The organism is Caballeronia sordidicola, assembly GCF_001544455.2.
Classification (GTDB): Bacteria; Pseudomonadota; Gammaproteobacteria; order Burkholderiales; family Burkholderiaceae; genus Caballeronia; species Caballeronia sordidicola.
Genome location: NZ_FCOC02000007.1, coordinates 1 through 57462, shown reverse-complemented (window position 1 = coordinate 57462; position 57462 = coordinate 1). Strand labels below are relative to the sequence as shown.

The following is a 57462-nucleotide window of genomic DNA, read 5'->3' as shown; positions in this document are numbered from 1 at the left end:
CCGATCGTGGCGACCAAAGGCACGGCGGCGGCGATCGAAGCGGCGGGTGTGCCGGTCAAGGTCGTGAACAAGGTGAAGGACGGACGTCCGCACATTGTCGACATGATCAAGAACGGTGAAATTGCGCTGGTCTTCACGACCGTGGATGAAACGCGCGCCGCAATCGCCGATTCGCGTTCGATCCGCATGAGCGCACAGGCCAACAAGGTCACGTACTACACAACCATGTCCGGCGCCCGTGCGGCGGTCGAAGGCCTCCGATATCTGAAGGACCTGGAAGTCTATGATTTACAAGGACTGCATGCTCGCCTAAACTAAGGCTTCTGATTCGAGTCTCAGCAGTATCAGCAGTCTCCAAGCGAAGTCTAAGCATCAAGGGCCGCGGTTAAGCGGCGTCTCCCATTTTTACCGGGGGATGCACTTAACCGCGGTAATTTTTTTACGTCTGCATTTTTGCGTAATGAGTTGGTTATGAGCACAGTTCCTTTGACTAAACGTGGCGCAGCGTTGTTGCGCGACGAATTGCAACATCTGAAATCCGTGGAACGCCCGGCGGTCGTCAATTCAATTGCCGAAGCACGCGCGCAGGGAGACCTGTCGGAAAACGCGGAATACGACGCCGCCAAAGAGAAGCAGGGCTTCATCGAAGGCCGGATTGCCGAGCTCGAGTCGAAGCTGGCGGGCGCGCAGGTCATCGATCCGACCGAGGTGGAAGCCGACGGCCGGGTGATCTTTGGCGCGACCGTCGAGCTGGAAGACCTGGATTCGGGCAAAACGGTGACGTATCAGATCGTCGGCGACGATGAGGCGGATATCGACCACGGCCTGGTTTCCATCAGCTCGCCCATCGCACGTGCGCTGATTGGCAAGACGGAGGGCGATGTCGCGTCGGTGCAGGCGCCGAGCGGCGCGCGCGAGTACGAAGTCATCGCGGTCAAGTACGTCTGATGGCTCATCGATTCTTTCGGATCGTCGCCATGATCTGGGTCGGCAGCATGCTGACTCTGGGCTACATTGCCGCACCCGTGCTGTTCAGCATGCTCGACCGGACCTCCGCGGGATCGGTCGCGGCGCAGCTATTTCGCATCGAGGGCATGCTGGGTGTCGCGTGCGCGCTCGTGCTGTTGGTCATGGCGAATCGCCTGGTGCGTACGGGTTTTGAAGAATATAAACGTACGCGCTGGGTAATCGCGGGCATGCTGTTGTGCGTGCTGATCGGCTATTTTGCGTTGCAGCCATTCATGAACGCGCTGCGTGTGGCGGCTCAAGAGGGCGGCATGGAACTCGCGCAATCGCCCTATGCAAGCCGGTTTGGCATGTTGCACGGCGTATCGAGCGCGTTTTATTTGATCGAGAGCGTGCTGGGGCTTGTGTTGTTCTGGCGTCTGCCGCCTGGACGATTCCCCGCGCAAACCGCTGTTCCGAAGGGCAAGACGGCCAGCGTCGCAGCGCGTCGCGCGCGCGGCTAAAAAAAGCCGGTGACGTCCGCGAATATCGGGACGTCACCGGCTCCTTTATTCGGGACGGCAGTTTATTTCGACGATTGGTGGTGACGCTTAGCGCTGGGCAAGCGCTTTTTCGCGCGTTTCACGTTGCCGCCCGCGGTCACGCGCTCGTTGCCGCGAACCAGCAATTTTTGCTTCTTCGGCTTGCGGACAACGGGGGCGTCTCGCGTGATCTTGACGACCTTGACCACGCGCGGGGCGCGGCCCTTGGCCGAGGCGTCGGCAGCTTCGCCGGCGCTCGGCGGCGCGACGCGGTTTGCGCCGCGAACGCCAGCGGTACGCGGCCGCCCGGCTGGTGCGGCATCGTCTTCCGGGCGCCACACCACGAGCAGCTTGCCGATCTGCTGGACGGGCGCTGCGCCCAGGCGGTCGCAGATTTCAGCGTAAGCGGCGACACGGGCTTCGCGGTCATCGCCGAAAACCCGGATCTTGATGAGCTGGTGCGCTGCAAGATGCACTTCGATTTCAGCCAGCACGGCTTCGGTCAGCCCTTCGCCGCCAATGAGTACAACGGGCTTGAGCGCGTGAGCCTGGGAGCGCAGGTCGGCTCGTTGGGCAGGAGAAAGTTTGAGAGCTGGCATGAGAAGTAACGGACTCGACTAAAATGAGAGGCGCCGTAGCGTAAAAGCGGCTAAACGGTCGCGATTGCAATAACAAAGACGGGCAGGGCGGAACGCCTTGCTCCGGACATGACGGGCGGCGCATGATGCGGCGAGCAAACGGACTTGATTTTAACGAATCTTTAATCGCCGGAACTCAGGTGCCGCACTTGGGGCCCACCTACTGCCAGATTGGCCGAAGTGCCTTGCGGGCATTGAGGCATCCAGCTATCAGTTCAGGCACCGCAGGCAAATACAAGGGCGCGATAGCGCCGAAACTAGCTGTCTACACCGACGAATGCTGCCTCAAATATGAGCAGCAGCCTGAATTAGACGCGTATTATCCGCTAAAAGCACAGTTTCACGCAGCAAGAGTTCATTCTTAATGGCAAAAAACCGCTTCAACTACTCGTGGCTGCACGACCACATCAACGACCCGTACGTGAAACTCGCCCAGCGCGAGGGGTACCGGGCGCGCGCCGCGTACAAGCTGAAGGAAATCGACGAGCAGGACAAGTTGATCAAACCTGGTCAGATCATCGTGGACCTGGGATCCACGCCAGGTAGCTGGAGCCAGTACGTACGCAACAAGCTCGCGAAAGGCGCGAACCGCGGCGACACGCGCGAAGGCGGCATAGATGGCAAGATAATTGCGCTCGACATCCTGCCGATGGAACCCATTGCCGACGTGACGTTCTTCCAGGGCGACTTTCGGGAGGATTCAGTACTGGATCAGCTCAAAGAATTGGTCGGAGATTATCAGGTCGATCTTGTAATCTCGGACATGGCCCCCAACCTCTCAGGTGTTGCGAGTGCGGATGCAGCCCGAATGGAGCATCTGTGTGATCTGGCGCTGGAGTTCTCGCAAAACCACCTGAAACCGGATGGTGCCTTGCTGGTCAAATGTTTTCACGGCAGTGGCTATAGTCAGATCGTAGAAAAGTTCAAGCATCAATTCAAAATCGTCGCGCCGCGCAAACCCAAGGCGTCGCGGGATAAATCGTCCGAAACGTTTATTTTGGGCAGGCAACTCAAGCGTCGTGATTGAGGGTTGCCGGAGAAAATGCCTCGCGGGACGCGTTGTCCTGCGCGCATTTTGGCCGAAAAGGTCCAAAAATCGGATCCGGGCCGCTATCTTCCCGCTAGTTAAAGGTTATAGCAGGGGTTTGCGGTCTGGATTAGAATGCTTTCGTGGTGCCGCAAGGCGAATGTAGGCGCCCGTCTATGAGTGAAGGAGTGGTGCTTTGAACAACAATATGTTTTCTAAGGCAGCGGTGTGGCTGGTTATCGCACTGGTGCTGTTCACGGTGTTCAAGCAGTTCGACAAGCCCCGCGTCCAGGAAGGTGTGTCGTATTCGCAGTTCATGGACGACGCGAAGACCGGCAAGGTCAAGACCGTAACCGTGCAGGGCCGTAATCTCACCGTCACTCCCGCAGACGGTCAGAAATACCAGATCGTGTCGCCTGGCGACATCTGGATGGTCGGCGACCTGATGAAGTACGGCGTTCAGGTCAGCGGCAAGGCTGACGACGAACCCAACGCGCTCGTTTCCGCGCTGTATTACCTCGGACCGACGATCCTGATCATCGGTTTCTGGTTTTTCATGATGCGGCAGATGCAGGGCGGCGGGAAAGGCGGCGCGTTTTCGTTCGGCAAGTCGCGAGCGCGGCTGATCGACGAAAACAACAACGCAATCAATTTCACCGATGTCGCCGGTTGCGACGAAGCAAAGGAAGAAGTTTCCGAGCTCGTCGACTTCCTGCGTGATCCGCAGAAATTCCAGAAACTGGGTGGCCGGATTCCACGCGGCGTGCTGCTGGTTGGTCCTCCGGGGACCGGTAAGACGCTGCTGGCGCGTGCCATCGCCGGCGAAGCCAAAGTACCGTTTTTCAGCATCTCCGGTTCCGACTTCGTGGAAATGTTCGTAGGTGTCGGCGCAGCACGGGTGCGTGACATGTTCGAACAGGCCAAGAAGCACGCGCCTTGTATCGTTTTTATCGACGAAATCGATGCTGTGGGCCGTCATCGCGGCGCTGGCATGGGCGGCGGTAATGACGAACGCGAACAGACGTTGAACCAGATGCTCGTGGAAATGGACGGCTTCGAAGCGAACTCCGGCGTGATCGTGATCGCCGCGACGAACCGTTCGGATGTGTTGGACAAGGCGCTGCTGCGTCCGGGCCGTTTCGACCGTCAGGTGTATGTGGGTCTGCCGGATATTCGCGGCCGCGAACACATCATGAAAGTCCACCTGCGTAAGGTGCCCATTTCGAACGACGTCGATGCTTCGGTGATTGCTCGTGGCACGCCGGGCTTCTCGGGCGCCGATCTGGCCAACCTGGTGAACGAAGCCGCGCTGTTTGCGGCACGCCGCGGCAAGCGAATTGTCGAGATGGCGGATTTCGAAGACGCGAAAGACAAGATCTTCATGGGCCCGGAACGCAAGTCCGCCGTGATGCGTGAAGAGGAGCGCCGCAATACGGCGTTCCACGAGTCGGGTCACGCCGTGGTTGCCAAGCTGTTGCCGCACGCCGATCCGGTTCATAAGGTCACCATCATGCCGCGTGGCTGGGCGTTGGGCGTGACGTGGCAGTTGCCGGAACATGATCGCGTGAATCTGTATCGCGACAAGATGCTTGAGGAAATTGCCATTCTGTTCGGCGGTCGCGCAGCGGAAGAAGTGTTCCTGAATTCCATGTCCACAGGCGCTTCGAATGACTTCGAGCGCGCGACCAAGATGGCGCGCGACATGGTGACGCGCTACGGCATGTCGGACGTGCTCGGCACGATGGTTTATGTCGATACCGAGCAGGACGGCATGTTTGGCAAGATGGCGTCGAAGACGGTGTCCGAAGCCACGCAGCAAAAGGTCGATGCCGAAATTCGCCGGATTCTCGACGAACAATATGGTCTTGCCCGCAAGCTGCTGGAAGACAACCGCGACAAGGTCGAAGCCATGACGAAGGCGCTGCTGGAATGGGAAACCATCGACGCAGATCAGATCAGCGACATCATGGGTGGTCGTCCGCCGCGTCCGCCGAAGAATCTGCCACCGCCGTCGAGCGATCCTTCGGCCGGTGGCGGGAATACCGGCGCTGAAGTCAAACCGGGTAACGCGACGGCGCCTGCTTCCGCCTGACGTGAACCCGAAGTAGTTGAAAGGGCTGGTGTGTTGTTCACACCAGCCCTTTTTTGTTTTTGAGCGCGTTGTCACCGCGGCCATGATCATGCAAACCCTTGTCCAGCCTCTTCAATGCGGCCGATTCACGCTCACGTTCGAACGCCCTCTAATTATGGGAATCCTGAACGTGACGCCCGATTCGTTTTCAGACGGCGGCCGTTTCGTATCCCGCGATGCTGCGCTCGCTCAAGCGGAAGCGATGATTCGCGACGGCGCCGACATGATAGATATCGGCGGCGAATCTACCCGACCCGGTGCACCGGCCGTGCCGCTCAACGAGGAGCTCGAACGCGTGATTCCGGTAATCGAGGCGTTGCGCTCGACGGGCGTGCCGCTTTCCATCGATACCTACAAGCCTGCCGTCATGAGCGCCGCGGTAAATGCGGGCGCAGACATGGTCAATGACATCTGGGGGTTTCGCCGTGAAGGCGCGCTCGACGCCGTCAAGAACAGCGCCTGTGGTTTATGCGTGATGCACATGCTGGGTGAGCCGGAAACCATGCAGAAGCATGAACCTGTCTACCGCGACGTTGTTGCGGAGGTCCGTGCGTTCTTCGATGAGCGGGTTCGCACATTGACCAAGGTTGACATCGCGCAAAATCGGATCTGTCTTGACCCAGGATTTGGCTTCGGCAAGTCCGTGACGGTTCATAATTACGACTTATTGGCCCATTTCGCCGACACGCGGCCCACGAGCCTGAATGTACCGCTGCTGGCGGGAATGTCGCGCAAATCGATGCTCGGCGCCGTCACCGGCCGGGCTCATCCGTCGGAGCGGGCTGCGGCGAGCGTGGCGGCCGCGGTGTGCGTTGTGGAGCGGGGCGCGTCGATTGTGCGTGTGCACGATGTCGCTGCAACCGCAGACGCGCTCAAGGTTTGGCAAGCGGTTCGGGACGCGGCTGACCGTTCGCAGTAAAAGAGGGGCGCGATGGGTATAGACCTCGCGCGGGCGGCACTCATCAACACACAACTAGATCAAGCGCGTTCTGCGCGAGGATACGAACAAAAAAATGGCACGTCGATATTTTGGAACCGATGGCATTCGAGGCAAGGTTGGCGAGGCGCCGATCACACCGGACTTTGTACTGCGCCTTGGCTATGCGGCCGGCAAGGTGCTCGCGGGCGCGGATCAATGGGCGCAGCGCGGCACTCGCCCGACGGTGTTGATCGGCAAGGACACGCGGGTGTCGGGCTACATGCTCGAGGCAGCGCTGGAATCGGGTTTTTCAGCGGCGGGTGTCGACGTGATGCTGGCTGGCCCGATCCCTACGCCGGGCGTGGCTTACCTCACGCGCGCCTTGCGTCTCGCTGCGGGCGTGGTGATCAGCGCCTCACACAACCCGTACTACGACAACGGCATCAAGTTTTTCTCCGCCGATGGCAACAAGCTCCCGGACGACGTCGAGTTGCAGATCGAAGCGCAACTCGACGAACCCATGTCCTGCGCTCCCTCGGAGTTGCTCGGCAAGGCACGCCGGCTGGACGATGCCCGCGGCCGATATATCGAATTTTGTAAGAGTACGTTTCCGGCGAGTTTCGACCTGCATGGCCTGAAGCTGGTTGTCGACTGCGCGCATGGCGCAGCGTATGACGTAGCGCCCCAGGTATTTCACGAACTGGGCGCGGAAGTCGTGACCATCGGCGTGTCGCCGAACGGCTTCAATATCAATGACGGCGTGGGTGCAACGGCGCCCGACGCACTGGTCAAGGCGGTCAGGGAACATCAGGCGCATATGGGCATTGCGCTCGATGGCGACGCTGACCGTCTGCAGATCGTCGATGCCTCCGGCCGGCTCTACAACGGCGACGAATTGCTCTACGTGCTGGTCAACGACCGGATTGCGACAGACGGAAAGATCGACGGCGCGGTAGGCACGTTGATGACCAACATGGCGGTCGAAGTGGCCTTGAAAAAGGGCGGCGTGCAGCTCGTACGTGCGGCGGTGGGCGATCGTTATGTTCTCGAAAAGCTGCGCGAGAACAACTGGGTTCTGGGTGCGGAAGGCTCCGGCCACATCTTGTCGCTGGACCGGCATTCCACTGGCGATGGCATCGTCTCCGCGCTGCTAGTGCTTGCAGCGGTCAAGCGCAGCGGGCGCACGCTTGCCGAACTGCTGGAGGGCGTCAGCCTGTTCCCGCAAAAGCTGATCAACGTGCGCATGAGTCCGGGCGCTGACTGGAAGAGCAGCGACGCGATCAAGCGTGCCATCGCCGAGGCCGAGCGCGAGCTTGAATCGAAAGGGCGCGTGCTGATTCGCCCATCGGGAACCGAGCCGGTATTGCGCGTGATGGTGGAGGCGGCGTCGCAAACCGACGCTATCCGGCACGCGGAAACCATCGCTAAAGTCGTGAAGGACGCAACCGCCTGAGATCTTGGCACCTCTGCGCGACAACAAGAACGCCACGACCCGATCGTGGCGTTTTTGTTATGCGCCGGTTTAAGAGCCTCGCAAACGTGTGCTTTTCAGTCGGCTAATATAACTTTCAAGCCGTAAGCACGTTGTCACGCTGGCTTCATCATTCGTCATCGAACTGTCACACAGAGAACCTATCCTTCGCGGTGTCGAGCCACTTGCTCACAACCCTGGAGATCACATGAAATTGATGCACACCGCGCTCGCAGGCATCGTCGGCGCAATGTTCGCGATGTCGGCCCAAGCTGCCGACATCACTGGCGCGGGCAGCACCTTCGCTGCACCGATTTACACGAAATGGGCCGATACGTACCAGAAGTCGGGCGGCGGCAAGGTCAACTACCAAGGCATCGGTTCGTCGGGCGGCATCAAGCAAATCATCGCGAAGACGGTGGATTTCGCTGGCTCGGACGCACCCCTCAAAGATGACGAACTGGCGAAGGAGGGGCTTTTCCAGTTCCCGACAGTGGTTGGCGGCGTAGTTCCGGCGATCAACGTTCCGGGCATCAAGGCGGGCGAACTGACGTTGTCGGGCGAAGTGCTCGGCGATATCTATCTGGGCAAGATCAAGAAGTGGAACGACCCGGCCATTGCCGCGCTGAACCCGAAGGTCAAACTGCCGGATACCGACATTGCCGTCGTGCGCCGCGCGGATGGTTCGGGCACGAGCTTCATCTGGACGAACTACTTGTCCAAGGTGAACGCCGAGTGGAAGAGCAAGGTTGGCGAAGGTTCGACGGTCAACTGGCCGACAGGCACGGGCGGCAAGGGTAACGACGGCGTTGCCGCGTTCGTTCAGCGTTTGCCGGGTGCTATCGGTTATGTGGAATGGGCGTACGCTAAACAGAACAAGATGACGTACGTCGACATGAAGAACTCGGCGGGCGCCGTGGTCGAGCCGAAGACGGAAACGTTCAAGGCAGCGGCAGCCAGCGCGGACTGGTCGAAGTCGTTCTACCAGATCCTGACGAACGAGCCGGGCAAGGATGCATGGCCAATCGTGGGCGCCACGTTCGTGCTGCTGCACACGACGCAGGAAAAGGAAGCGCAAGGTGCGGAAACGCTGAAGTTCTTCGGCTGGGCGTTCAAGAACGGTACGCAAGCAGCGAACGAACTCGACTACATTCCGTTGCCGGATTCGGTGACTGCTGAAATCGAAACGCAGTGGAAGGCGAAGGTGAAGGACGCGTCGGGCAAGGCGGTCGTTCAGTAAGCTTTATATGGGTTTGCATCGGGCGTATCAGTATTGCTCGATGCAAACTTAAGCAACACGCGCAGGCTTTCTGGTTCCTAGTCCTTTAAGTGCATCAAGATCCGCGCGGCAGCCGCCGCGCGGTCCTTCCGAAGGCTCCCATGTCGGACATCAACCTCGCATCGACTCCGCCCGCAAGCCGCGCCCAGCGCGCGCCGGGACAACTCGGTGATATCGTTTTCGGCGGCCTTGCGCGGCTCGCCGCAGTGGTCACGCTCTTGCTGCTGGGCGGCATTATCGTGTCGCTGGTGGTGGCTTCGCTGCCCACGCTGCAAAAGTTTGGCCCCAGTTTTCTTTGGCGCTCCGAATGGGATCCGCAAACGGATAGCTTCGGCGCGCTCGTGCCTATCTACGGCACGATTGCCACATCGATCATTGCATTGATCATCGCCGTGCCGGTGAGTTTCGGCATTGCGCTGTTTCTGACCGAGCTCGCGCCCGCGTGGCTGCGCCGGCCGCTCGGCGTCGCTATCGAATTGCTCGCGGCAATTCCCTCGATTGTCTACGGCATGTGGGGCTTGCTGGTGTTTTCCCCGCTCTTCGCCACGTACTTCGAAAAGCCGCTGGGACACCTGCTTGGCGACGTCTGGCTGATCGGCCGCTTCTTTCAGGGGCCGCCTATTGGTATCGGCATTTTGTGCGCCGGCGTGATTCTCGCGATCATGATCATTCCGTACATTGCGGCAGTGATGCGCGATGTGTTCGAAGTCACGCCCGTGCTGCTCAAGGAGTCGGCGTATGGCATTGGCTGCACGACCTGGGAAGTCATGTGGAAGATCGTGTTGCCGTTCACGCGAACCGGCGTGATTGGCGGCGTGATGCTCGGTCTCGGCCGCGCGCTCGGCGAGACCATGGCGGTGACGTTCGTGATCGGCAATACGAATCTGCTCGATAACGTCTCGCTGTTTTCACCGGGCAACAGCATCACCTCGGCGCTCGCGAACGAGTTTGCTGAAGCGAGTCCGGGCCTGCATACGTCGGCGCTGATGGAACTCGGGCTGATCCTGTTCCTGATCACGTTCGTTGTGCTGTCATTGTCGAAGCTCATGCTGCTTCGCCTCGAAAAAGGGGAGGGCGGAAAATGAGCCAGCCGACGATGCAATTTCCCGGCTCCGGCAATCCGGAACGCGAAGCCTCCACGCGAATCAAGCTGCAGCGCCGCCGGCGCAGCAAGAATGTGGTTGCGCTGGTGTTGTCGCTGGCGGCAATGGCGTTTGGCCTGCTGTGGCTGATATGGATTCTCTTCACCACGGTGAAGCTGGGTGTTGGCGGCATGTCGATCGAATTGTTCACGCAGAACACGCCGCCGCCCAACACGGATGGCGGCGGTTTGCTCAACGCCATTGTCGGCAGCTTGATGCTTGTGGTGCTTGCCACGTTTATCGGTACGCCGCTTGGCGTGCTCGCAGGCGTATATCTCGCCGAATACGGCGACAAGCGCTGGCTTGCAAGCGTGACCCGCTTCATCAACGACATTCTGCTGTCCGCGCCGTCGATTGTGATCGGCCTGTTTGTGTATGCCATCGTGGTCGCACATTCGGGGCGTTTCAGCGGCTGGGCGGGCGTGATCGCGCTGGCGTTGCTGCAGATTCCTATTGTGATCCGCACGACCGAGAACATGCTGCGGCTCGTGCCGAATGCGCTGCGCGAAGCAGCCTTCGCGCTCGGTACGCCGAAGTGGAAGATGGTGACATCGATCACGCTGAAGGCATCGGTAAGCGGCATTGTGACGGGTGTCCTGCTCGCCGTCGCCCGTATCACCGGCGAGACGGCGCCGCTCCTGTTCACCGCATTGTCGAATCAATTCTTCTCGTGGGACATGAGCCAGCCCGTCGCCAACTTGCCGGTCACCATCTACAAGTTCGCGATGAGCCCGTTCCCCCAATGGCAAGCGCTCGCGTGGGCCGGTGTGTTCCTGATCACGCTCGGCGTGCTCGGTCTGAACATTCTCGCGCGCACGATCTTCTCGAAAAAATAAGGCGGAAACTTCCATGAACACAGTCGCAGGCGATGTGAGCACCCGGAACGCCAGTCCGGCCACCGATGCAAACAAGGACCCCGTGGAACGCGGCGCCGTGCCGGGCAGTTTCAAGCCGACGCACCAGGCGCCTCCAGCCGGGTCGATGAAACCGAAGATCGAGGTGAACAACCTCAACTTCTTCTACAACAAGTTCCATGCGCTGAAGAACATCAACCTGCGCATTCCGGAGCACAAGGTGACGGCGTTTATCGGGCCGTCGGGTTGCGGCAAGTCCACCTTGCTGCGCACCTTCAACAAGATGTATGCGCTTTATCCGGAGCAGCGCGCGGAAGGCGAGATCCTGATGGATGGCAACAATCTGCTCGACACGCGCCGCGATATTTCGCTGTTGCGCGCACGCGTGGGCATGGTGTTTCAGAAACCGACGCCGTTCCCCATGTCGATCTACGACAACATTGCGTTCGGCGTGAAGATGTTCGAGCAACTGTCGCGCTCGGAGATGGACGACCGCGTTGAATGGGCGCTGACGAAAGCGGCGCTGTGGAACGAAGTGAAGGACAAGCTGCAGCAAAGCGGTTATGGCTTGTCGGGCGGCCAGCAGCAGCGCCTTTGCATTGCGCGCGGTATCGCGATCCGCCCTGAAGTGCTGTTGCTCGACGAACCGTGTTCCGCGCTCGACCCTATTTCGACGGGCCGGATCGAAGAATTGATCGCCGAACTGAAGAATGACTATACGGTGGTGATCGTTACGCACAACATGCAGCAGGCGGCACGTTGTTCGGACTACACTGCTTATATGTATCTGGGCGAATTGATCGAATTCGGCGATACGGAAAAAATCTTTATCAAGCCGTCCCGCAAGGAAACGGAAGATTACATCACCGGCCGGTTTGGGTGAGTCCGCGATGGATCTCTCGCAGTCATACGGGCTAAAAAAGGACTTCAGGAGCACATATGTCCGATAAACATTTGTCGAGCCAGTTCGACGCCGATCTGAACGCGGTTTCGTCCAAAGTGCTGGAAATGGGCGGCTTGGTCGAGTCGCAGATCATCAATGCCATGCAGGCGCTCAACGCGTTCGATATCGACATTGCCGACAAGGTGATTCTGGCCGAGCAGCGCCTGAATACCATGGAAGTCGAAATCGACGAGGAATGCAGCAATATCATCGCGCGCCGCCAGCCGGCCGCACGCGACTTGCGCTTGTTGATGGCAATCTCGAAGACCATTACGAATCTGGAACGCGCCGGCGACGAAGCCGAGAAAATCGCGAAGCGCGTGAAGCGCATCAACGAAGACGGCATGGGCCGTAACGTGAATATCGCGGAAATCAAGTTGTCCGGGGAAATGGCGGTATCCATCCTGCGCCGCGCGCTCGATGCATTCGCGCGCCTCGACACGGTTGCCGCTGCGCAGATCGTGCGCGACGACAAAGCCATCGACGAAGAATTCCGCGCGTTCGTGCGCAAGCTCATCACATACATGATGGAAGATCCGCGCATGATTTCAGCGGGACTCGATTATCTGTTCATCGCGAAAGCGGTTGAACGGATTGGCGATCACGCGAAGAACATTGCGGAATTCATTATTTACATTGTGAAGGGTACGGATGTCCGCCATGTGTCGCGCGATCAGCTTGAACGCGAAGCGCTGAGCTGAAGTTTCACTTGGTTCCCATTGCCGTTAGATAACTTACGCGAAGAAGGTTACAGAGGTGCCGATGCCCAGCAGCATTCTCGTTATAGAAGACGAACCCGCGATTTCCGAATTGATTTCGGTGAATCTGCAACACGCGGGCCATTGCCCCATTCGTGCTTATAACGCGGAACAGGCGCAAAACCTGATCAGCGACGTATTGCCGGACCTGGTGCTTCTCGACTGGATGCTGCCGGGTAAATCCGGTATAGCCTTCGCTCGGGAATTACGCGGCAACGAACGCACGAAACACATTCCGATCATCATGCTTACCGCGCGTGGCGACGAGCAGGATAAAGTGCTTGGGCTTGAAATCGGCGCGGACGATTATGTGACCAAGCCGTTTTCTCCCAAGGAACTGATGGCGCGGATCAAGGCGGTATTGCGCCGGCGCGCGCCGCAATTGACGGAGGACGTGGTGGCCATCAATGGCTTGCGTCTTGATCCGGCTACGCATCGGGTGGCTGCGCACGCAAATGGTCATTCCGACGACATCAAGCTCGATCTTGGTCCGACCGAATTCCGGCTGTTGCACTTTTTCATGACGCATCCGGAACGCGTGCATAGCCGCACGCAATTGCTCGATCAGGTCTGGGGCGATCACGTATTCGTTGAAGAGCGGACGGTGGACGTGCATATCAAGCGCTTGCGGGCGGCTTTAAAGCCCGCGGGTTGCGATGCTATGATTGAAACGGTTCGTGGCAGTGGGTATCGGCTCGCCAAGAGCGCTTGATAAAAAGTGCATGAAACCCGCGACCAATCGGGGTCGTGGGATCGCGTGGCAATAATCTCGATCCGCTAATTCATGAATATCATCTGGACGCGTTCCCTCGTGTCCCTCGCGTTACTCGCGATATTGAGCGTGATCGTTGGTGCGCTGCTTGGTTTGCGCACTGCGCTCTGTTTTGCGCTCGTCATGCTGGTTCTGCAGACACTCTTCACGACCTTTCATACTCAGCGTCTCTGGCGCTTGCTGGACGCACCCGTATATGGCGAAGTGCCGAGCGCGCCGGGGGTGTGGGGCGAGATTTATTATCGGCTGCATAAACTCGCCAAGCGCTGGCATGCGCAGGTGCGTCAGGTCGAGCAGCAGCATTCGCGTTTTATCCAGGGTATTCAGGCGTCGCCGAATGGCGTGGCCATGCTCGACGATACCGATCAGATCGAATGGTGCAATGCCATTGCGGAAACGCATTTCGGGCTCGATGCAAAACGCGATCTGCGCCAGCATATAACCCATCTCGTGCGTCAACCCGAGTTTGTCCGGTATCTCGCCTCGCAGCATTATGAGGAAGTGCTGGTCATGCGTGGAATGGGCGCGAACCGGCAACATGTGTTGTCCGTGCAGATATTTCCATACGGTGAAAATCGCAAGCTGATCCTCACGCAGGATATAACCGAACTGGAACGAACGGATTCCATGCGGCGCGATTTTGTCGCGAACGTTTCGCATGAGTTGAAGACGCCGTTGACCGTGTTGTCGGGCTTTCTCGAAACCATGCGCGAGATTCCACTGGATGAAGCCGACCGCGCGCGTTATCTGGAGATGATGGAACAGCAATCGGCGCGCATGCAGAACATTGTGCGTGACCTGCTCGTGCTGGCGAATCTTGAAGGCGACGGCAAACCGCCGAGCGAGGATGTGCTCGATATGCGGGCGGTTTTGCGTCATCTCGAAGAAGACGCCGACAATTTATCCGGCGGCCGGCATCGGATCACGTTCAACGTTGACGAAGCGCTGACGGTCTCCGGTTCCGAAACCGAGATTGTCAGTGCGCTCGCCAATCTGGTGACCAATGCAATCCGATATACGCCGGACGGCGGCACGATCGATGTCACGTGGCAACGCATTCGTGATCGCGCGGTATTTTCAGTGCGCGATAGCGGACTCGGCATTCCAGCCGAACACATTCCGCGTTTGACGGAGCGGTTTTATCGCGTGGATAGAAGCCGGTCTCGCGATACCGGCGGCACGGGCCTAGGATTGGCCATCGTGAAGCACGTATTGCAGCGCCATCACGCGGACCTCGAAGTCAAAAGCGAAGAAGGACGCGGCAGCACGTTTTCGGTCAGGTTTCCGGCCGCGCGCACGTCGCTGAGAAAGTCGATCGCGGCCTGAAGCGCCGCGGATCGGTTGAAGCGTTGCGGTTACGAGCAGAACTTCGTCAGCAATCCAAGCTGCGCACTGCGCATGGATTTTCCTGGCCGCCGCCGCCGATAATGACCATCGCTTTGCATGAGCCATGCGGACTGGTTATCGCCGAGAAAAGCCGACAAACCTTCCGCGATCACCCGCCGTTTCAGGCGCCGGTCATTCACGGGAAACGCCACTTCGACGCGGCGAAAGAAGTTGCGGTCCATCCAGTCCGCGCTCGATAAATACACCTTCTCCTCACCGCCCGCATAAAAATAGAAGATGCGGTGATGCTCGAGAAAACGCCCGACGATCGACCGCACGGTAATGTTCTCGGACAGGTCTTCCACGCCGGGTTTCAATGCGCACACACCGCGTACGATCAAATCGATCTTCACGCCCGCCTGCGACGCTTCATACAAGGCGGCGATCACGGTCGGTTCGAGCAGCGCGTTCATCTTGGCGACGATTCGCGCCTTCTTGCCTGCGCGGGCATTGTCGGCTTCGGCGCGAATGGCATCCATGAGATTCGGATGCAGCGTGAAAGGCGCTTGCCAGAGCTGATGCAAACGCAACTCGCCGCCAATGCCGGTAAGTTGCTGGAACACATGATGCACGTCTTCGCAGACTTCCTGGTTCGACGTCATCATGCCGAAGTCGGTATAAAGACGCGCGGTACGCGGATGGTAATTTCCCGTTCCCAGATGCGCATAACGCCTGAGCATCATCTTGCCGCCCTGCGACACACGCCGCACGATCAGCATCATTTTCGCGTGGCATTTGTGGCCGACCACGCCATAGACCACGTGCGCACCGACGGCCTCCAGTTGCGAAGCCCAGTTGATGTTCGTCTCTTCATCGAAACGCGCGAGCAACTCCACGACCACGGTCACTTCCTTGCCGTTGCGCGCGGCCTGCATCAAGGCGTCCATCAGCGGCGAATCCGTTCCCGTGCGATAGATCGTCTGCTTGATCGCGACCACTTGCGGGTCCTTCGCAGCTTGCAACAGCAACTCCAGCACCGGCTGAAAGCTCTCGTACGGGTGATGCAGAAGCACATCGCCTTTATCGATGACATCAAACAGATTGGCCGCGTTCGCGATCTCCCTCGGCACGGCGGGAATATGCGGGACGAACTTGAGGTCGGGCCGGTCGACCATTTCGGGCAACTGCATGAGGCGCACGAGATTCACCGGCCCGTTCACGCGATAACAATCGCGATCATTCAGTTCGCTCTCGTCCAGAAGCCGGCGGACCATATGAGGCGGCGTTTCCGCCGATACTTCCAGGCGCACCGCATTGCCCAGATGCCGCGCCGGCAATTCGCCCTGGAGCGCCACGCGCAGATTGGTGATTTCGTCTTCATCGACGAACAGTTCGCTGTTGCGCGTGATACGGAACTGGTTGCAACTGCGCACGACCAGATGCGGAAACAACTGGTCCACGAAACGCTGCATCAACGAGCTCAACAGCACGAAGCCATGCGGATATCCCGACAGCGCTTCGGGCATGCGCACGAGCCGGGGCAGCGCACGCGGCGCCTGGACAATGCCCATGACCGCCTGACGCCCGAACGCATCCTTGCCTTCGAGTTCTATGACGAAGTTCAGGCTCTTGTTCAGCACACGCGGAAACGGATGCGCGGGATCAAGCCCGATGGGTGTCAGCACCGGCAGCAACTCGTTTTGAAAGTAGTCGCGCGCCCAGTCGGTCTGTGCCTCGGTCCAGGACTCCACGCCATGAAAATAGATGCCTTCGCTTTCGAGCGCGGGATACACGCTGTCCTGCAGCATCGCGTATTGCTGATGCACCAGCCGATGCGCGCGCTCGACCACGAGATCGTACACATGCTGCAACGACATGCCATCGGGCGAAAGCGAGCCTGGGTTGTCTCGCATCTGTTCCTGCATGCCGGCCATGCGGACTTCGAAGAATTCGTCGAGATTGCTGCTGGTGATGCAGATGAAGCGGAGTCGTTCGAGCAGGGGAACGGCGGTATCGGCGGCTTGCGACAATACGCGTTCGTTAAAACCCAGAATGCCCAGTTCGCGGTTCAGAAGGGGGGAGCGGTTGGACATCAGTATGGAAAAGTACTCACAAAAACAGAATACGCAAGGATCGCCCGGAATGAACCACAATATGATGACGTTTTTATGAAATCATAATGTCACGAATTTAACGCAGGGCGCGCGTAAGGTCGACTCTGGCAAGATTCGCCTGGGTTCACCTCAGATTCGATTTATCCTCTTTGTTTGTTTCATTTGCTTTTCACCAGACCAGCAGAGCGGTCCGCTTGGAATTAAAATCGGCGCGCCGCGGCATGCGATCAGATCATCGCACCTGAACGCCATGCATTTGCGGACACAACCCTACGGAATCTAAAAAATCGATGGTCAATTCCCCTCATCTTTTGGCAGCCGTAGATCTTGGATCGAACAGCTTCAGGCTGATCGTCGGACGCGTTGAAGAGACGCCTGCAGGCAGCCCGATCTATCAGGTCGACGCGCTGCGCGAACCGGTGCGCCTCGCGGCGGGCCTCTCGCGCGACAAATTCCTCGATCGCGCGTCGCAACTGCGCGGCTGGGACGCGCTCAAGCGTTTCGGCGAACGGCTGCGCGACTTCCATCCCGATCACGTGCGCGCGGTTGCAACCAACACGCTGCGCGTGGCGAAGAACGCCGAAGAATTTCTCGCCGAAGCGCAGAACGCGCTCGGATTTCCCATCGAAGTGATTGCCGGACGCGAGGAAGCGCGCCTGATCTATGCAGGCGCCGCACACTCCGTTCCCGCGAGTGCGGGCAAACGGCTCGTGGTGGACATCGGCGGCGGTTCGACGGAATTCATCATCGGGTCGCATTACACGCCTATCCATATGGAAAGCTTGTACATAGGCTGCGTGAGCCATAGCCGGCAATTCTTCGCCGCCGGCAATGTGGACGAATACTGCATGCGGCAGGCCGAACTCGCCGCCAAGCGTGAAATCGAGATTATCTCCAGCGAGTACAAGCAAACCGGCTGGGACCAGGCGATCGGATCATCGGGCACGGCGCGCGCGCTGGCTGAACTGATCGAAGCCAATGGCTTCAACGATCCCGGCATCACGCACGGCATTTCGCGCGGCGGTCTGGAGCGGCTGAAAAAAGCGTTGATCAAGGCCGAGAACGTGAACCGGCTGAAGCTCATTGCGCTGAAGGCCGACCGGATTCCGGTGCTCGCCGGCGGCTTGTCGATCATGCTTGGCGTGTTTGAGGAACTGGGCATCGAATACGTCGATACCACCGACGGCGCGTTGCGTCTCGGCGTGCTCTACGACCTGCTCGGCCGCACGCAGCATCAGGACATGCGGACCGTTACCGTGGAAGGATTCAAACGGCGCTACGCGGTCGATGGCGCGCAATCGGGGCGCATTGCGCAGCTTGCTGTCGGTTTCTACGAGCAGCTCGAAGCAGGCGAGTCTTCCATCGACGCCGATCGCCGGATCGAGAACAAGATGTTCCTCGAATGGGCCGCGGCGCTGCACGAGATCGGCCTTTCCATCTCGCATAGCGCGTATCACAAGCATTCGGCGTACATCGCGAGTCATGCCGATATGCCGGGTTTCTCGCGTACCGATCAGGCGCGGCTGGCGGGTCTGGTGCTTGGACACGTTGGCAAGCTCGGCAAGCTTTCGCAGGCGCGCGATGTCGACTGGACGTTGCTGTTCTGTCTGCGGCTGGCGGCGCTGCTGTGCAGAAGACGCGCCGATGTCGGCTTGCCGGCCATCGAAGTCACGTCCGCCAATGGTGGTTTCGACGTGAAGCTGCCCAACGAGTGGGTCTCGCTGAATCCGCTGACCGACTATAGCCTCGTGCAGGAAGCGGCCGAGTGGGAGAAGATCGGCAAGCCTTATCGGGTGGTTTATACGGGTGTTTGATTGGCGCCCCAGGGAGCGGGCGGGGTCGGGGGGCGCCATCGATCCTGCGTCGCGTTCAGTCGGCCATGAAATGCCGCGCGTAGCGTTCGTTGATATCGGTCAGGCGCAGCAGGGTCAGGAAGTCGGCCGTGTTGAAGTCAGGATCCCAGGCCGGCGCGCCGCAGATTTTTGCGCCCAGTCGCAGATAACCCTTGACCAGTGGCGGCGGGGTTACTTGCGCGCCCGTTCGCAATTCCTGCACCGGCAGCGGCGTGTGAGCGAACGCGCGGTATTCCAGCGCCGTGAACGCGTCCTTGTCCATCCCGTCGAAGAGATCTGCGGCGTAGTGGCCGCCATCGGCCATCGATACACTCGCGCAGCCCAGCATGGTCTCGTAGCCGTTTTGCTTCATGTACGCGGCAAGACCGCCCCACAGCGACATGATGACCGCGCCGCTCCGGTAATCGGCATGCACGCACGAGCGGCCCACTTCGACCAGCTTCGGACGCAGATGGGCGAGGCGCGAGACATCGAATTCGCTCTCGGCATAGAGACGGCCGGCGCGCACGGCCTGATGCGGCGGCAATACCCGGTACGTGCCCACGACCTTCAACGTATCCAGGTCGCGGACCAGCAGGTGGTCGCAAAAGGCATCGAATGCATCGACGTCAAGGCCCGCTGGACCTTTTAACTGAGCGCCCATTTCGTCGGCGAATACGCGGTATCGCAGGCGCTGCGCTTCGCGAAGCTCGGTTTCCGAGTGTGCCCACGAGACCCGCAGCCTGTGCTGCGCCGTGACCGTCTCGGCGGCACGCGGCAGGCGCACGCGGGACTCTGTGGCGGTCGGTCCTGCTGCGCCGCCTAAAGCGTTCGATGGGTTCACGAAAGCGTGCGTCGTCGATTCCTGCATTGACAATCCCCAGATGGATTTGGCTGACGTATTACCGATAGCCGACAATGTAAGGATCGCGAATGACGCTCGCATGGCATCACAGTGACGATTCAATGAAGCGTCACTGCGAGCGCTGTGAGTCCTCCGTGGACCAGGCGGGTTTTACAGGTTCAAAGCAGCTCGGGACTCGTGACGGCGCGCAGTACGATTTGATCGTCGCCCGCGCGCGAACGGCCCTGGAACCACCAGATGCCGGCCTTCTTCATGGTCCAGTCGGCTTCGTGCCCTGTCATGAGCAAAGCCGCGGCGCGCCCAAGCGTCGGCTGGTGTCCGACCACCACGACCGTTTCCGCAGCGCCCTGGGGCCATTGTGCTGCGTCGAGCGCGGCTTGCGCGTCGGCGCCCGGCGCGATTTCCTTCACAACCTGATACCGGTCGCCGAAGGCTTCCATTGTCTGGATGGTGCGCGTGGCGGGACTGACAAGAAAGATTGCGTCGTCATCGATACGGCTTTTCAGCCATTTCGCCGCCGCTTGGGCCTGCTTGACGCCGCGGCCTGTTAGCTGCCGCGCGAGGTCGCTCGCGGCTTGGTCTTCGGCTTCGGCGTGGCGCCAGAGAATGAGGTTCATCGACTATCTCCTTTTAGGGTCTCGAGCGTTTTTGATTGCGCCGGTACCCAGTACACGCTATAGTCTCGCTCTTGTCGGAGCGTAGCGCAGCCTGGTAGCGCATCTGATTTGGGATCAGAGGGTCGAAGGTTCGAATCCTTTCGCTCCGACCACGTTACACATGAAGGGGTCACGAGTTCAACTCGCGACCCCTTTGTCATTTTTGTGCTTCTTTCTGCGCGTCGTTTTCCGCATGGTTGGTTTGCTGCCCACTGCGTTGCATTCAATTGCCATTCGGTGGCGATTCGGTGGCGATTCGGTCGCAATCCCCGATATCGTTTACTCTTCCTGCTTCGTCTTCAAATCCACGAAAACCATATCCGGGCCGTCCATGCCGCGCTTTGCCGTTCTGTTTGCCTGCTCCGTATTCCTTTCGGCATGTGCCGATCCAACGCCGCATCGCGTGATTCCGCAGGATCCGCCCGACTACAAGGGCGTCCCGACCGATACCACGCCGCCCGTCATGATCATCGCGCCCGCCACGTCCGGCCAGCCGGCGCGGCCGCAATGATCGCCAGCACGCCGCGCGCCTAATGGCTGTCCGCGCGCCGCGGCAGCGTATAATTTGCCCATGAACACGCCCGCCAACGCCGCCCGGTCTCACGACCATTCGTCCCCAGACGCGCTTCAAGCCGCGGTCACCATGGCCGACGACTATTGTCGCGAACGCGGTCAAAAGCTCACGCCCATCCGCCGCACGGTGCTGGAACTACTGCTGACGTCAGGGCGCGCGACCAAGGCTTACACGCTGCTCGACGAAATGCGCGCAATGCATCCCAATGCATCGCCGCCCACGGTTTATCGGGCGCTGGATTTTTTGCTCTCGGCGGGGCTTATTCATCGGATTGAGTCCATCAACGCGTTTACGGTTTGTCACGATCTGACGCATTGCCAGCATGGCGTGCTGGTGGTTTGCCAGCAATGCGGGCGCGTCACCGAGTTGCAGCAGCAAAAGCAGTTGCGCCAGAGCCTGCTGTCGCAGGTCGAGGCGAGCGGATACAGGCTGGCGGGCGACGATATCGAACTAAAGGGTATCTGTCCGGCGTGTCAGGCGGCTGAAGATCCGGGCGCGCACACGCACGACCACGATCACGCTTCGCATTGAGTGAGGGGACGTGGCGGAGGGCAAAAGGCCGTTGCGGCGTGAGTCGGAACGGCCTTTTGCATGGCGAGCCTGATCGATCAGAACGTCGTCCTCTGATAAAAGCCGGGAAAGTGCTGGGCCGCCAGGAAGAAAGGCGAAACGCCGATGCGGGCACATCGGCGCTTCTGACCCGCGGGACCTGTTCGCGCAGAGAGGCGCGGGCTGAAGACATCTTAGGATGCAACAATCCCGAGGATTGTGATCACTTGTATCAACGCGTAACGCAATGTGGCTGTGGCCGACCATTGCAAAACGGGTTGTTCAGCTTATGCCGCGCCATGTAATTATTACGGTGTAAAATTGAGATAAGCGGGTGTCATGCGAAATTCTTGCTGCAACGGTATGATCGAATATCTCTTCAGTTGAAACAGATCATGATGGCGCTGTGGATCTTTCTTGCTCTTTGCCCGCTTGCGATGATTTCGCTGCTGGTATTCGCGTCGCACATCGATCCGTTGTCAGGACGATGGCGTGCAGCGCGGCTGCTCGGCTCGCTGCATGTTCCAGACATGCGCGAAGAAAGCAAGCGGCTTGGGGACGCCGTGAAAAATCACGCGGCAGCGAGCCGCGCGAGCATCATTGCTTGCAGCGAATCACCATCGACCGGTTCTTGACGTTCGCGCCAAAAATTCCCGCGACCGATCCGCCCGACGTCGCGCCGTTGTCCACATCCTTCGAAACAACGTCGTAGCCATACGACCCGCATATTTCTCCCGCCTTTTTGTAGCATTCGGCCCAGCTCGTGCTGGCGTCGCCGCCGCTGCAGTTGATGGCAAAGCCTGTGTCTCCGGTTGGCAAATACGTGCGTTTCGCTGAATTCGCGCAACCTGCCAGCGCGGCCGCAAGCGTCAGGACAGCAGCCGTCACGGCCAGTTTTCCAAGCGCCGAGGCGCTGACATTCTCTTTCATTGAATCTTCCTTGTAACTGATTGAACGTACCGGAGCTTGCGTTGCGCCGATGTATCTATCGGGATGGCAGATAGCGCGACGGATCGATCGAACTACCCTTGTAGCGCAATTCGAAGTGCAGCATCACGCGGTTTGTGTCGCTATCGCCCATTTCCGCGATGGGCTGGCCTTGCGTGACGCTCTGGCCTTCCTTCACGAGCAGCGCGCGGTTATGCGCGTAAGCGGTGAGGTAGTCGGCGTTGTGCTTCACGATCAGCAGATTGCCGTAACCGCGCAAGCCGTTTCCCGCATAAACCACCGAACCGGCCGCGGCCGCCACGATCTGCGCGCCGGGCGTTCCGCCGATATCGATACCCTTTGAACCCTTGCCGTCGAATCCGCGAATCACCGCCCCTTGTGCCGGCCAGATCAGCGAAATGCTGGTGGCGGGTTTGACCGCGCCGCCGGAGACAGCCGGCGCCGTGTCCGCGGAACTTGCGCCGCCGCCCATGCCGGAAGAAGGTGAAGATGACGACGAAGACGACGCGATAGCGGTCCCCGCCGGCGGCGCGACGCGCAGCACCTGATCGACTTCAATAGCGTTCGGATCGGTGAGATTGTTCCAGCGCGCGATATTCTGCACCGATGTCCGGTTCGCCCGGGCGATCTTCGACACGGTGTCGCCCCGTTCCACACGATAAAACCCCGGTCCGACAGGTGCGGAGCCACACGCGGCGAGCACTGCGACCAAGGTCGCGCAGGCCAGCCGTCGAATTATTTTTGTCAAACTCAGAACCTCGCAAAACGCCGCACAACCCGAAGAGCCACGGCGGACAAACAAAACGCATAACGTCGAAAGATATGATTTTAACGTCCTCGCGCTGCCGCACTCAGAAGCGCGTGTGCAATCCCGTGTCCGTTGCGTTTGTTGTGGTCAGGACGCTGGGGAAATGGTCAGCCTGAGCGCTGCCGTCTCAGTCTTTCCCGGCGCAAGCCAGCGCAGCCCGTGGCCGTTGTGTATGGCGTCCGGCAGACCGACCCACGGCTCCACGCAATAAAAATCCGACGCCGGCGCTTCGGTCCACGTCGTCACTGCATACCAGGGCACCGAGTCAGGACGTTGAAGGTCGAAATTCACCGCGCGTTTCAGTCCCGGCGTCACGAGCCGCACCGGTTGGTCGGACGGACCCGTAAAGCAGTGGAAACGGTCGAGAATGGCGGGGTCATCGATTCCGTAAAGCATCTTGCCGGCTTCCGGCTCGCTGATCGAGCCGTCATCGCGTTGCCGGCGCATTTCCGTGCGCGGCAGTTCGATGCTGCTGATGCCTCGCTGATCGTGCGGCAGCGCGAAGTAAAAATGGTGGCCGGAATAATAGGGCAGCGGCACTTCGCCAGGATTCGAGGTCGTCAATTCGACATCGAGCGTCACGCCATCGACCAGACGGTATGCCGCTTCGAAACGAAATGCGAATGGATAGCCCTGGCGGGTGAAGTCGTTGTCGACAAGCGTCATGCGGACGCCGTGCCCGTCTGCATCCTTCCTGTGCTCGAACGGCAGATTGCGCGCGAAACCGTGCATGGGGAGGTCATGCACAACGCCTTCCGGGTCGCGCCACTTGCCAATCTGGCCGTCCACGAAATGGCGGCCGAGAAACGGGAACAGCAAGGGATTGCCACCGCGAATCTTGACGAAGTTGGACCAGTCCGGTGCGGCAGGCCAGAAGATAACCGGCTCGCCGCCTACGCGCCACGTCATCAGGCGTGCGCCGGCGTGCGGGGCGAGTTCGAGGACGGCGTCGTCACGTTTGATTTCCAGGATATCGGGCGTCGTTGGCATAGGGGCGGTCTCCATGGATCGATTGTTCAGCAGAGCGGCGAGAATGAGTGGTTCGCGCTCAATTCTACGGGGAAACCCTTTTGGGGAAATTGCGACTGACACAGCCGGTTTCATTACCCCGATAATGAACACACGATGTAACGCGGATGAAACATTTTGTGGCCTTGACGATCCTATCGTTGAGATGATCCTACGAACGGCGAGGATGATATGGATCTGGCTATGATGTTTGGAGTATTTATTTTTGGCACGTTCGGCGCTGGAACCGCTTTGTTCTTCTACAAGCTAAGACCGTGACGTTGTCATGTCGGAATGCATAAAAAGGCTCGTCTTAATCGACGAGCCTTTTTTAATTTCTTTTTGAATTCATATATCTAACAATAAGCTTTCGTTTGCGCGATCTCGCACGCAAATGCTTGGCGCTGCTTTTGGCGACCGGCATAATCGGCGCGTTTTGCGTGCCGTATGCTGCACCGCCGCGGCTTTGCGATCTTGTCGCTAGCCTGTCGCCAACAACGAAAGAGGATCGACGCGTGACTTTGTGGTTTCTGATTTTCCTGAGCGTCCTGCAGGGCGTGACCGAACTGTTTCCGGTCAGCAGTCTTGGCCATACCCTTCTCGTGCCCGGCTTGATCGGCATGCATATCGACAAACATGCGCCTCAGTTGCTGCCATTTCTCGTCGCATTGCATCTTGGTACGGCGCTGGCGCTGCTGTGGTATTTCCGCAAGCGCTGGATTGCGTTGGTGATCGGTTTTATTGGATCGCTGCGCGGGCGCCAGAACGCCGATGGTCACATGATGTGGGCGCTGATCATCGGCACGATTCCTACGGGTATCGTGGGCCTGGTGCTCGAGAAGCGCCTCGAAGCGCTGTTCCATGACCTTCGGATCGTCGCGGTCGCGCTGATGGTCAACGGTGTGCTGCTGTGGCTGGGCGACCGCTTGACGCGGGCCCGCGCACAACGCGCGCCGGAAGATCTGACGTTCAAGCAGGCTTTTCTGGTTGGCCTGGCGCAGATTGGCGCGCTGATTCCGGGATTTTCGCGTAGCGGTTTGACGATCATCGCGGGTGTGGGTGCGGGCCTGAGTGCCGAAAAGGCGGCCGAGTTTTCGTTCCTGCTCGGCACGCCGATTATTTTCGCGGCGGGCGTACTCGAATTGCCCAAGCTCTTTCACGCGCCCGATCAACTCGCCGATGCCATCCTTGGCGGCGTTCTGACGGGAATTGCCGCGTATTTGAGCGTGCGTTTCCTGATGCGATATTTCGAAGGAAAGGGGCGGCTTGCGGCCTTCGGCGTGTATTGCCTGATCGCGGGAGCGTTCTGCCTTGGCTGGTTCATGTTGCATCCGCAACCGGTTTGAAGCCGACCTGATGCAGCCGGAATGACGCGGGGCCTGTAATGGGGCCCCGCGCGCGTTCAATGAGGTAAAATCGCGGATCGTCTGCAACGCGGCAGTAGCTCAGCTGGATAGAGCATCGGCCTTCTAAGCCGAGGGGCGGGGGTTCGAGTCCCTCCTGCCGTACCACGAACATTTCGACACTTCCTGCGGCGTCTCATGTTGGCCCTGCGCGTTACAGCGCAAGTTGCTGGCATAAAAACATAAGCGTAAGCAGCGCTGCGAACAGCAGCGCGCAGCCTATGGCGGTGAGGACGCGTGGCCAGAGGGCTGGCTCCATGGCATCGACATGTCGCGGCTCTTGCGTCCAGTCAGCCCATTCGGACCGCTCGGGTCGTCTTGCAAGGAGCCGATCCACCGCTATCAAACCCTTTGGCATGACAAACGCACACGCAACCACCGCGATGCACAGGCATCCATAAAGTGTGGGCGTGAGCGCGCTGGCGAAAACGGTGTCCATGACAGGGAGGAGCAAAAGTCGACAAGTCGTCGATGTTAGTTTTGCTCCTTTGCCGGCTCTATCGGACGTGTCCGAGATCGTCCTGCATAACTCTGAAATACACACGTGACGGCCATTTGGCCGCGCTTTTGCGCTTGCTGAGCACGTGTAGCCTCATGCTATCCTCGACGCCAGACGATTGGCCTCCGCCATCCAGTCCCTGCATGCCGAATGGCGATCCGCGCAGAAAATCAACCAATATCAACGAGGGAGAACATCTCATGTTCATGTCACAGTCAACTCGCGGGCTCAAACGCATCTCCGCCCAAATGGCGTTGTCACTGATCGCGAGTTGCGTTCTGCTGGGCGGTGGCGCAGCGCAGGCGGCGAACCTCGGGTTCCTGAACAACACACCCATCACGTATATGAAGCAGCGCGATCTTCAAATGCTCAACAAGGCAGCGCACACCGCACTCGATACCAAGCAGGACGGCGAGTCGTTTGACTGGAACAATGAAGGCGCCGGCAATCCGGTAGCAATCAACGGTACGATCACGCCGTCGGACACGGACAAGAAAAGCGACCGTACCTGTCGCAAGCTGACCATGGTCGCGCACGCCAAGGGTCAGACGCAGACCTGGGCTCCGACTGTTTGCAAGACCAATGGCGGCAGTTGGGCGCTTCTGAAACAGTGATCGTTCTTCATTCAAAGCTTCGTAGGCAGCCTGTCGGGTCTCGATCCGGCAGGTCATCGAATGGCTGAGCGGACGGTTTCGTGCGGCGTCGTGATACTCAACACGCAAGGCGATGTGTTGCTCTGCCACGCGACCGAAACGTCGCACTGGGACATTCCCAAAGGCCAGGGCGAGGAGGGCGAGGAGCCCGTTGAAGCTGCGTTGCGCGAGCTCGTGGAAGAGACGGGCATTGTGCTGCCTGCCGAGCGGCTAAAGGATCTTGGGCGCTTTGTGTATCGGCGGGACAAGGACCTGCATTTGTTTGCCGTGCGCGTCACTGAGGCCGAGGTGAGGCTGGAGGACTGCATTTGCGAGTCGTATTTCCCGCGTCGCCGGGACGGCACCATGATTCCAGAAATGGACGCGTACCGTTGGGTGTCGCAGACTGATGTCGATGAATATGCAAGCCGCAGCCTCGCGCGGCTTTTCCAGACTACCTTGTCGCTCGCGGAACTGCATCAGACGCTGGATTGAGCCGCCAATGCCGCCGCTCAATTATCCGATGGGCGGTCGTTCGGGTTCGCGAACAGCGCTCTCATTTCCTGCGAAAGCGGAAAGCGCAGGTTGATGTTGTCGGGCGGAATGGGTTGCATGAACCACGTGTTGTAGAGCTTTTCCGCTTCGCCTGAACGCTGCATGCCGGCAATCACGTCGTCGGCCAGTTGCTTGAAGACAGGGTCGCCCTTGCGCATGATGCATGCATACGCTTCATGCGCGAGCGGGTCTCCGGTGACCACGTAGTCGCGTTGCGCTGCGCCTTCTTGCGCGATCTTTCCGTAGAGCAGCGGATCATCCATGACGAAAGCGACAGCGCGGCCGGTCTTTATCGCATTGAAACCTTCGGCATGATCCCGGGCGCTGATGATTCGCAGATCGAGCTTCTGGTTTAGCGAGAGTTCGCGGATCAACTGTTCGTCGGACGTGCCGGCGGTTGTGGATACGGTCTTGCCGGCGAGGTCACTGTAGTTCCGAATGCCGGACTTGCGCTTCACCGCCATCCGGATGCCATAGTCGAAGAAGCTGTTTGAAAACGCGACGAGCTGTTCACGATCGCGAATATGAGCGGTCGAACCGCATTCAAGGTCGATCTGATGGTTGACCACGTAAGACAAACGGTTCGTGGAAGTCACCACTACCGTGCTCACGGCAAGATGCGGTTTTCCAAGGCGGCGCCGGACTTCATCGACTATCTTGAGCGCGATGCTTTGCGAATAGCCAATAGGCTGCTGCTTTGCATCCAGATAGGAGAACGGTACCGACGATTCGCGCACGCCAAGAACAATGCTGTTGTTCTCGGCGATTTTACGCAACGTGGGCGACGCCTCAGGTTGTTCCGCCGGACTCGCGCAAGCCATCTGCGCCGCCATCAGCAGCGCGAACCCAGTCACCCTGCACATTGCACGGACGGACAATCGTGGCAAGGTGCGATTCAATCCGTTCTCCGGCAATGTGTGAGCGTTCGTTGATAACCGCCGCACCGGCTTTAGGCCGGTTTGCCCCAGCTATCGCGCAAACTGACAATACGATTGAACACCGGAACACCCGGCTTCGAATCCACGCGGTCAGCCACAAAATAACCATGGCGTTCGAACTGGAATCGATCTTCCGCGTTGGCATTGCGCGCGGACGGCTCGAGATAGGCGCGAACGATGCGCTTTGAGTCCGGATTCAACGCGTCGAGGAATTCAGCGCCGCCGGCTCCCGGTTGCGGCTCCTTGAAGAGTCGATCGTAGAGCCGGACTTCGGCTTCATAGGCGTCTTTTGCGCTGACCCAGTGAATCGTGCCCTTGACCTTGTAGGCGTTCGCGCCTTCCGTACCCGATTTGCTGTCCGGGAAGTAATTGCAGTGCACGGCTGTGATGTTGCCGTTTTCGTCCTTGTCCGCGCCGGTGCATTCGACCACGAAGCCGTATTTGAGCCGCACCTTGTTGCCTGGGAACAAGCGGAAATAGCCTTTCTTGGGTTCTTCCTGAAAGTCCTCGCGTTCGATCCACAAGTCCCGCGAAAACGGAAACTCACGCACGCCACGGTCCGGATGATGCGGATGAACGGGCGCGCTGCACATTTCGCTCGTGCCTTCCGGGTAGTTGTCAATGATCAGCTTCAACGGGTCCAGCACGGCGATTGCGCGCGGCGCTTTTTCGTCGAGATCGTCGCGTAGCGCGCCTTCCAGCACGCTCATGTCGATCCATGAATCGACCTTCGTCACGGCCACGCGATCGCACATGAGGCGAATGCTTTCCGGCGTGAAACCGCGACGCCGAACGCCAACGATAGTCGGCATGCGCGGGTCGTCCCATCCATCCACGTGATTCTCGGCGACCAGTTGCAGCAGCTTGCGCTTGCTCGTGATGGCGTACGTCAGGTTCAGGCGCGAAAACTCGATTTGCTGCGGCAACGGGCGAGTGAATTTTCCGTCGTCGGCGAGTTGATTCAGGAACCAGTCGTACAACGGACGATGGTCTTCGAATTCGAGCGTGCACAGCGAATGCGTAATGTTTTCAAGCGCGTCCGACACGCAATGCGTGTAGTCGTACATGGGATAGATGCACCACGTGTCGCCGGTCCGATAGTGATGTGCGAAACGGATCCGGTAAATCACGGGATCGCGCATGTTGAAATTCGGCGACGCCATGTCGATTTTCGCGCGCAGCACGTGTTCGCCTTCCTGAAATTCGCCGGCTTTCATGCGGCGGAACAGGTCCAGGTTTTCTGCTGGCGAGCGGTCGCGGAACGGAGAATTCTTGCCGGGTTCCTGCGCCGAGCCGCGCGTCGCGCGCATTTCTTCGGCCGTTTGGCTATCTACGTACGCCTGGCCGCGCTCGATCAGCAGTTCGGCGAATTCGTAGAGTTTGTCGTAGTAGTCGCTTGCGAAGTACAGGAATTCCTGGCCGTCCTTGTGCCAGTCGAAGCCGAGCCACTTGACGGCGTCGATGATGGATTCGACGTATTCGACGCTTTCCTTTTCCGGGTTTGTGTCGTCGAAACGCAGGTGGCACACGCCGCCGTAGTCGCGCGCGATGCCGAAATTGACGCAAATACTCTTCGCATGGCCAATATGCAGATAACCGTTCGGCTCGGGCGGGAAGCGTGTTTCAACCCGCTGCGACCATTTGCCGTTGCGATTGTCTTCGTCGATGATATTGCGGATGAAGTTGGTTACCGCCGGGGCGTCGTTGCGATCGGTGTTCATGCGTAAAAGAAGAAGAGCGAGAAAAGCGGACGAGGGCGCTAGCGTGCGGATGCGTGCGGCTTGCGTTCGTAAGACTGATTTGATCCAACGATTCTACCTTAGCAACCGCGACGGGGCAGCGCGCGCCGGGATTTTGCCGCGCGATGTGCGGCGCGGTTGCGACACGCATTGCGGCGGCACGAACAAACGGCGTTTCAATACTGGATGTATCGGGCGTAACGGGAGGTAAATCGCGTTGTCGGCAATGATGAGACGATTTTAAGATAGCTTCGCGTCCTGAAACAATTAGATTGAAAGGTTTGGGGCGGGCGGCATTGACAATAAAAAGGAAACATCATCATGAAAAAGATTACGCGGGTATCGATTCGGGTTGCGGCGGTTGCGGTAATGATTTCGGCGATGTCGGGGTGTGCAATGAGCCGGACGCAGGCGCACGCGGGGATTGGGGCTGCAGCGGGCGGCGCGTTGGGCTATGTTTTGACGGGCGGCCCGTTGGGAACGGTAGCTGGCGCGGCGGCGGGCGGGTTGGTCGGCGCCGGAGTGAGGTAAAAAGGCGGCGCTCTTTCGGCTTTCTGCTTCTGCGTCTTGATTAGCTGCCACAAACACGGGTGGCGAAGCGTGTGGGTATCTGTGGACGGAGGGGAAGGGTTTCAGCTGTCCCGGGTTATGCGCTGAGCGTTCTTTTGAAGTCCCAAGCAGATATCACTGCACGCTTGGTGCACTTAAGAATTAGCGGTTGAAAGGCGTTTTCTTTGCTTCGTTTCTTTTTCGCCGTTTGGAAAAAGAAATGAAGTCCCGCCACGGACAGTGGCTAACAGTGCTAAGAATATCAACGCACAAGGAATGCGCAAAGACTCAAAAAAGCGGCACCCGGCATCACCACCCCGTCGCAACCCCTCCCAGCGCCAGCGTTTCCCCCGCCCCATTCCCGTATAATCGACAATCCAGAATCAGGCCCCTGGCCCCGCGCGCATTGGCAGAGTTCAAAGCCCATCCCCGCGCCGAGCCGTAAAAAACAGCAGACCCGCAAGCCATGAAAGCCGCCGACATCCGCGAGAAATTCCTCAAGTTTTTTGAATCGAAGGGCCACACGATTGTCCGCTCGTCGAGCCTCGTGCCGGGCAACGATCCTACGTTGCTGTTCACGAACTCCGGCATGGTTCAATTCAAGGACGTGTTCCTGGGCACTGAAACCCGCCCATACTCGCGCGCAACCACCTCCCAGCGCAGCGTACGCGCAGGCGGCAAGCACAACGACCTCGAAAACGTCGGCTATACGGCCCGCCACCACACGTTTTTCGAAATGCTTGGCAACTTCTCGTTCGGCGATTATTTCAAACGCGACGCGATCCACTATTGCTGGGAATTGCTGACCAAGGTCTACGGCCTCCCGCCGGAAAAGCTGACCGTCACGGTCTACCAGGAAGACGACGAAGCCTTCGCCATCTGGGAAAATGAAATCGGCGTGCCGAAAGAGCGGATCATCCGCATTGGCGACAACAAGGGCGCGCGCTACGCGTCGGATAACTTCTGGACCATGGGCGACACCGGCCCGTGCGGCCCGTGCTCGGAAGTGTTCTACGACCACGGCCCGGAAGTATGGGGCGGGCCGCCGGGATCGCCCGAAGAGGACGGAGACCGCTTTATCGAGATATGGAATCTCGTGTTCATGCAGTTCAATCGCGACACTCAGGGCAACATGACGAAGCTGCCCAAGCAGAGTGTGGATACCGGCATGGGTCTCGAACGTCTCGCGGCTGTCCTCCAGCATGTGCACAGCAATTATGAAATCGACCTGTTCCAGGCGCTGATCAAGGCTGCAGCCCGCGAAACCAGCACGCCGGATCTTACGAACAATTCGCTCAAGGTCATCGCCGACCATATCCGCGCGTGCTCGTTCCTGATTGTCGATGGCGTCATTCCCGGCAACGAAGGCCGTGGTTATGTGCTGCGCCGGATCGTGCGCCGCGCGATCCGTCACGGTTACAAGCTCGGCCGCAAGAGCGCGTTTTTCCACAAGCTCGTGGCCGATCTGGTCGAGGAAATGGGAGCGGCCTACCCAGAGTTGAAAGACGCCCAAACGCGCGTCACGGAAGTGCTGAAACAGGAAGAAGAGCGCTTCTTCGAGACCATCGAGCATGGCATGTCGATGCTCGAAACAGCGTTGGCCGAACTCGATGCCAAAGGCTCCAAGCAACTCGACGGCGAACTCGCATTCAAGCTGCACGACACGTTCGGTTTCCCGCTGGATCTGACGGCGGACGTGTGCCGCGAGCGCGGTATCACCGTGGACGAAGCCGCCTTCGACGAAGCCATGGCGCGTCAGCGCGAACAGGCGCGCTCGGCTGGCAAGTTCAAGTCGGCGCAAGGTCTGGAATACGCGGGTGAGAAAACCACATTCCACGGCTACGAAAACGAGATTTTCGATGACGCCAGGATCGTTGCAATCTATGTGGACGGGGCATCGGTGAAAGAAGCGCAGGCCGGGCAGCAAGCCGTGGTCGTGCTCGATCACACGCCGTTCTACGCGGAGTCGGGCGGTCAGGCAGGCGATCAGGGTGTGCTCGCGAACGCCGCCGTGCGTTTTGCCGTTGCCGATACGCTCAAGGTGCAATCGGACGTCGTCGGTCATCACGGCACGGTCGAGCAGGGCACGCTGAAAGCGGGCGACGTGGTGAAGGCCGAGATCGATACGGTCCGGCGTCTTCGCACGGCGCGCAATCACTCGGCGACGCACCTGATGCACAAGGCGCTGCGCGAGGTGCTCGGCAGCCACGTGCAGCAAAAGGGTTCGCTGGTCGATCCCGACAAGACCCGCTTCGACTTCGCGCACAACGCGCCCATGACGGACGAGCAGATTCGCCGCGTGGAAGAAATCGTGAATGCCGAAGTGCTGGCGAATGCGCCGGGCATCGTGCGCGTGATGCCCTACGACGAAGCCGTGAAGGGCGGCGCAATGGCGCTCTTCGGCGAGAAATACGGCGACGAAGTGCGCGTGCTCGACCTTGGCTTCTCGCGCGAATTGTGCGGCGGTACGCACGTGAATCGCACGGGCGATATCGGCCTGTTCAAGATCGTGATGGAAGGCGGCGTGGCGGCGGGAATTCGTCGCGTGGAAGCCATTACCGGCGACAACGCCGTGCGTTTTGTGCAGGAACTCGACGCGCGCATCAACGCGGCATCGGCGGCATTGAAGGCGCAGCCGTCGGAACTGACCCAGCGCATCACGCAGGTTCAGGAACACGTGAAGTCGCTGGAAAAGGAACTTGGCGCGCTGAAGTCGAAGCTGGCGTCGAGCCAGGGCGACGAACTCGTGTCGCAAGCGGTCGAGATCGGCGGCGTGCATGTGCTGGCTGCGCAATTGCCGGGCGCGGATGGCAAGACGCTGCGCGAAACCGTCGATAAATTGAAGGACAAGCTGAAGAATGCGGCGATCGTGCTCGCTGCCGTCGATGGCAACAAGGTCAGCCTGATTGCGGGCGTGACGGCGGAGGCATCGAAGAAGGTGAAGGCGGGCGAACTCGTGAATTTTGTCGCGCAGCAGGTCGGCGGCAAGGGCGGTGGGCGGCCGGATATGGCGCAGGCCGGCGGCACCGAGCCGCAGAATCTTGCGGCGGCGCTCGCCGGCGTCAACGAGTGGGTCAAGGCGAAGCTCTAAGCAATCGTCAACGATGTCAGCAAGCCCGCCGTGTGTGCAGCACGGCGGGCTTTTTCATCTCAATCGTCCGTTGCAAGCAGATCGACAGGTACGCACCTTGCGGATTCCTGGGTCAGCGCGGACACGAAGTCCAGCGCATCGACTATAAAAGGATCACATTCATGAATCGGAAATTTGTCACGCTCGCACTTGCATCCTCGATGCTGTTCGCAACCGGCGCGGTGTATGCCAAGGGATGTCTGGAAGGCGCGGCAGTCGGCGGCGTGGCGGGTCACGTAGCAGGCAAGCACGGCGCGGTGGGCGCGGCTGGCGGTTGCGCGATCGGCCATCACGAGGCGAACAAGAAGGACAAGCAGGCGCAGCAGGCCGCGGCGGCAAGCCAACCGGCCGAAAAGTAAGTCGGAACAGTCCGCATAGGTCTTAGGCCCGGGCAATGAAACTCGCGGCAGCGTCTTAATGGCGTTCCCGCGAATTCGGACGCGAACCGCTAAAATGATGGCCACCTCCACATCGCCCTGCCTCCCGACCGCATGCAACATTTCGCCTCCGACAATTACGCCGGCATTTGCCCGGAAGCACTGGCAGCGCTTATAGAAGCCAATAACAGCGGCCACGAGCCGGCTTATGGCGACGATTCCTGGACTCAAGGCGTGTGCGATCGCATCCGCGACCTGTTCCAGACCGATTGCGAAGTGTTCTTCGTCTTCAACGGCACGGCCGCCAATTCGCTGGCGCTGGCCTCTCTCTGCCAGTCGTATCACTCGCTGATTTGCCACGAACTGGCGCACATAGAAACCGACGAATGCGGCGGCCCCGAATTTTTCTCGGGCGGCTCGAAGCTGCTGACGGCGCCGGGTATAGATGGAAAGCTGACGCCCGATGCCATCGAAACAATCGTGACGCGGCGCGCGGATATCCATTATCCGAAGCCCAAGGTCGTCACGCTCACGCAATCCACCGAAGTGGGCACCGTTTATAGCGTCGAGGAAATTCGCGCGATTGCAGCCATTGCCAAGCGCCGGCACTTGAAAGTGCACATGGATGGCGCGCGGTTTGCGAACGCGGTGGCGTCGCTCAACGTGCATCCGTCCGAAATCACGTGGCGCGCGGGCGTGGACGTGCTGTGTTTTGGCGGCACGAAAAACGGCTTGCCGGTCGGCGAGGCGGTGATTTTCTTCGACAAGACACTGGCCGTCGATTTCGCTTACAGGCTCAAGCAGGCGGGGCAACTGGCGTCGAAGATGCGCTTTATTTCCGCACCCTGGCTGGGACTTCTGAACAACGATGTCTGGCTGCGCAACGCGAAACATGCCAACGCGATGGCCCAGTTGATGGCCGAACGGCTTGCCGGCATAGATGGCGTGAAGGTGATGTTCAAGCCGCAAGCCAACGCCGTTTTCGCGGAACTGCCGCCGCACGTGGCGCAGGCGCTGCGCGCGAAGGGCTGGAAGTTCTATCAGTTCATCGGCTCGGGCGGCTGCCGGCTGATGTGCGCATGGGACACGCTGGCCGAGACGGTGGAACAATTCACGGACGAAATCCGCGCGCTGTGCGCCGCCCGCTGACCTCTCGAACTCACGGAATTCCAACATGATCGAATACCAATTCTGTCCGCGCGACGCGAATAAGCTGGTCGAACGTGCCGATGTCGCGCATGAGGGCGGTCGTGTGCGGCTTGCGTGTCCGGACCCGGAATGCGGTTTCGTTCACTGGAATAACCCATTACCGGTCGTTGCGGCGATCGTGGAATACGAGGGCAAGATCCTGCTCGCGCGCAACGCGGCGTGGGTCGAGGGCATGTTCGCGCTGATCACGGGCTTTCTCGAAAACGGCGAGACGCCGGAAGAGGGCATCGCGCGGGAAGTGCTCGAAGAAACCTCGCTGGTCGCGGAATCGGTGGAACTGGTTGGCGTATATGAGTTCATCCGCAAGAACGAGCTGATCATTGCTTATCACGTGAAGGCGAACGGGACGATCTCGCTTTCGCCGGAATTGCTCGAATACCGGCTGGTCGAGCCGGCGAACCTGAGGCCGTGGCGCGCGGGAACCGGCCACGCGGTGGCGCAATGGATGCGCCGGCGCGGGCTGGCGGTGGAATATGTGGACCGGCCGGGGCAGTAAGTGCGGCCGGTGAGCCTGAAAACGTGACATTTCGTGCCATTGACGGACGCGATTGACTGACTCTCGCGGCACTCCTAACATGCCTGACGCAGACTACAACGGGGACACGTCATGGCTTTCATCTTTTATCTCACGCATATCCATCTTGGTTTCGACGCGCTGGCGTCGCTCGACGGCGAGTGCGCGCGCATTGACATCAAGCGGCCGCTGATCATCACGGACAAGGGTGTGCTCGCGGCGGGACTGGTTTCGCAGACCGTTCAGGCGATGACTCTCGACGCTGGCGCTGTTCCCATTTTCGACGAGACGCCGTCGAATCCGACTGAAGCCGTGGTGATGAAAGCCGCCGCGCTCTACAAGAGCGAAGGCTGCGACGGCCTGATCGCGGTGGGCGGGGGTTCGTCAATCGACCTGGCGAAGGGCGTGGCGATTGCAGCAACACATCCCGGCACGCTCACCGAATACGCGACCATTGAAGGCGGCAGCAACAAGATCACGTCGCAAGCCGCGCCGCTGATTGCCGTGCCGACTACATCGGGCACTGGCAGCGAAGTAGCGCGCGGCGCGATCATCATTCTGGAAGACGGCCGCAAGCTCGGCTTTCATTCGTGGCATCTGCTGCCGAAGTCGGCGATCTGCGATCCATCCCTGACGCTGGGTTTGCCGCCCATGCTGACGGCGGCGACCGGCATGGACGCGATCGCGCATTGCATCGAAACGTTTCTTGGCTCCGCGTTCAATCCGCCGGCCGACGGCATTGCGCTCGACGGGCTTGAACGGGCATGGGCGAATATAGAAAAAGCGACGCACGACGGCCAGGACCGCGATGCGCGGCTCAACATGATGAGCGCGTCCATGCAGGGCGCGATGGCGTTCCAGAAGGGCTTGGGATGCGTGCATTCGCTCTCGCACCCAATGGGCGGGCTGGTCATAAACGGCCGCACCGGCCTGCATCACGGCACGCTGAACGCGGTGGTTCTTCCGGCCGTGCTGCGCTTTAACGAAAGCGCGCCGAGCGTGGTCGCTGACAAGCGTTTTGCGCGCATGCGCCGCGTGATGAATCTTCCCGCCGATGCAGACCTTGCCCAGGCGCTTCACGACATGACGGAACGCCTCGGCTTGCCGACGCGCCTGTCGCAAATGGGCGTGGAAGAAAGCATGTTCGACAAGATCATTCAGGGCGCGCTCGCCGATCATTGCCACAAGACGAATCCGCGCGAAGCGAGCGCGGAGGATTATCGGCGCATGCTCAAGGAGTCGTTCTGATCCATGAGCCGGCCTGTACCTGCAACGCGCGCGGCCTATCCGCACTTCCTGCCCATCAACACGCGCTGGTCCGATAACGACCTCTACGGCCACGTGAACAACGTGGTGTACTACAGCTACTTCGATACCGTGGTGAACGAGTATCTGATCCGCAAGGGTGCGCTTGATCCGGAGTCCGGCAAGACCATCGGCCTTGTGGTCGAGACGCATTGCAGCTACTTTGCATCGCTGGCGTTTCCCGAGCGTATCGATGCAGGTCTTCGCGTTGCTCGGCTCGGTACGACGAGCGTGCGGTACGAAGTCGGCATCTTCAGCGCCGGGTCCGATCAACCCGCGGCGCAAGGGCATTTCGTGCATGTCTATGTGGATCGCGATACGCGCCGTCCGGTGCCGCTGCCCGACGCGCTCGTGGCCGCGCTCGAGCCGCTCGTGACAGGCTAGGCGCGTCGACCGTGGACGCATTCGTTCAGTGGTTCGCAATCAACTTTCTGAATGGAGTGAGCATCGGGTTGTTGCTGTTCATGCTGTCGGCGGGGCTCACGCTGATCTTCAGCATGATGGGCGTGCTCAACTTCGCTCACGCAAGCTTCTACATGCTCGGCGCGTATGTTGGCTACGCGCTCGCGGCGCGGTGGGGCTTCTGGTTCGCGCTGGTTGTTTCACCATTGATCGTTGGCGCGCTTGGCGGGGCGTTCGAGCGCTTCCTGTTGCGGCGAATCGCAGTGCGCGGCGCGCTTGCCGAACTGTTGCTGACATTCGGCGCCGCGTATCTGATCGCTGAAGCGGTCAAGCTGGCCTGGGGCCTTGCCCCGTTCAACGCGCTTGTTCCGCCTTCTCTCGATGGTCCTTTGTTCACGCTTTTCGGTGCCGCATTTCCGCGGTATCGGGCGTTCATGATGTGCGTGTCCATCGCCATGCTTGTGGCCTTGTACGCGGTATTGCGGGTATCGCGGATAGGGCTTGTTGTACGCGCCGCGCTCACGCATGCATCGACGGTCGAGACGCTCGGGCACGACGTGCCGCGGGTGTTCACCCTCGTCTTTGCCGCCGGTACGGCGCTTGCCGCGCTGGCCGGCGTGATCGGCGCACCGTTGTTCGTAATCGAACCGTCGATGGCAGATAACATCGGGCCGATCGTGTTCGTGGTGGTTGTCGTGGGTGGGCTGGGATCGATCGGCGGTGCGCTTGCGGCTTCGCTCTTGATTGGTTGCGTGCAGACGTTCGCGGTTGGGACAACAGTGTCGCTGGGTGCGATCTCAAGGGCGATGGGCGGCGCCTTGCCGCCTGCCTGGGCCGCATTGAGCATCGCGCAGATCGCGCCTGTGCTGCCCTACGTGCTGCTTGTCGCCATGCTTGCGTTGCGGCCGCGCGGACTTTTCGGACAGCGTAGCGATGACGACGCATAAGCTCAGAGGTCTTGCGCCGTGGCTGCTGCTCGCCGCGGGTCTCGCGTTGCCGCCCGTGTTCGGCGCCCAAAGCTGGCTGCTTGCGTATCTCGCGCAAACCGCGACCATGATCGTGTTTGCGCTTTCATTCAATCTGCTGCTCGGCGAGACTGGCTTGCTTTCCTTTGGTCACGCCGTGTACGCGGGTCTTGGCGCGTTTGCCGCCGCGCATTGCTTCAACCACTATCGCGTGCCATTGCCGTTGCTGCCTTTCATCAGCGGTCTTGCTGCCTCGCTCGCCGGCGTCGTGTTCGGCTTCCTGTCGACTCGCCGGGCCGGCACCACGTTCGCGATGATCACGCTGGGTATCGGTGAAATGGTTGCTGCGGCGGTCTGGCTCGTGCCGGGATGGTTCGGCGGCGAGGGCGGTGTTTCCATCGATCGTGCGAGCGGCCCTGCGATTGCCGGCCTGAGCTTCGGACCCTCGATCCAGCCATATGCGTTGATTGCCGCCTGGTGCCTGCTCGCATGTCTCACGATGTTCGTTTTTTCGCGCACGCCATTTGTACGCGTGGCAAACGCAGTCCGCGACAACCCTGTGCGCGCCGCGGCCATTGGCTTCGATCCGCGGCGCGTGCGCTTCGTCATGGTGGTTATGGCGGCATTCTTCGCGGGTGTCGCGGGCGGTCTCGGTGTGATCAACGTGGAGCTTGCATCGGCGGAAGGCGTGGGGTTGGCGCGCTCGGCAAGCGTGCTGATTGCCGTGGTGATCGGCGGAACGGCCACGTTCTTCGGGCCGATTATCGGTGCCGTGCTGCTCACGTTTTTCAGTGTCGCGGTGGCGAGCGTGTCGCCTGCATGGGTGGCATACCTCGGGCTGTTTTTTGTGTGGACCGTAGTCGCCGCACCGAAGGGAATTGCCGGGGTGATGGCCGAGAGATCGCGCGGCGGATTTACCGGAACAGCGCTTGTTTCAGGTGCTTTCGTTGCGTGGCTGATTGCCATTGTCATCTCGATGGAACTCGCCTACGCACTTCAATTCGATAGCCACGGCGACGGCCTTGCGCACGTCGCGGGCTTGCTGCTCGATGGTCATCGAATCGGGCCGTGGGGCTTCGCATTGTTCAGCGCCATGGTCGCCTTGGCGCTTACAAGACAATCCCGGCGCGCTCGATGAACACCGCGCTCGAACTCAGGCAAATCACGAAGCGCTTCGGCGCCACGCAGATCCTGCGCGGCGTTGATCTTAGCGTTCGGCAAGGCGAGCGTCATGCGTTGATCGGGCCGAACGGCGCGGGCAAATCGACGCTGTTCGATCTTGTCGCGGGACGCACGCGGCCAACGAGCGGCCGTGTCATTCTCGACGGCATGGATGTCACGGGGTTGCCTGCGTATCGGCTGGGACGCATGGGCCTTGCGCGCAGCTTCCAGACCTCCAGCGTGTTCGCCGGTCTCAGCGTATGGGACAACCTTCGATGCGCGGTGCTTGGCGCCCGGACGTCGTGGAAAGCGAGATGGTTCGGGTCGAATGCAATCGATCATGAAACCCGGCGGGTCCTTGAATCAATCGGTTTGTTCGAGCGCAGGGGCGAACCCGCTGCAAACCTCAGTCATGCGGAACTGCGCGCGCTGGATCTGGGGCTTGCGCTGTCATCAGGGGCGTCCACAATCCTGCTCGATGAACCCACTGCCGGCATGAACCGCTCGGAAGCGGCGCGTGCACTCGCGTTGATCCGCGCGACAACACAAGGTAAGACGCTGTTGATTGTCGAGCACGACATGGAAGCCGTTTTTGCGCTCGCCGACACAATCTCGGTGCTGGTGCACGGCCGCTTGGTTGCAAGCGGAACGCCCGATGAAGTCGCCGCGAACGCAGCCGTTCGATCGGCGTATCTCGGTGACGCAATATGACCGCGCTCCTTGAAATCGAAGGCCTGAACGCATGGTACGGGTCAAGTCACGTACTGCATGGCGTGAGCTTGTGTATCGATGAAGGCGAGGTCGTCGTGCTTGCGGGGCGCAATGGTTCGGGACGCTCCACGCTTGCCAAAGCGCTGATGGGACTCGTGCGTGCAGAAGGCGTGGCGAATTATCGTGGGGTATCGATACTTGGAAAGCGGCCGCACGCCATCGCGCGAATGGGCTTGGGTTATGTCCCCGAGCAACGCGATGTTTTCCCCACACTAAGCGTTCGCGAGAACTTGTTACTGGGAATAAAACGTGGTGGATCGAGTTTCGACATAGCAAACGCCGAGCAGCTTTTCCCGATACTGCACGAACGCAAGGCCGTGAAAGCGGGTCTCCTGTCCGGCGGCGAACAGCAGATGCTTGCACTCGCGCGCACCTTGGTGGGCGACCCATCGTTCGTGATCGTCGATGAACCTACCGAAGGTCTCGCGCCTCAGATCGTGGCCCAGGTCGCCGCGTGCCTGAAGAGCTTGCAGGCGCGAGGCGTGGCTATTCTGCTGATCGAACAGCGCATGACGATTGCGCGTGAACTCGCAACGCGCATTGCCGTAATGGGGCATGGAACGATTGTTTTCGACGGCACACCCAATGCGTTCGCAGCAGACGAACGCATCACACGGGAATGGCTTTCCGTAGGCAGCTGACTAGGAAGGCGTGCTGTCCCTTTCCACAATCCACTCGTGCTTCGGGTCGTTCTTGAAGTGCCAGGTGCGTTTGTCGCCGGCCATCACGTTCAGATAGTAGTTGTCGTAACCATACGGCACCACGACCGGATGATAGCCGCGCGGCACCATGACCACGTCGTGATCTTCAACGGCCATGGTTTCATCGATATCGCGTTCATCCGTATACACGCGCTGAAACGCGAATCCTTGCGGCGGATTCAGCCGATGATAATAAGTCTCTTCGAGCGAGCTCTCCACCGGCACGTTGTCTTTGTCATGCTTGTGCGGCGGATAGCTCGATGCATGACCGCCAGGCGTCTTCACTTCGACAACGAGCAAGCCTTCGGCCGGTTCGGTTTGCGGAAGAATATCGCATACGTATCGCGTATTCGCGCCCTTGCCGCGAGTCGATCGTTTCATTTGGGAAGGCTCGATGAGCCGCGGTGGATATATCCCGGTAGCGGGCGCGCTTGCCACGCCGATCTCGGCATCGCGATCCGCGCGCACGGTAGCGGCGAGTTTCGGCGGCAGATACACGGCATAGGGCGCGGTGTCTTTGAATACGCTGTCGCGCGAACCGAGCTTTTCCCACCTGTGATCGCCTGCCTCGATGCTGACGGTTCCCGACAACACCACGATGCACACCTCGCGTTTCGCTTCATTCACATGCACGATATCGCCGGTTTCGAGCCGATACGCAGCAAACCCCACATGCTTCCACAACGCGGTTTCCGGCGTGACGCGCGCGATGGTCTGACCTTCGCGCGACGCCTTGACGAGCAGGCTCATGCTGCCTCCTGAAATGATTGATCAACGAGCGCGCGCAGCGTCTTGTAGCCTTTCTCGGCATACGCATAGCTCGTTGCAATAACGGGGTCTTGCTCAGCTTCGACCACCAGCCAGCCGTGATACCCCTGCCGTTTCAATCGCGCGATGATCGATGGAAAGTCGACCGCGCCGTCGCCGGGAACGGTGAACGCACCGTTGATGACTGCGTCGAGAAAACTCCAGTTGCGATTGCGCGCGAGCTTGATGATGTCGGGCCGCACGTCCTTGCAATGAACATGGCAAACGCGGCCGATGTGCTTGTCGAGCACGGCGAGCGGATCGCCGCCCGCGAACGTGATATGTCCTGCATCGAATAGCAGGCCAACCGAATTGCCGGTCAGGCTCATCAGCTTGTCCACGTCCGAAGGCGTCTCGACATAGGCGCCCATGTGATGGTGGTACGCCACGCGAACGCCTTTCGACAATGTGTATTCAGCGAACGTGTCGAGACGTCTTGCGTACTCGGACCATCGATCATCGGAGAAAAAACGGGGGCGCTGATAGAGCGGCCGCGGGGAACCCTGAATCGAATCCGCCACCTCGCCGTAGACCATCACCGTCGCGCCGTTCTTCGCCAGCAGATCCAGATGCGGACCCACGGCGGCGATTTCGTCTTCCGCGCTACGCTCGGCGAGGCGTCCGGAATACCAGCCGGACACGAGCGCCAGATCGTATTCAGCCAGCAACTTTTTCAGCGCTTGCGCTTCACGCGGGAATTTGTTGCCAAGTTCAAAGCCTTCGTAGCCGATCTTCTTGCCTTCCGTCAGCGCGACGCTCAGCGGTGTTTCACCGCCGAGGGAGGGCAAATCGTCGTTCATCCATGAAAGCGGATTGATGCCGATTCGTACGTCGAACGTGCTCATCTTTATTCCTTCGTGCGCTTCGAGCGCACCGTGAGTTTGTGCTCGTAGTCAGCGCGCGCCGCGCGTACCGCTTCACGCGACGACACTTCGGGCACTGCGACTTCCCACCACCAGCCGCCTTCTTCCGTGGGACGCGCGGGGTCGGTATCGATGCTGACCAGATACGATTTCGTCGATGCCCGCGCACGCTGCATCGCGGCTTCGAGTTCATCGGTATTCGCAACATGCTCCGCGCTCGCGCCCAGCGAACGCGCGTGCATGGCGAAGTCGATGAACGGCGCGCCTTCAGGACCCTGGCGGCAATCGGCTATCAGGTTGTTGAACGGCGCGCCGCCGCACGCTTGCTGCAAGCGGTTGATGCAACCGTAACCACGGTTGTCGAGCAGCACGACGATGATCTTCGCCCCAAGCATGACGGAGGTAGCCAGTTCGCTGTTCATCATCAGATAGCTGCCGTCGCCAATAATCACGATCACTTCGCGCTCAGGCCGCGCGAGTTTCGTACCCAACGCACCGGCAATTTCATAACCCATGCACGAGTAACCGTATTCGACGTGATAACCGCCCGGCGTACTCGTGCGCCAGAGCTTCTGCAAATCGGCAGGCAAGGTTCCTGCCGCGCAAACCACAATGTCATTGGCCGCCGATTGCACGCTCGAACGCTGCACCGCGCCGATCACGTCGGCTTCGCGCGGCAATGTGTTGTCCTGCTGTGGCGCGTTCGTCACATGGTCGACGCTCGCGCGCCAGCTATCAGCGAGTTCGTGTGCGCGTGCGGTCCATGGCGGCGATGTACGCCAGTCATCGAGTGTCGTGCTGAGTGCATCGAGTGCGAGCCTTGCATCGGCTTCCACTGCCAGAGCACCTTGTTTCAGGGCATCAAATGCATTTGCGTTGATGCCGATGATCTGTGCCTGCGTGAACAACGTGTTCGATCCCGTCGTGAAATCCTGCAGGCGAGTGCCAACCGCGAGCACGCAATCGGCGTCATTTGCCAACGCGTTCGCGGCCTCCGATCCGGTCACGCCGATACCGCCCAGGTTCAGCGGATGATCCCATTCGAGCGCACCCTTTCCGGCCTGGGTTTCGGCGACAGGAATGCCGTGGCGCTCCGAGAAAGAACGCAACGCACCGGTCGCAAGGCCGTAAAGCACGCCGCCGCCGGATACGAGCAAGGGCTTTTTAGCGGCGCGCAATGCAGTGGCGGCGCGTGTGATGTCATCGGCTGCGGGCGCGGGCGCATGGAACGATACCGCGCGCGGCTCGAAGAACGAAGCGGGATAGTCGTACGCCATGGCCTGCACATCTTGAGGCAACGCGAGCGTGACCGGGCCGCACAATGCGGCGTCGGTCAATACGCGGATTGCGCGAGGTAGCGCGCTCAGCAATTGCGCCGGATGCACGATGCGGTCGAAGTAACGCGAGACGGGTTTCAACGTATCGTTCGCGGACACGTTGCCATCGGCGAAATCTTCCACTTGCTGCAGAACGGGATCGGGCGCGCGCGACACGAAGATATCGCCGGGCAGCAACAACACGGGCAAGCGGTTCACATGCGCCAGCGCGGCAGCCGTCACGAGGTTCGTCGCGCCCGGACCAATGGACGTAGTCACCGCCATCATCCGGCGGCGAAAGTGCGCTTTCGCATACGCTATGGCGGCGTGCGCCATGGCTTGCTCGTTGTGCGCGCGATAAGTCGGCAAGGTCTCGCGATGGGCATATAACGCCTCGCCCATCCCCGCCACATTGCCATGCCCGAAGATGGCGAAGACGCCGCCGAAGAGCGCTTCGCCATCTTCGGTTTGCTGCGCGGCAAGGTAGCGGACCAGCGCCTGCGCAGCCGTCAAACGGATCGTGCTGTTCATGCTGCCTGCTCCTGCGTGGTGGCTTGCGCGCCCGAGGTGGCGCGCGCTTCTGTCCAGGCATCGATCAGCGTTTCGAACGTACGCCGGACCCGCGCAATGAGTTCGGCATCGTCGATTGCGCCACTAAGCCACGCGTGGCTCGGCTCGTGGAAGATCGTGCGGCCGACGGTAAACCCACGGCATGTCTTCGATAAAGCCGCTGGTTTAAAGCCCTCGCAAAGCTGGTCCACCGCCGCCGACAAACCCAGCAACACCACGCCGCGGCACGCCGGATCACGCTCGGCAATCAGCGCATCGACGGCTTCCCATTGCTTCGCGCTCATGGGTTCGAGCTTCCACCATTCAGGATAGATACCGAGGTTATAGAGCCGCTTCAGGGACCGCAGCGCTGTGTCTTCGGCAACAGGCGGACCATTCTTCGGCACGATCACTTCGAGCAGCAGTTCGTGGCCGCTCGCCTGAACCGCGTCGTAAAGCGCGCGAATCTGCGCTTCCTGTTCAAGGCGGATTTCGTGCGGATGGTCAGGGTGATAGTGCACGAGGCACTTCGCAACGTGCTCGCGCGGCCACTCGATCAGCGTGGTTCCAATCGACCGGCCGTGATCGAAGACGAGCGGCATCGATCCCGGCAACTCCACCGGACGCCCGATCCACCAGCCGCGTCCGGTCGCCGCATTCAGCGCGTCCTGACCATAGCGATCATCGATCAACACGCCGATACGTCCTTCAAGTCCGCGTTCCGTTTCTGTTTGCGCCACGGCTTGCACGAACAAGGCCTTGAGTTCGGCAATGCGGGTTTCATCGGCGCCGGTTTGCTGCGCAAGTTCGAAGAACTGGTTGCGATGATCGAAGGCAAAACCAAGCACTTCGTTCCATTGCTTTCGAGCGGGCGTCACACGATGCACACGCGCGAGCGTCGCATCGCGGTCGGGACGGCGCATGCGAATGGGATCGGCGCGGGCGGCATCGAGAAAGTAGGACAGTTCGGCGGGCGTGGGCATGGCCGGCGCACAGCCGTGACGCGACACGACCAGCGCGCCGCATGCGTTGGCCGTGCGTGCGCACGCCTCCATGGGTTCGTCGCGCAGCCAGCCGGCGAGGAAGCCGGCGGCGAATGCATCGCCCGCACCCAGCACGTTCAGCACTTCGACTTCCACGCCGCCGTGAACGGGTGCGTCGTCTATCGACACGGGAATATCGCTTTCGATGATCGAGCAGCCCATCGGTCCGCGTTTGACGACGAGCGTGGCGTCGGTGACGGAGCGCACGGCGGCAAGTGCATCGATCAGCGTGTCCTTGCCGCCGGCAATCCGGAATTCTTCTTCGGTGCCGATCACGAGATCCATCAAAGGCAGAATGCCTTGCAGATGAGCGGTGACGCCGTCGTTCGCGACAAACCGCGTCTCGCCGTCGGCCTTGCCGGTCAGTCCCCACAGCACCGGCCGGTAATCGATATCCAGCACTGTGCGAACCTGATTGCGCCGCGCGTAATCAAGCGCGCGACGGCTCGTGCGGTTGACCTGATCCGTGGAGAAATGCGTACCTGTAATCAACAATGCTTTCGACGAAGCAATGAACGCTTCGTCGAAGTCGTTTTCGTCGACGGCCATATCGGCGCAATCATCGCGATAGAACACGAGCGGAAACGTATCGCGATCTTCAAGGCCGAGCAGGACCAGCCCCGTCAACCGCTCATGATCGATGCGTAGATGGCTGGTGTCGCATCCTTCGCGTTCCAGCGTTTCGGTGAGAAAGCGGCCCATGTGATCGTTGCCCACGCGCGAGAGCATTGCGGACTTAAGTCCTAGCCGTGCGCATCCGAAAGCAATATTTGCCGACGAGCCGCCAAGATACTTCGCGAAACTCGATACATCTTCAAGCCGCGCGCCGACCTGTTGCGCATAGAGGTCGACCGCGATCCGCCCGAGACACACGACGTCGCGCGTTCGCCCCTGAGCGAATCGCGATCCGGTTGATGAGTGCAATGCCATGTTCGATCCTTGGGAATAGATGAAGTGCGCGAGGGAGCCTGTGTTCAAGCCGGGGCATCTTCCAGTTCACTCATCATCTGCTGCATCTCGGCCCCGCCCGCCATCATGTCGAGGACTTCGTTCTTCGTGATCGTGTCTTTGGTGAACGTGCCCATGGAGCGCCCGCGATTGAGCAGCGTGAACGAATCGCCGATGGGATACGCGTGATGCACGTTGTGCGTGATGAAGATCACGGAGATGCCTTTCGCGCGCGCCGTATGGATCAAGCGCAGTACGTTGAACGATTGCTTCACGCCGAGCGCGGCCGTGGGTTCATCGAGGATCAGCACGCGCGCGCCGAAATGGATCGCCCGCGCGATCGCGAGGCATTGTTTCTCGCCGCCTGACATGGTGCCGATGGGTTGATGCGCGTCACGCACGTTGATGCCCATTTCGGAAAGACGCGCGCTCGATGTCTGTGCCGCCAGATCGAGGTCCATCACGTTCAGGAATCCGAAAAGCTTCTTCTGCGGCTCGCGCCCCATGAAGAAGTTCCGTGCGACCGACAGCAAAGGCACGAGCGCAAGATCCTGATACACGGTTGCAATACCCATATCGAGCGCTTCTTTGGGCGAGCCGAAATGCACTGGTTTTCCATCGACGAGATATTCGCCGGAAGAGGGCGCATGAACGCCCGCGAGCGTCTTGATCAACGTGGATTTGCCCGCGCCGTTGTCGCCAAGCAGGCAATGCACTTCGCCACGCTTCAAACGCAACGTCACGCCGTTCAGCGCGATCACGCGGCCAAAGAACTTGCTGACATTTTCCAGCGCGAGAATGGTGTCCTGGTCTGCCATGACCGCTCCCCTTATTGAGCCTGTGAAACGCGACGACGCACGTAGTGATTGAACAGCACCGCGATCAGCAGCATCACGCCGAGGAACACGCGGAACCAGTCGGAGCTGACGTTCGTGTACGTAATGCCGATCTGCACCACGCCAAAGATCAGCGCCCCGAAGCACGCGCCGATCACCGATCCGTATCCGCCCGTGAGCAGCGTCCCGCCAATCACCGCCGCGATGATCGCTTCGAATTCCTTTTGCAGACCGCGATCGGCGGCAGCGGAACCGATGTCGCAGACCTGCAGCACCGCGAACAAACAGGAGCAGAACGCGGTGAGCACGAACAACGAAATCTTCACGCGCCGTACCGGTACGCCGACATTCTTCGCTGCGTTTGCATCGCCGCCGACGGCAAGAATCCAGTTGCCGAAACGCGTCTTCGCAAGCACGAACGCGCTCACCGCGGCGAGGCCGAGCCACCACAGGATGACTTTTGGAATGCCGGGCACGAGCGGTTCGCCGCTATCGAGCAACTTGCCGATACCCATATGCCCGAGCCACGCAAAAAATCCATGCAATGCGACGCCATGAAACAGCGTGTTGGCGAGCCAGTCGTTTTGCGCGAGATCGCCAACGCCGGAAATGATCGTGCGATCCGCGAAGAGAATGGAGAGCGCGAGCGTCAAGCCGCGCAAGATAAACAGGAACGCCAGCGTGACGATGAACGAAGGCAGCCGCGTTTTCACCACCAGATACCCGTTCAATGCGCCGAGCAGCATCGAGCAAATGAAGGCGAACAGGATCGCCACCGACAGCGGCCAATGAAAATACACCGATGGAATCGCGACCATCATGCCGGCGAAACCGATCATGGAGCCGATGGACAGATCGAACTCGCCCGCAATCATCAGCAAGCAGGCACCGACTGCAAGCAGGCCGAGATACGCCGCGACTTGCGACCAGTTCATCACGCCGTCGAGGTTGAACATGCCCGAACTGCCGGCGCCCACGCCGAACACAATGAACACGAGCACCGCGCCGGATATCGCGGCGAACTCCGGACGGTTCAACAGGTGGCCGAACCACGATTGACGCCTGACACGTTCGTCGGCGGGCGTGGCCGTGGCCGGCGCGCTGGCTGAGTCGGCCGCATTGGAAAGGGGAGAAACGTGCTTGCCGGCTATACCCATGATGGCTCCTTGAAGCGCGCGGCCGGCCGCCTGAGAGACTTCGAGCGGCGGCGCGTTGAGAGAAAGCAGTGCTGCGAAACGGCGCAGTCAGGCCGGAGAAGACCTGAAACCCCGCCCGCGATAAATCACCTGTATTGGCCTGCGAATTTCAACACCTTGTCGATGTTGTCCTTCGTGATGAAGCCCGGTCCCGAACGAATATTCTTCGGGCCGTATGAAGGCTGAAGGCCATATGTCGCGAGCCGCGCCTTGAACTTCGGATTGGCTTCGAGGATCTGGCGGATCTTCACCGGATCGGTCGTCTTGTCGTGCTTCACGATCGCCAGCACGGCGACCGGGATATAGCCTTGCAAGTACGGCTGCTGATCGATTGCGAACTGGATCGTGCCGGATTGAATGGCTTTCGCGATGTCATCGGAAAAGTCGAAGGTCGCAAACCAGATCTTCTTTTCCAGACCCATCTGCTGCACGGCTTTCAGCGTGGCCGAAGCAGGCGTCGGTCCGAGCGTCAGGATGGCCTGCGTGTTCGGATGATTACGCAGATAAGCGCTGACTTTCGACTGGATCTCGGTAGGGTCCTGTCCCGAATCGAGCGTCGCCGGTTTGTAATCCACGCCGATGGCATCGGCGAAACCACGGCAGCGATCGAACGACACCACATTGGTCGCGAGATGGTTCACGCACAGGAACGACTTGATGCCCGCAGCTTTCGCTTTCTCGCCGGCCGCGTGCCCCGCGACATATTCAGGCTGGCCAATGTGCATGATCGCGCCAAGCTGCGCACTTTGTTCTTCAGTGCCCGAGTTGATCGTGACAAGTGGAATCTTCTTCGCGGTCACCTTGTTCATCGAACTCTTGAGAACGTCGAAATCCGCGATGGTCGCGATCACGCCATCGTAGTTGCGCGCCGCCGCCTGCTCGATCAACCGCGACATATCGGCGAGATCACCGTTGGGCGGATTGCGGTAATCCGTCTCGACGTTGAAGTCCTCGTCGGCCTGTTTGATGGCGTTCTTGATGGTGTTCCACCACGAGTCGGAGTCCGGCGCGTGGCTGATCAAAACGAAGTGGGCATCAGGAGCCGCATGGGCCGCCTGAGCGCTCAGTGCCGCTGCGCCGCACAAGGCGGCAGCCGCCGCGAGCGCGCGCAGGGCGGCTCGGCCATTGCAAAGTCTCATTGTCTCCACCTATCACGGTTGTTTTTCTGGATGAACATCGGGTGGCGTGCGCTTAGCGTTCACGCCCCTTCGCTCACGACCAAGATTAGGACAAGTCTTAACGCTATGCAATAGGAAGTTTAACTACCTGATGTTTGGAAAATTCATTCCATTTATGACAGGAGATATCTATAATCGGTTGCATCGAATACGGGAAATTCAAAGAGCGCCGCATGAAGGACGACACACAGGAAATGACAACGGACGTCGAAACGGTCGACGAACTCATGCGGCGCATCACCGAGGCTTACGACACGCTCCCGCGCCAGTTGAAGAGTGTGGCGACGTACATGGAACAGCATCGCAGCAACGTGATGATGGATCGCACTGGCGACATTGCGAGCGCGTGCGGCGTGCATCCTTCCGCGGTCGTGCGCTTTGCGCAGCGCTTCGGGTTTTCTGGCTTCTCCGACCTTCAGGCCATCTTCAAGCAGGCGTACACGGGCCAGAACGGCTCGGCGCAAAGCTATCAGCAGCGCATCAGGAAACTTATCGATGAAAAGCCCGGCAAGCTGTCGGGTGGATCGGTCGCGCGGGAATTCATTGCGGCGAGCCAGAACGGCCTGGCCGAACTCGAAGCAGGTCTGGACGACGAACAATTCGAAGCCGCTGTGAAAATGCTGGAGCAAGCCGAGAACATCTATGTGATTGGCGTGCGGCGCTCGTTTCCGGTTGCGAGCTACATTGTCTACGCGCTGCAGCACACGGCCAAGCGCGTGCATCTGGTGTCGGGCTTTGGCGGGATGTATCGGGAACAGATTCGCAGCGTGAAGAAGGGCGACGTGGTGATCGCCATCAGCTTCGCGCCGTATGGCAAGGAGACGCAGTACTGCGTGCGCGCGGCGCAGCATCATGGCGCCAAGACATTGGTCATTACCGACGGCCAGCTTTCGCCGCTCGCGCGTCACGCGAGCGCGCATTTGTTCGTGAAGGAGGGCAGCGCGTTCGCGTTTCGCTCGCTGACGAGCACGATCTGCCTGTGCCAGGCGCTGTTCATCGCGCTTGCGTACCGGCTTGAACTGAACGTAGAAGAATCAAGGGAGACAGGCGGCTATGACGATTGATGTAGCAGTTTTCGGAGCGGGGCGCATCGGCAAGATCCATGCGGCGAATCTGGCGAAACAGCCGGGCGTGCGGCTGAAATATGTCGTGGATGTGAACAAGGAAGCCGCCGCCGCGCTGGCTGCGCTCCACGGTGCGCAAGTGGCGGACGTGGAAGGCGCGCTCGGCGATGCGTCCATCGGCGCGACGGTGGTCTGTTCGAGCACCGATACCCACGCCGATCTGATCCTGAAATCGGCGGCGCAAAAGAAACACGTGTTCTGCGAAAAGCCCGTCGACCTGACGCTGGAACGTGCGCGCGCTTGCGCCGATGCCGTCGCGAAAGCCGACGTGGTATGCATGATAGGGTTCCAGCGCCGCTTCGATCCAACCTTTTCCGCATTGAAGGCGCGCGTGGATGCGGGCGAAATCGGCGATCCGGAAATGCTGGTGGTCACGAGCCGCGATCCGGGCGCGCCGCCGGTGGATTACATCAGGCATTCGGGCGGCATCTTCAAGGACATGCTGATCCACGACTTCGACATCTTCCGCTGGATGCTCGACGACGAAGCCGACACGCTGCACGCGACCGGAAGCTGCCTGACCGATCCGGCGATTGCCGAAGCGGGCGATATCGACTCGACTGCCGTCACGATCCGCACGAAACGCGGCCGCTTGTGCCAGATCAACACGACGCGGCGCGCGGCGTACGGCTATGACCAGCGCTTCGAATTGCTTGGCAGCAAAGGCATGCTGCAAGCGGGCAATGTTCGCCCGACCGAAGTCACGGCTTACTCGAAGAGGGCGGTTTCGAATGACGTCCCCGAAGCGTTTTTCCTCGAGCGTTATCGTGCGGCTTATGCGCTGGAAATTGCGCATTTCTTCGATGCCATCCAGGAAGGCAAGCCGGTCCGCACGACCGTCGCCGATGGCATGAAAGCGCTCGAACTCGCCGAAGCCGCCACGCGTTCATGGCGCGAAGGAACCATCATCAAGCTGGGCGCGGCATGAAAGCGCCCGTGCGGATTGGCATTGCTGGATTGGGACGGCTCGGACAGCGTCATGCACGCAATCTCGCGTGGCACGTGCCGGGGGCGACGCTTGCCGCCGCGTGCAGTCCGGTCGCGGCCGAGCGTGATTGGGCGGTCGCGAACCTGCCCGAACTCGCGCTGCATGGCGATTACGAATCCATGCTGCAAGACACATCGCTCGATGCCGTCTGGCTCGTCACGCCAACGTCCTTGCACGCCGATCAGATCATCGCGGCGTTGCGGGCCGGCAAGCACGTGTTCTGCGAAAAACCGTTGTCGCTCGATCTGGCGCAGTGCGATCGGGTTATCGAAGAAAGCGCGCGGTTTCCCGAACTTCAGGTGATGATCGGATTCGTGCGCCGCTTCGACGCCAGTTATCGCGACGCCTTCAACAAGATTCGCGAAGGCGCGATCGGCCGGCCGTTCATGGTCCGCTCGCAAACCGTCGATAAAAACGATCCCGATGGTTTCTTCGTGCGCTTCGCGCCGACGTCGGGCGGCCTGTTTCTCGATTGCAGCGTGCACGACATCGACCTTGCGCGCTGGATGCTCGGCAATCCGCGCGCCACGCGCGTGTTCGCAAGCGGCACGATCGCCATCCACGAAGGTCTGGCGGCATGCGGGGATATCGACAACGGCGTCGCGGTTTGCGAGTTCGAAGGCGGTTGCATGGCGGTTTTCCATGCATCGCGCACCAGCGCGCACGGCCACGATACCCAGACGGAAGTTGTGGGAACGGGCGGGGCGTTATCGGTGGGCAACAATCCGCGGGTGAATCGCGTGGAGATATTCGACGCCACCGGCATTCGCAACGAATGCACGCCGACGTTCTTCGAGCGCTTCGAACACGCGTTCCTGAATGAGGCGGAAGCGTTCGTGGCGTCGCTCAACGGCGGCCCGGCGACGGGTCTCACGCTCGCAGACGCGCGGGAAGCGACACGCATAGGCATCGCCATGAGGGAATCCCTGGCCCGGGGACAAGCGGTGAATTTTTAGGCACTGGGGTAAAATCGAACTCTTACAAAAGCAAGTTCGAACAAGGCTCATTCGATGGAAGTGCACAAGGAAGTCGACGCGCGCGGGCTCATGTGTCCGCTGCCCATCCTGCGGGCAAAGAAGGCGCTGGCCGACATGCAAAGCGGTCAGATATTGAAGGTCCTCGCGACCGATCCTGGTTCCCAGCGCGACTTCGCCGCGTTTTCGAAGCAGACGGGCAACGAACTGGTGGAATCCACGTCGCACGACAAGGTCTTCACCTTCCTGATGCGGCGGCGCTGACCGGCGCGGCGAAATAAAAAAGCCCATGATGAAAATCATGGGCTTTTTTTGTTTTCCAGGCGCCATGACGGCGCCTGAAGCAGTCCTTACCCGACCAGATGCGGCGAGCGCGTGTTCAGATATTCCTGGAAGTCAGCCGCGACTTCCGGGTGACGCAACGCAAATTCCACGGTCGCTTTCAGATATCCCAGCTTACTGCCGCAATCAAAACGCGTGCCGTGATATTTGTACGCGAGCACTTGTTCGTCGGCGAGCAGAGACTGAATGGCGTCCGTGAGTTGCAATTCGCCGCCAGCGCCCGGCTTCAACGCGCGAATATGATCGAAAACACGCGGCTTCAGCACATAGCGGCCGACCACGCCGAGATTGGACGGCGCCACGGCGGGTTCCGGCTTTTCCACGATGCCCGACAACTTGAAAATGTTGTCTTCCCACTCTTTCCCGTCAATAACACCATACGACTTCGAGTCCTGAGCCGGGATCTCTTCCACGCCGATTACCGAGCTGTGATAGTGATCGAACACCTCAATCATCTGCGTCATGACGGGCGGCGTGCCGTACAACAAGTCATCGGCCAGGATGACGGCGAACGGGTTGTCGCCCACCAGCTTTTCCGCGCACAGCACCGCGTGGCCGAGGCCGAGCGCTTCTGCCTGACGCACGTAGAAACAGTCCACGTGGCTTGGCTTGATGCTGCGAACGAGGTCGAGCAGTTTTTGCTTGCCGCGCGCTTCCAGTTCGGCTTCGATCTCATACGATTTGTCGAAGTGATCTTCGATGGCGCGCTTGCTGCGCCCGGTCACGAAAATCATTTCCGTGATGCCGGCCGCCATGGCTTCTTCCACCGCGTATTGAATCAGCGGCTTGTCGACGACGGGCAGCATTTCCTTCGGGCTGGCCTTGGTCGCGGGGAGGAACCGGGTACCGAGACCCGCAACCGGGAAAACCGCTTTCGTAACTTTTAGCATTTGATGACCCTGATCCTCTTATCGTGTTTAAACGTCAAGCCTGAAATTCGTGGGCTGGCAAGCCAATGCCATGATGCAGGTTGAGGCGTTGATAAAAAAGTGCGACGAGATTAATTCTTCACGCGTCGAAGTGCACTTTGCTATAGACGAAACAAGTCGTGGGTAAGTTTCCAGTCGTGCCACCGCGTTGAAACATCAGGCCGGCAAGCGTGAAAGCTGCGCTTTCAGCTTGTCAGCCGTCGACTCGAATTCAACCAGCCGCTTGCGTTCCTGTTCAACCACGGCGGCCGGCGCGCGGGCCACAAAACTCTCGTTTTCCAGCTTCACACGGGCACGACCGATTTCCTGCGTCAAGCGGTCCACTTCCTTCGTGAGCCGTTCGCGTTCAGCAGCGACATCGATTTCGACCTTCAGCACCAGCTTGTTCGATCCTACGATAGCAACTGGCGCGCCACTTGCCTCTGCGTCGAGCGCGGTTTCGTCGGCGATGATCTTTACCTCCGACAAACGCGCCAGCGCCTGAATATAAGGCGCGAAGGATTTCAACTGCGCCTCGTCGCCCGTTGCCAGCAGCGGCACCTTCACCGCCGGCGACAAATTCATTTCGCCGCGCAGATTACGACATGCATCGATCACTGCTTTCAGTTCGGCCGCCCACTGTTCTGACGAATCATCGATTTTCGATGGCTGCGCCTGCGGATAGCGCTGGATCATGATCGATGTCGCCTCGCCGCCATTGGCGTGCTGCGGATACAGGTCGGTCAGCGGCGCGACCTTTTGCCACAAGGCTTCCGTGATGAACGGAATGATCGGATGCGCGAGGCGCAGCACGGTTTCCAGCACGCGCAGCAAGGTGCGGCGCGTCGCGCGCTGCTGCTCGGGCGCGCCGTTCTGAATCTGCACTTTCGCCAGTTCCAGATACCAGTCGCAGTACTCGTCCCAAACGAATTTGTAGATCGCGCTCGCTACATTATCAAACCGGTAATCCGCAAAACCTTTCTCGACTTCGGCTTCCACGCGCTGCAACAGCGACACGATCCAGAAGTCCGCCTGGGAAAAATGCAGATATCCGCCGGGACCGCAATCGCCTGCTTCGCATTCTTCCGGCTTGCCGAAACCACAATCGTGGCCTTCGGTATTCATCAGGACAAAGCGTGTAGCGTTCCAGAGTTTGTTGCAAAAATTACGATACCCCTCGCACCTTGCCAGATCAAAATTCACGTTGCGACCGAGTGTAGCCATCGACGCCATGGTGAAGCGCAAGGCATCCGTGCCATACGGCTGAATTCCGTTCGGGAACTCCTTGCGGGTCTTTTTCTCGATCTTTTCGGCTTGCTTCGGGTTCATCAGACCCGTAATACGCTTGGCGACGAGCGTTTCCAGATCGATTCCATCGACTATGTCGATAGGGTCGAGCGTGTTGCCCTTGCTCTTCGACATCTTCTGGCCTTCCGCATCGCGCACGAGGCCGTGCACGTAGACCGTGCCGAACGGGACCTTACCGGTGAAATGCGTGGTCATCATGACCATGCGGGCGACCCAGAAGAAGATGATGTCGAAACCCGTGACAAGCACCGACGAAGGCAGGAAATGCTTCAGTTCCGGCGTCTCGTTCGGCCATCCCAGAGACGAAAACGGCACCAAGGCGGACGAAAACCACGTGTCGAGCACGTCGTCGTCCCGTTTGAGCGCGCCCGTATAGCCTTTTTCGATGGCTTCCGCACGGGCTTCGGCTTCCGTCTTCGCCACAAAGATCTCGCCGTTCTCACCGTACCACGCGGGGATCTGATGGCCCCACCAGAGTTGGCGGGAGATACACCAGTCCTGGATATTTTCGAGCCACTGGTAATACGTGGTCGACCAGTTTTCCGGCACGAACTTTATTTCGCCGTTGCGCACGACGTCGAGCGCCGTTTCCGCAATCGATTTACCCGGATGGAACGTGCCTTCGGGCGCCGGCTTGCTCATGGCGACGAACCACTGGTCCGTCAGCATGGGCTCGATCACCACGCTCGTGCGGTCGCCGCGCGGCACCATCAGCGTGTGGGGCTTGACGGATTCGAGCAGGCCGAGCGCTTCCAGGTCGGCTACGACCTGCTTGCGGGCGTCTAACCGGTCCAGGCCGCGATATTTTTCGGGCGCGTTGTCGTTGATTTTCGCGTCGAGCGTGAGGATCTCGATCATCGGCAGCTTGTGGCGCAAGCCGACCTGATAGTCGTTGAAATCGTGCGCCGGGGTGACCTTGACCACGCCGGTTCCGAATTCGCGATCCACATAATCGTCGGCGATCACGGGGATCTCGCGATCCGAGAGCGGCAGCATCACGGTCTTGCCGATCAGATGCGCGTAACGCTCGTCTTCCGGATGGACCATCACGGCTGTGTCGCCGAGCATGGTTTCCGGCCGGGTGGTTGCGACCGTTACGTGGCCCGAGCCGTCCGGCAGTGGATAGTTGATGTGCCACAGATTGCCGGCTTCCTCCTCGCTGACCACTTCGAGGTCCGACACGGCCGTGCCCAGTACCGGATCCCAGTTCACCAGGCGCTTTCCGCGATAGATCAGGCCCTGCTTGTAGAGCGTCACGAAAACATCCTGCACGGCTGTCGACATTTTGTCGTCCATCGTGAAGTATTCCCGCGACCAGTCGATGGAGGCGCCGAGGCGCCGGACCTGTCCCGTAATGGTCGAGCCCGATTGCTGTTTCCATTCCCAAACGCGTTTCAGGAATTCCTCGCGGCCCAGGTCGTGGCGTGAAATGCCTTTGGCGTCGAGTTGGCGCTCGACCACGATCTGGGTCGCGATGCCCGCGTGGTCCGTGCCGGGCAGCCACATGGTGTTTTCGCCGAGCATGCGGTGATAGCGCGTGAGGCTGTCCATGATGGTCTGGTTGAACGCGTGACCCATATGCAGCGTGCCGGTGACGTTGGGCGGCGGAAGCTGGATCGAGAAGTCTTTTTTTCCCTCTTCGAGGGTGGGCGCGGAGTAGCCGCGCTTTTCCCATTCCGGTCCCCAGTGGGATTCGATGTTTTGGGGCTCGAAACTCTTCGCAAGCGTGTTGTCACTCATGGGGTGGGTTCTGCCGAAAATTGCGTGTAAAAAGAAGCGGGGATCGGGGGATTATAAGGGGAGGACGGGGGCGGGGTGGCGGGTGGTCGGGTCCTGCTTTTTGCGCCTACGCGCGGTCCCTGTTTGTTGTTCCTCTTTAGCACTGTTAGCCACTATCCGTGGCGGGACTTCATTTCTTTGTCCAACGGCGACAAAGAAACGAAGCAAAGAAAACGCCTTCCAACCGCTAATTCTTAAAGAGACCAAGCGTGCACGCAGATCTGCTTGGGACTTCAAAAGAACCCTCGACGCCATAACCAACAACACCTGAAACCCTCCCCCTCCGAACCCCTACATCCACACGCTTCGCCACTAGCGCTCTCGGGCAAGCACACAACCCCACGAAACCAGT

53 protein-coding genes and 2 tRNA genes (1 of these 55 only partly in view) are annotated in these 57462 nt (G+C 59.8%); 37 read left to right on the top strand and 18 right to left on the bottom strand.

The genetic code is table 11. The annotated features are described in order from the left end of the window. The 3 genes from carB to AWB64_RS13750 form a co-directional block, all read left to right on the top strand. Positions 1 to 318: the 3' end of a carbamoyl-phosphate synthase large subunit gene (carB, locus tag AWB64_RS13760; protein ID WP_060819762.1), read on the top strand. Its footprint begins 2937 nt before the window's first position; the window shows 318 of its 3255 coding nt (coding positions 2938-3255); its start codon lies beyond the left edge, outside the window; it ends in the stop codon at positions 316 to 318. Between the two features lie 153 nt (positions 319 to 471). Further along, positions 472 to 948, top strand: coding sequence for a transcription elongation factor GreA (greA, locus tag AWB64_RS13755; protein WP_060819760.1), 477 nt, complete (start codon positions 472 to 474; stop codon positions 946 to 948). Continuing rightward, complete coding sequence (locus tag AWB64_RS13750) at positions 948 to 1469, top strand: DUF4149 domain-containing protein (RefSeq protein ID WP_060819759.1); 522 nt, start codon at positions 948 to 950, stop codon at positions 1467 to 1469. Before greA ends, AWB64_RS13750 begins: the two co-directional genes overlap by 1 nt. A 62-nt stretch (positions 1470 to 1531) precedes the next feature. Here AWB64_RS13750 and AWB64_RS13745 read toward each other — a convergent pair whose 3' ends face one another. Beyond that, on the bottom strand, positions 1532 to 2086 hold the full coding sequence (locus AWB64_RS13745; RefSeq protein WP_060819757.1) for a YhbY family RNA-binding protein: 555 nt from the start codon (positions 2084 to 2086) through the stop codon (positions 1532 to 1534). A gap of 403 nt (positions 2087 to 2489) precedes the next feature. Here AWB64_RS13745 and AWB64_RS13740 point away from each other — a divergent pair, with 403 nt between their 5' ends. The 11 genes from AWB64_RS13740 to phoR all read left to right on the top strand — a co-directional run bounded on the left by AWB64_RS13740 (position 2490) and on the right by phoR (position 14747). Then, positions 2490 to 3152, top strand: a complete 663-nt coding sequence (locus tag AWB64_RS13740) for an RlmE family RNA methyltransferase (RefSeq protein ID WP_060819755.1) — start codon at positions 2490 to 2492, stop codon at positions 3150 to 3152. Positions 3153 to 3348: 196 nt separating this feature from the next. Further along, the gene (gene ftsH, locus AWB64_RS13735) at positions 3349 to 5244 is read left to right on the top strand and encodes an ATP-dependent zinc metalloprotease FtsH (RefSeq protein WP_060819754.1); all 1896 of its coding nucleotides are present in this window, start codon (positions 3349 to 3351) and stop codon (positions 5242 to 5244) included. 88 nt (positions 5245 to 5332) lie between these two features. Beyond that, the gene (folP, locus tag AWB64_RS13730) at positions 5333 to 6202 is read left to right on the top strand and encodes a dihydropteroate synthase (protein ID WP_374728623.1); all 870 of its coding nucleotides are present in this window, start codon (positions 5333 to 5335) and stop codon (positions 6200 to 6202) included. 94 nt (positions 6203 to 6296) lie between these two features. Further along, positions 6297 to 7655: a phosphoglucosamine mutase gene (gene glmM / locus AWB64_RS13725; RefSeq protein WP_060819751.1), complete on the top strand. Its 1359-nt coding sequence runs from the start codon at positions 6297 to 6299 to the stop codon at positions 7653 to 7655. A 226-nt stretch (positions 7656 to 7881) separates the two neighbouring features. Further along, a complete protein-coding gene (pstS, locus tag AWB64_RS13720) occupies positions 7882 to 8913 on the top strand; it encodes a phosphate ABC transporter substrate-binding protein PstS (RefSeq protein ID WP_060819750.1) in 1032 nt (343 codons plus the stop codon). Positions 8914 to 9053: 140 nt separating this feature from the next. Continuing rightward, positions 9054 to 10037: a phosphate ABC transporter permease PstC gene (gene pstC, locus AWB64_RS13715; protein ID WP_060856145.1), complete on the top strand. Its 984-nt coding sequence runs from the start codon at positions 9054 to 9056 to the stop codon at positions 10035 to 10037. Next, a complete protein-coding gene (gene pstA / locus AWB64_RS13710) occupies positions 10034 to 10930 on the top strand; it encodes a phosphate ABC transporter permease PstA (protein WP_060819749.1) in 897 nt (298 codons plus the stop codon). The genes pstC and pstA overlap by 4 nt, the downstream gene beginning before the upstream one ends. 145 nt (positions 10931 to 11075) lie before the next feature. Then, positions 11076 to 11831 carry a phosphate ABC transporter ATP-binding protein PstB gene (pstB, locus tag AWB64_RS13705; RefSeq protein WP_172811968.1) on the top strand — a complete coding sequence of 252 codons (756 nt, stop codon included), beginning with the start codon at positions 11076 to 11078 and terminating at the stop codon, positions 11829 to 11831. Positions 11832 to 11887: 56 nt separating this feature from the next. Then, a complete protein-coding gene (gene phoU / locus AWB64_RS13700) occupies positions 11888 to 12592 on the top strand; it encodes a phosphate signaling complex protein PhoU (protein WP_060819747.1) in 705 nt (234 codons plus the stop codon). Positions 12593 to 12653: 61 nt separating this feature from the next. Beyond that, the gene (gene phoB, locus AWB64_RS13695; RefSeq protein ID WP_060819746.1) at positions 12654 to 13361 is read left to right on the top strand and encodes a phosphate regulon transcriptional regulator PhoB; all 708 of its coding nucleotides are present in this window, start codon (positions 12654 to 12656) and stop codon (positions 13359 to 13361) included. Between the two features lie 72 nt (positions 13362 to 13433). Then, on the top strand, positions 13434 to 14747 hold the full coding sequence (gene phoR / locus AWB64_RS13690) for a phosphate regulon sensor histidine kinase PhoR (protein WP_060819745.1): 1314 nt from the start codon (positions 13434 to 13436) through the stop codon (positions 14745 to 14747). A gap of 29 nt (positions 14748 to 14776) precedes the next feature. On the opposite strand, the gene ppk1 is transcribed toward phoR, so the two are convergent. Beyond that, positions 14777 to 16840 (bottom strand): polyphosphate kinase 1, encoded by a 2064-nt coding sequence (gene ppk1 / locus AWB64_RS13685; protein WP_060819743.1) that lies wholly within the window; start codon positions 16838 to 16840, stop codon positions 14777 to 14779. Between the two features lie 311 nt (positions 16841 to 17151). Here ppk1 and ppx point away from each other — a divergent pair, with 311 nt between their 5' ends. Continuing rightward, complete coding sequence (gene ppx / locus AWB64_RS13680) at positions 17152 to 18675, top strand: exopolyphosphatase (RefSeq protein WP_060819741.1); 1524 nt, start codon at positions 17152 to 17154, stop codon at positions 18673 to 18675. A gap of 55 nt (positions 18676 to 18730) precedes the next feature. Here the strand turns inward: ppx and AWB64_RS13675 are convergent, their stop codons facing one another. Beyond that, the gene (locus tag AWB64_RS13675; protein ID WP_082850485.1) at positions 18731 to 19564 is read right to left on the bottom strand and encodes a GNAT family N-acetyltransferase; all 834 of its coding nucleotides are present in this window, start codon (positions 19562 to 19564) and stop codon (positions 18731 to 18733) included. Positions 19565 to 19716: 152 nt separating this feature from the next. Beyond that, complete coding sequence (gene sixA, locus AWB64_RS13670; RefSeq protein ID WP_060819739.1) at positions 19717 to 20175, bottom strand: phosphohistidine phosphatase SixA; 459 nt, start codon at positions 20173 to 20175, stop codon at positions 19717 to 19719. Between the two features lie 75 nt (positions 20176 to 20250). On the opposite strand from sixA, the gene AWB64_RS13665 reads away from it, so the two are divergent. The 3 genes from AWB64_RS13665 (at position 20251) to AWB64_RS13655 (ending at position 21319) form a co-directional block, all read left to right on the top strand. Next, positions 20251 to 20327, top strand: a tRNA-Pro gene (locus AWB64_RS13665). 218 nt (positions 20328 to 20545) lie between these two features. After that, a complete protein-coding gene (locus tag AWB64_RS13660; protein ID WP_060856143.1) occupies positions 20546 to 20725 on the top strand; it encodes a hypothetical protein in 180 nt (59 codons plus the stop codon). A gap of 60 nt (positions 20726 to 20785) precedes the next feature. Continuing rightward, the gene (locus AWB64_RS13655) at positions 20786 to 21319 is read left to right on the top strand and encodes a Fur family transcriptional regulator (protein ID WP_060819738.1); all 534 of its coding nucleotides are present in this window, start codon (positions 20786 to 20788) and stop codon (positions 21317 to 21319) included. Positions 21320 to 21934: 615 nt separating this feature from the next. On the opposite strand, the gene AWB64_RS13645 is transcribed toward AWB64_RS13655, so the two are convergent. The 3 genes from AWB64_RS13645 to AWB64_RS13635 form a co-directional block, all read right to left on the bottom strand. Then, on the bottom strand, positions 21935 to 22267 hold the full coding sequence (locus tag AWB64_RS13645; protein WP_060819734.1) for a hypothetical protein: 333 nt from the start codon (positions 22265 to 22267) through the stop codon (positions 21935 to 21937). A 55-nt stretch (positions 22268 to 22322) separates the two neighbouring features. Beyond that, on the bottom strand, positions 22323 to 23033 hold the full coding sequence (locus tag AWB64_RS13640) for a peptidoglycan DD-metalloendopeptidase family protein (protein WP_060819732.1): 711 nt from the start codon (positions 23031 to 23033) through the stop codon (positions 22323 to 22325). Positions 23034 to 23180: 147 nt separating this feature from the next. Next, positions 23181 to 24083 carry an aldose epimerase family protein gene (locus AWB64_RS13635; RefSeq protein WP_060819730.1) on the bottom strand — a complete coding sequence of 301 codons (903 nt, stop codon included), beginning with the start codon at positions 24081 to 24083 and terminating at the stop codon, positions 23181 to 23183. Between the two features lie 533 nt (positions 24084 to 24616). On the opposite strand from AWB64_RS13635, the gene AWB64_RS13630 reads away from it, so the two are divergent. From AWB64_RS13630 to AWB64_RS13610, 4 genes are all read left to right on the top strand, one after another. Then, entirely contained in the window at positions 24617 to 25447 is an 831-nt protein-coding gene (locus tag AWB64_RS13630; protein WP_060856142.1) for an undecaprenyl-diphosphate phosphatase, read from the top strand. A gap of 88 nt (positions 25448 to 25535) precedes the next feature. Further along, positions 25536 to 25612: transfer RNA gene (locus AWB64_RS13625), tRNA-Arg, on the top strand. Between the two features lie 591 nt (positions 25613 to 26203). Then, a complete protein-coding gene (locus AWB64_RS13615; RefSeq protein WP_374728622.1) occupies positions 26204 to 26617 on the top strand; it encodes an RT0821/Lpp0805 family surface protein in 414 nt (137 codons plus the stop codon). Between the two features lie 60 nt (positions 26618 to 26677). Beyond that, the gene (locus AWB64_RS13610) at positions 26678 to 27130 is read left to right on the top strand and encodes an NUDIX domain-containing protein (protein WP_060819727.1); all 453 of its coding nucleotides are present in this window, start codon (positions 26678 to 26680) and stop codon (positions 27128 to 27130) included. A 17-nt stretch (positions 27131 to 27147) separates the two neighbouring features. Here AWB64_RS13610 and AWB64_RS13605 read toward each other — a convergent pair whose 3' ends face one another. Beyond that, complete coding sequence (locus AWB64_RS13605) at positions 27148 to 28023, bottom strand: transporter substrate-binding domain-containing protein (protein ID WP_374728626.1); 876 nt, start codon at positions 28021 to 28023, stop codon at positions 27148 to 27150. Positions 28024 to 28139: 116 nt separating this feature from the next. Then, positions 28140 to 29849: a glutamine--tRNA ligase/YqeY domain fusion protein gene (locus AWB64_RS13600; RefSeq protein ID WP_060819725.1), complete on the bottom strand. Its 1710-nt coding sequence runs from the start codon at positions 29847 to 29849 to the stop codon at positions 28140 to 28142. Between the two features lie 339 nt (positions 29850 to 30188). Between AWB64_RS13600 and AWB64_RS13595 the strand changes: the two genes are divergently transcribed. The 11 genes from AWB64_RS13595 (at position 30189) to AWB64_RS13545 (ending at position 40891) form a co-directional block, all read left to right on the top strand. After that, on the top strand, positions 30189 to 30398 hold the full coding sequence (locus AWB64_RS13595; protein WP_060819724.1) for a hypothetical protein: 210 nt from the start codon (positions 30189 to 30191) through the stop codon (positions 30396 to 30398). 484 nt (positions 30399 to 30882) lie between these two features. Then, on the top strand, positions 30883 to 33507 hold the full coding sequence (alaS, locus tag AWB64_RS13590; protein ID WP_060819722.1) for an alanine--tRNA ligase: 2625 nt from the start codon (positions 30883 to 30885) through the stop codon (positions 33505 to 33507). A gap of 200 nt (positions 33508 to 33707) precedes the next feature. Continuing rightward, positions 33708 to 33905 (top strand): hypothetical protein, encoded by a 198-nt coding sequence (locus tag AWB64_RS13585; RefSeq protein ID WP_374728625.1) that lies wholly within the window; start codon positions 33708 to 33710, stop codon positions 33903 to 33905. 132 nt (positions 33906 to 34037) lie between these two features. Continuing rightward, positions 34038 to 35072, top strand: a complete 1035-nt coding sequence (locus tag AWB64_RS13580) for a threonine aldolase family protein (protein WP_060819720.1) — start codon at positions 34038 to 34040, stop codon at positions 35070 to 35072. 25 nt (positions 35073 to 35097) lie between these two features. After that, a complete protein-coding gene (locus AWB64_RS13575) occupies positions 35098 to 35628 on the top strand; it encodes an NUDIX domain-containing protein (RefSeq protein ID WP_060819719.1) in 531 nt (176 codons plus the stop codon). A gap of 111 nt (positions 35629 to 35739) precedes the next feature. After that, positions 35740 to 36894: a 4-hydroxybutyrate dehydrogenase gene (gene gbd / locus AWB64_RS13570; RefSeq protein ID WP_060819717.1), complete on the top strand. Its 1155-nt coding sequence runs from the start codon at positions 35740 to 35742 to the stop codon at positions 36892 to 36894. Between the two features lie 3 nt (positions 36895 to 36897). Next, a complete protein-coding gene (locus tag AWB64_RS13565) occupies positions 36898 to 37335 on the top strand; it encodes an acyl-CoA thioesterase (RefSeq protein WP_060819715.1) in 438 nt (145 codons plus the stop codon). 11 nt (positions 37336 to 37346) lie between these two features. Beyond that, positions 37347 to 38300, top strand: a complete 954-nt coding sequence (locus tag AWB64_RS13560; protein WP_075643284.1) for a branched-chain amino acid ABC transporter permease — start codon at positions 37347 to 37349, stop codon at positions 38298 to 38300. Beyond that, positions 38287 to 39456 (top strand): branched-chain amino acid ABC transporter permease, encoded by a 1170-nt coding sequence (locus AWB64_RS13555; protein WP_060819714.1) that lies wholly within the window; start codon positions 38287 to 38289, stop codon positions 39454 to 39456. Before AWB64_RS13560 ends, AWB64_RS13555 begins: the two co-directional genes overlap by 14 nt. Next, on the top strand, positions 39453 to 40190 hold the full coding sequence (locus AWB64_RS13550) for an ABC transporter ATP-binding protein (protein WP_060819713.1): 738 nt from the start codon (positions 39453 to 39455) through the stop codon (positions 40188 to 40190). The genes AWB64_RS13555 and AWB64_RS13550 overlap by 4 nt, the downstream gene beginning before the upstream one ends. Continuing rightward, entirely contained in the window at positions 40187 to 40891 is a 705-nt protein-coding gene (locus AWB64_RS13545) for an ABC transporter ATP-binding protein (protein WP_060819712.1), read from the top strand. Before AWB64_RS13550 ends, AWB64_RS13545 begins: the two co-directional genes overlap by 4 nt. Here AWB64_RS13545 and iolB read toward each other — a convergent pair whose 3' ends face one another. From iolB to AWB64_RS13510, 7 genes are all read right to left on the bottom strand, one after another. Next, a complete protein-coding gene (iolB, locus tag AWB64_RS13540; RefSeq protein WP_060819710.1) occupies positions 40892 to 41701 on the bottom strand; it encodes a 5-deoxy-glucuronate isomerase in 810 nt (269 codons plus the stop codon). Next, the gene (gene iolE, locus AWB64_RS13535; protein ID WP_060819709.1) at positions 41698 to 42603 is read right to left on the bottom strand and encodes a myo-inosose-2 dehydratase; all 906 of its coding nucleotides are present in this window, start codon (positions 42601 to 42603) and stop codon (positions 41698 to 41700) included. The genes iolB and iolE overlap by 4 nt, the downstream gene beginning before the upstream one ends. A gap of 2 nt (positions 42604 to 42605) precedes the next feature. Further along, positions 42606 to 44468, bottom strand: a complete 1863-nt coding sequence (iolD, locus tag AWB64_RS13530; protein WP_082850484.1) for a 3D-(3,5/4)-trihydroxycyclohexane-1,2-dione acylhydrolase (decyclizing) — start codon at positions 44466 to 44468, stop codon at positions 42606 to 42608. After that, a complete protein-coding gene (locus AWB64_RS13525) occupies positions 44465 to 46459 on the bottom strand; it encodes a bifunctional 5-dehydro-2-deoxygluconokinase/5-dehydro-2-deoxyphosphogluconate aldolase (RefSeq protein WP_060819707.1) in 1995 nt (664 codons plus the stop codon). The genes iolD and AWB64_RS13525 overlap by 4 nt, the downstream gene beginning before the upstream one ends. 44 nt (positions 46460 to 46503) lie before the next feature. Next, entirely contained in the window at positions 46504 to 47295 is a 792-nt protein-coding gene (locus AWB64_RS13520; RefSeq protein ID WP_060819706.1) for an ATP-binding cassette domain-containing protein, read from the bottom strand. 11 nt (positions 47296 to 47306) lie between these two features. After that, a complete protein-coding gene (locus tag AWB64_RS13515; protein ID WP_060819705.1) occupies positions 47307 to 48470 on the bottom strand; it encodes an ABC transporter permease in 1164 nt (387 codons plus the stop codon). Between the two features lie 125 nt (positions 48471 to 48595). Beyond that, on the bottom strand, positions 48596 to 49648 hold the full coding sequence (locus tag AWB64_RS13510) for a sugar ABC transporter substrate-binding protein (protein ID WP_060819704.1): 1053 nt from the start codon (positions 49646 to 49648) through the stop codon (positions 48596 to 48598). A 212-nt stretch (positions 49649 to 49860) separates the two neighbouring features. On the opposite strand from AWB64_RS13510, the gene AWB64_RS13505 reads away from it, so the two are divergent. Genes AWB64_RS13505 through AWB64_RS13490 form a run of 4 tightly spaced genes read left to right on the top strand, consistent with a single transcriptional unit; the run spans position 49861 to position 53037 of the window. Then, a complete protein-coding gene (locus AWB64_RS13505) occupies positions 49861 to 50751 on the top strand; it encodes a MurR/RpiR family transcriptional regulator (RefSeq protein ID WP_060819703.1) in 891 nt (296 codons plus the stop codon). Beyond that, positions 50741 to 51739 (top strand): inositol 2-dehydrogenase, encoded by a 999-nt coding sequence (gene iolG / locus AWB64_RS13500; RefSeq protein ID WP_060819702.1) that lies wholly within the window; start codon positions 50741 to 50743, stop codon positions 51737 to 51739. The genes AWB64_RS13505 and iolG overlap by 11 nt, the downstream gene beginning before the upstream one ends. Beyond that, complete coding sequence (locus AWB64_RS13495; RefSeq protein ID WP_060819701.1) at positions 51736 to 52755, top strand: Gfo/Idh/MocA family protein; 1020 nt, start codon at positions 51736 to 51738, stop codon at positions 52753 to 52755. Before iolG ends, AWB64_RS13495 begins: the two co-directional genes overlap by 4 nt. Before the next feature lie 54 nt (positions 52756 to 52809). Then, positions 52810 to 53037, top strand: a complete 228-nt coding sequence (locus AWB64_RS13490) for a sulfurtransferase TusA family protein (protein ID WP_060819699.1) — start codon at positions 52810 to 52812, stop codon at positions 53035 to 53037. Between the two features lie 86 nt (positions 53038 to 53123). Here AWB64_RS13490 and galU read toward each other — a convergent pair whose 3' ends face one another. Together galU and AWB64_RS13480 are read right to left on the bottom strand one after the other, a co-directional pair. Then, on the bottom strand, positions 53124 to 54005 hold the full coding sequence (gene galU / locus AWB64_RS13485; protein WP_060819697.1) for a UTP--glucose-1-phosphate uridylyltransferase GalU: 882 nt from the start codon (positions 54003 to 54005) through the stop codon (positions 53124 to 53126). Positions 54006 to 54200: 195 nt separating this feature from the next. Then, entirely contained in the window at positions 54201 to 57071 is a 2871-nt protein-coding gene (locus AWB64_RS13480) for a valine--tRNA ligase (protein ID WP_060819695.1), read from the bottom strand. Positions 57072 to 57462: the final 391 nt, after the last annotated feature.

Coding starts and splice junctions, on each gene's coding strand:
- greA (WP_060819760.1), top strand. CDS start 472: ATGAGCACAGTTCCTTTGACTAAACGTGGCGCAGCGTTGTTGCGCGAC.
- AWB64_RS13750 (WP_060819759.1), top strand. CDS start 948: ATGGCTCATCGATTCTTTCGGATCGTCGCCATGATCTGGGTCGGCAGC.
- AWB64_RS13745 (WP_060819757.1), bottom strand. CDS start 2,086: ATGCCAGCTCTCAAACTTTCTCCTGCCCAACGAGCCGACCTGCGCTCC.
- AWB64_RS13740 (WP_060819755.1), top strand. CDS start 2,490: ATGGCAAAAAACCGCTTCAACTACTCGTGGCTGCACGACCACATCAAC.
- folP (WP_374728623.1), top strand. CDS start 5,333: ATGCAAACCCTTGTCCAGCCTCTTCAATGCGGCCGATTCACGCTCACG.
- glmM (WP_060819751.1), top strand. CDS start 6,297: ATGGCACGTCGATATTTTGGAACCGATGGCATTCGAGGCAAGGTTGGC.
- pstS (WP_060819750.1), top strand. CDS start 7,882: ATGAAATTGATGCACACCGCGCTCGCAGGCATCGTCGGCGCAATGTTC.
- pstC (WP_060856145.1), top strand. CDS start 9,054: ATGTCGGACATCAACCTCGCATCGACTCCGCCCGCAAGCCGCGCCCAG.
- pstA (WP_060819749.1), top strand. CDS start 10,034: ATGAGCCAGCCGACGATGCAATTTCCCGGCTCCGGCAATCCGGAACGC.
- pstB (WP_172811968.1), top strand. CDS start 11,076: ATGAAACCGAAGATCGAGGTGAACAACCTCAACTTCTTCTACAACAAG.
- phoU (WP_060819747.1), top strand. CDS start 11,888: ATGTCCGATAAACATTTGTCGAGCCAGTTCGACGCCGATCTGAACGCG.
- phoB (WP_060819746.1), top strand. CDS start 12,654: ATGCCCAGCAGCATTCTCGTTATAGAAGACGAACCCGCGATTTCCGAA.
- phoR (WP_060819745.1), top strand. CDS start 13,434: ATGAATATCATCTGGACGCGTTCCCTCGTGTCCCTCGCGTTACTCGCG.
- ppk1 (WP_060819743.1), bottom strand. CDS start 16,840: ATGTCCAACCGCTCCCCCCTTCTGAACCGCGAACTGGGCATTCTGGGT.
- ppx (WP_060819741.1), top strand. CDS start 17,152: ATGGTCAATTCCCCTCATCTTTTGGCAGCCGTAGATCTTGGATCGAAC.
- AWB64_RS13675 (WP_082850485.1), bottom strand. CDS start 19,564: ATGCAGGAATCGACGACGCACGCTTTCGTGAACCCATCGAACGCTTTA.
- sixA (WP_060819739.1), bottom strand. CDS start 20,175: ATGAACCTCATTCTCTGGCGCCACGCCGAAGCCGAAGACCAAGCCGCG.
- AWB64_RS13660 (WP_060856143.1), top strand. CDS start 20,546: ATGCCGCGCTTTGCCGTTCTGTTTGCCTGCTCCGTATTCCTTTCGGCA.
- AWB64_RS13655 (WP_060819738.1), top strand. CDS start 20,786: ATGAACACGCCCGCCAACGCCGCCCGGTCTCACGACCATTCGTCCCCA.
- AWB64_RS13645 (WP_060819734.1), bottom strand. CDS start 22,267: ATGAAAGAGAATGTCAGCGCCTCGGCGCTTGGAAAACTGGCCGTGACG.
- AWB64_RS13635 (WP_060819730.1), bottom strand. CDS start 24,083: ATGCCAACGACGCCCGATATCCTGGAAATCAAACGTGACGACGCCGTC.
- AWB64_RS13615 (WP_374728622.1), top strand. CDS start 26,204: ATGTTCATGTCACAGTCAACTCGCGGGCTCAAACGCATCTCCGCCCAA.
- AWB64_RS13610 (WP_060819727.1), top strand. CDS start 26,678: ATGGCTGAGCGGACGGTTTCGTGCGGCGTCGTGATACTCAACACGCAA.
- AWB64_RS13605 (WP_374728626.1), bottom strand. CDS start 28,023: ATGGCGGCGCAGATGGCTTGCGCGAGTCCGGCGGAACAACCTGAGGCG.
- AWB64_RS13600 (WP_060819725.1), bottom strand. CDS start 29,849: ATGAACACCGATCGCAACGACGCCCCGGCGGTAACCAACTTCATCCGC.
- AWB64_RS13595 (WP_060819724.1), top strand. CDS start 30,189: ATGAAAAAGATTACGCGGGTATCGATTCGGGTTGCGGCGGTTGCGGTA.
- alaS (WP_060819722.1), top strand. CDS start 30,883: ATGAAAGCCGCCGACATCCGCGAGAAATTCCTCAAGTTTTTTGAATCG.
- AWB64_RS13585 (WP_374728625.1), top strand. CDS start 33,708: ATGCTGTTCGCAACCGGCGCGGTGTATGCCAAGGGATGTCTGGAAGGC.
- AWB64_RS13580 (WP_060819720.1), top strand. CDS start 34,038: ATGCAACATTTCGCCTCCGACAATTACGCCGGCATTTGCCCGGAAGCA.
- AWB64_RS13575 (WP_060819719.1), top strand. CDS start 35,098: ATGATCGAATACCAATTCTGTCCGCGCGACGCGAATAAGCTGGTCGAA.
- gbd (WP_060819717.1), top strand. CDS start 35,740: ATGGCTTTCATCTTTTATCTCACGCATATCCATCTTGGTTTCGACGCG.
- AWB64_RS13565 (WP_060819715.1), top strand. CDS start 36,898: ATGAGCCGGCCTGTACCTGCAACGCGCGCGGCCTATCCGCACTTCCTG.
- AWB64_RS13555 (WP_060819714.1), top strand. CDS start 38,287: ATGACGACGCATAAGCTCAGAGGTCTTGCGCCGTGGCTGCTGCTCGCC.
- AWB64_RS13550 (WP_060819713.1), top strand. CDS start 39,453: ATGAACACCGCGCTCGAACTCAGGCAAATCACGAAGCGCTTCGGCGCC.
- AWB64_RS13545 (WP_060819712.1), top strand. CDS start 40,187: ATGACCGCGCTCCTTGAAATCGAAGGCCTGAACGCATGGTACGGGTCA.
- iolB (WP_060819710.1), bottom strand. CDS start 41,701: ATGAGCCTGCTCGTCAAGGCGTCGCGCGAAGGTCAGACCATCGCGCGC.
- iolE (WP_060819709.1), bottom strand. CDS start 42,603: ATGAGCACGTTCGACGTACGAATCGGCATCAATCCGCTTTCATGGATG.
- iolD (WP_082850484.1), bottom strand. CDS start 44,468: ATGAACAGCACGATCCGTTTGACGGCTGCGCAGGCGCTGGTCCGCTAC.
- AWB64_RS13525 (WP_060819707.1), bottom strand. CDS start 46,459: ATGGCATTGCACTCATCAACCGGATCGCGATTCGCTCAGGGGCGAACG.
- AWB64_RS13520 (WP_060819706.1), bottom strand. CDS start 47,295: ATGGCAGACCAGGACACCATTCTCGCGCTGGAAAATGTCAGCAAGTTC.
- AWB64_RS13515 (WP_060819705.1), bottom strand. CDS start 48,470: ATGGGTATAGCCGGCAAGCACGTTTCTCCCCTTTCCAATGCGGCCGAC.
- AWB64_RS13510 (WP_060819704.1), bottom strand. CDS start 49,648: ATGAGACTTTGCAATGGCCGAGCCGCCCTGCGCGCGCTCGCGGCGGCT.
- AWB64_RS13505 (WP_060819703.1), top strand. CDS start 49,861: ATGAAGGACGACACACAGGAAATGACAACGGACGTCGAAACGGTCGAC.
- iolG (WP_060819702.1), top strand. CDS start 50,741: ATGACGATTGATGTAGCAGTTTTCGGAGCGGGGCGCATCGGCAAGATC.
- AWB64_RS13495 (WP_060819701.1), top strand. CDS start 51,736: ATGAAAGCGCCCGTGCGGATTGGCATTGCTGGATTGGGACGGCTCGGA.
- AWB64_RS13490 (WP_060819699.1), top strand. CDS start 52,810: ATGGAAGTGCACAAGGAAGTCGACGCGCGCGGGCTCATGTGTCCGCTG.
- galU (WP_060819697.1), bottom strand. CDS start 54,005: ATGCTAAAAGTTACGAAAGCGGTTTTCCCGGTTGCGGGTCTCGGTACC.
- AWB64_RS13480 (WP_060819695.1), bottom strand. CDS start 57,071: ATGAGTGACAACACGCTTGCGAAGAGTTTCGAGCCCCAAAACATCGAA.